Here is a 55278-nt window from a genome sequence, read left to right on the forward strand (position 1 = left end):
ACCGGCAGGTGGCCGAGCACCGGCCCGCGCTGGAGGCCATGGCCGACGACTTCTCCCTGGTGCGGGAACTCACCCACCACGCCCGGCTGTACGGCCTGCCGCGGATGGCGCAGCACGCGCGCGAGTACCTGGAGCCGGAGTCCGTCCGGCCGCTGGCAGAGCTCTACGGGGACTGGCAGCGGCAGCGGCCCGCCACGGGCGATCTCCTGGACGATCTGCTGTTGTGCCGCGACGAGCTGACGGGCGCCGGCTTCGACGTGATCGTCGTCGACCAGACCTCCCCGGAGCAGGAGCGGATGGGGCTGTGCACCGTCTCGACGGTGGTGCCCGGGCTGGTGCCCATCGACTTCGGCTGGGGCCGGCAGCGGGTCCTGGGCATGGACCGGCTGCGGACGGCCTTCCGGCGTGCGGGGTGGCGGTCGACGGACCTGCGGGAGGAGGAGATCAGGCGGGTGCCGCACCCGTTCCCGTGAGCGTCGTCCCTGAAGATGACGCGCCGGAAGCCCTCGGCCGGGGCGGGGACGAGGGCTTCCGGTTCGCCGGACGTACGGACGCCGGGCGGCTGCGCTGCCTGGGATCAGGCGGAGCAGCTGGTGGTGCTGGTGGTGCTGGAGCAGGTGCTCGTGGAGCTGGAGCTGGTGGAACCGGCGAGGACGACCTCGCTCGCGTCCGAGTAGTCCGAGATCTCGAAGGTCTCCGACTCCAGCTCCAGGATCTCCTGGGCGAGCGTGGCGAGTTCGGCCTGCTGAGCCATGGTGCGTCTCCTTGCGTCGTTGCTGCGGCCGGTGCGCACGGCCGGCGATCCGCCGTCCGTACGTCCGTTCTTGCCCCATCAGTCCAGCAGGACCCGCTCACAGATCTCTGTGCATGCCGCTGACACCTGGTGTCAGCGGCATGCACGGCCTGACCAACCGGCCAACCGACCAACTGGCCAACTGGCCAACTGGCCAACCTGCCACCCGATCGGCCCGAAAGGCGCATCAGCCCATGTCCACGCTCCCGCGCGACCTCCTCCAGGCCGTCACCACGCTCTACCTCGACCTGCACGCGCACCCCGAGCTCTCCGGGGAGGAGTCCCGCACGGCGGCCCGCTTCGCGGACTGGCTGACCCGGGCCGGCTACCGGGTGACCACGGGCGTCGGAGGCCATGGTGTCGTCGGCCTGCTGGAGAACGGCAAGGGGCCGCTGGTCATGCTGCGCGCCGAACTCGACGCCCTGCCCGTCCAGGAGCGCACCGGCCTGCCCTACGCGAGCCGCGTGAGTGCCCCGGTGCCGGTGATGCACGCGTGCGGGCACGATCTCCATCTCGCGGCGACCGCGGGCGCGGCGCGCGTGCTCGCCGGGGAGCGGGGGCTGTGGCGGGGCACGGTGATGGTCGTCGGGCAACCCGCGGAGGAGACGCTGAGCGGCGCGCAGGCCATGCTCGACGACGGGCTCCACGACCGGTTCGGCCGGCCCGACGCCGTACTGGCCCAGCACGCCGCGCCCCTGCCGGCGGGCATGGTCGCCCATGGCACGGGCCCCATGACGGCGGGCAGCGTCTCCCTCGACGTCGTCGTCCACGGGCGCGGCGGACACGTCGCGACGCCGCACCTGGCCGTCGATCCGGTGGTGACCGCCGCCGCGGTGGTCCTGCGCCTGCAGACCGTGGTCGCCGCCGAGACGGCACCGGCCGAACAGGTCGTCCTGACCGTCGGCCGCCTGCAGGCGGGCACCCGCGGCAACGTCATCCCGGACCGCGCCGAACTCGGCCTCACCGTCCGCGGCTTCTCCGGCTCCGCGCTGGACCGGGTCGTGACGGCCGTGCACCGGATCGTCCGCGCGGAATGCGACGCCTCGGGCTGCCCGGTGCCGCCGGGGATCTCCGTCACTGCGCGCTCTCCCGTCAACCATCCTGATCCGCGGCTCACGGCGGCCGTCCGGGACGCGCACGCGGCGGCCTTCGGCGAGGCCCGCGTCACCGGCTGGCCGCCGTCCATGGCCACCGAGGACTTCCCGCTCCTCGCGCCGGACGGCGTGCCTACGGTCTACTGGATGCTGGGCACGGCCGGCCCGCGCCAGTGGGCTGCCGCCCCGGGCACCACCGCCGCCGAAAAGCTGGCCGCCCTCCCGCCCAACCACTCCCCCCTCTTCGCCCCGAGCCCGCGTCTCGCCCTGCCGACCGGGATCACGGCCATGGTCACGGCGGCGCGGGCCGCACTGGGCGGGCGCTCGCCGGGCTCCCCCTCGTGATGTGCCTGCGACGGCTCGGCTGCCGGGCCCCTCCGGCCTACTGCTGTTCGTACTCCGGCAGTCTGCGGACTTCCCCCGTGCCCAGCGCGATCACGGCCCGGGGCCGCATGGGCCCGTCGCCGCGCCGGGAGAGCAGGACCACGTCCTCGACCACGGCCGGCTGCGCGCCGAGCCGGGCGGCGCACTCGGCGGCCAGCTGCCGCGGCTCCTGCGTGCGGCCGAGGGACAAGTGCGGGGTGAAGCGGCCGCCGCGCCCGCGGCAGAGCGGGAACCGCGAGCCCAGCGCCTGCTGGAGGCGGGCCCACGGGGCCGGGCCGGCCGCGGCCGGATCGAGCCACACGGTGGCGTAATGCCGGTGGCGGAAGTAGCGGACCCCGGACAGGCGCGCCGTGAACGCCGCGTTCTCCGCCGCCCCGGCGGCCAGCAGCGGCACGGCCCGTGCGAACTCCTCCTCCGGTACGAAGCCGAACAGCAGGTTCACATGCGGCGGCCACCGCCGGACCTGCGGATCGTGCTCCCACCGGATCTCCTGGATCGCCGGCCAGAGCTCCTGCGGCGGCATCCACGCCACCGCCGTCCGAGCCGTCGGCACCACCTCGAGCGCACTCAACGGCTCGGCCCCGCCGAAATCCTGGTTCCCGTCCACACCGCCATGCTCCCGGACAGCGCCCGAACCACACGAGGCGCCCGGCGCCAAGCGGCACCGGCATCAGCCGGGCGGGTGAACGACCCGCCCCGGCGTCGCGGCCGACCGGCCGGAGGCGAGCATCAGGGGTGCCTCAGGGTTGCCTCAGGGCTGCTTCCGGGTTCGTTCAGGGGCGCGGCCGACGGAAGACCGTCAACCTCCCGTAGGGCTCAGAAGTCCTCCTGAGTACCACAGCGCCCAACCGGAGACGGAGAAAGCCCACATGGCCACGAACGCCTTATCTCGCACTCTGGTCACCCTGGCACTGGCCGGAGCGGTCGCCGCAGCCGCGGTCGCTCCGGCCTCCGCTGCACCGCGCTCCACCTCCCGCTCCTCCCCTCACCCTGCTGACGCCGCGCGCTCCGCTCACTCCGCAACGCAGGGCGCTCTCGACGCGATCACGCGCGCGGGAACCCCCGGTGTCCTGGCCCGGGTCGACCGTGCGGGCGAGACCTGGCGCGGCACTTCCGGCGTGGCGGACCTCCGCACCGGCCGCCCGCGTCTTCCGCAGGACCGCTTCCGTATCGGCAGCCTGACCAAGCCCTTCATCGCCACCGTCCTGCTGCAGCTCGCCGCCGAACCCGGGCACGGCCTGTCGACCGACGACACGGTCGACAAGTGGCTGCCCGGCCTGGTGCGCGGCCACGGCAACGACGGCCGCCGGATCACTCTGCGCCAGCTGCTCCAGCACACCAGCGGCCTCTACGACTACATCGACGACGACGGACTCCGCGCCAGGTTCACCGGCAAGGCGTTCCTCGCCCACCGGTACGACAGCGCCACGCCGGAGGAACTGGTACGGATCGGCCTCGCCCACGAGCCGCTCTTCGAGCCCGGCAAGGGCTGGTCCTACTCCAACACCAACTACATCCTGGCCGGCATGGTCATCGAGAAGGCCACGGGCCACAGCTACGCCTCCGAAGTGGAACGGCGCGTCATCAGACCTCTCGGCCTGCACGGGACCACGGTCCCCGGCTCGTCGCCATCGGTGCCCGGCCCGCACGGGCGGCACTATTCCAAGCTCTACGTGGACGACCCTGCCGCACGGAGCTACGACGTCACCGACTTCAACCCCTCGTTCTCCGGCGCCTCCGGCGAGATGATCTCCACCGCCCGCGACCTGAACGTCTTCGTCCGAGCCCTCGTGCGCGGCAAGCTCCTTCCTCCCGCCCAGCAGAAGGAGATGTTCACCGGCCACGATCTGGGCGGCGGCAGGTCCTACGGCCTCGGGATCAGGTCACAGACACTCGCGGCATGCGGTGTGCAGGTCTGGGGGCACAGCAGCGAAATCACCGGCTCACTGACCCGGCCGGCCGCCACCGCCGACGGCGAGCACGTCGTCACCGTCAACCGCAACAGCGACTGGGGCGATCCCGCGCTCGAGCAGGCGGCCCTGGAAGCGGAATTCTGCCGGAGACCTGACCAACGACCCTGGGAGCGACTGACTTCGGGCCGTGCCGGCCCGCCGGCTCGGTGAGAGCGTGCATCTGGAATCCTTCTCCTCATGAGCACACCACCCGACGGATTGCCCATCTACCGAGTCCTCACCGGACCGGACGACGCCTCGTTCTGCCGACGTGTGAGCGAAGCGATCGGCCTTGGCTACGAACTGCACGAAGGCCCCGCCGTCACCTTCAACGGTGAGAGCGTCATCGTCGCCCAGGCGCTGCTCTGGCCGGCCCGGTCGTAGGAACACTGCGACAAGCGGTGATCGCAATCGGCCCGTGAGGGTCAGCGAGTTGCAGCCGTACCGATAGCGTGTGCCGCGTCGTCAACGGGGAGGGAAGCACACGGTGGTTGAGCGGATATGGCTGGACGTCCCGTACGCACAGAAGGACGAGGCGAAGCGGGCGGGGGCCCGCTGGGATCCGGCCGCCAGGCGCTGGTACGCGCCCCGCGCGGGGATGGCTGCCCTCACCCCCTGGGCGGCGGCCGCCGACGTCCCCGATCTGCTGCCCGGTGAGGACCGTACGCTCGGCAGCGGGCTGTTCGTCGACCTGGTGCCCAGCAGCTGCTGGTTCACCAACGTCCGTTCCTGCGTCACCCGGCAGGACTGGGAACGGCTGCGCCGCATGATCACCCGCCGGGCGGGCATGCGCTGCGAGGCCTGCGGAGCAGGTGAGGACCGGCAGGCCAAGAGGTGGTTGGAGGCGCACGAGCGGTGGGTGTACGACGGGGCCCGCCGCGTGCAGACGCTCAAGCGGCTGATCTGCCTGTGCACCGATTGCCACACCGTCACGCACTTCGGCTACGCCCAGGTCCGCGGCCTGGAGGCCCAGGCCTTCGCCCACCTGGTCAAGGTCACCGGGATGGCTCCGGACCAGGCCCGCCGGCACGTCGCCGCGGCCTTCGCGCTGTGGCAGCAACGCTCCGCCACGACCTGGAGCCTGGACCTGAGCATCCTCACCGGGGCCGGTGTCACCGTCACACCGCCGCCGGACGCACGCGACCGCCCCGGCATCGCCGCCACGACCCTGGCCTCCGAAAGCCAGGTGTGACGGCGTATCGCCCTATGCCCGACGCGGCTCGCCGCCCGCGACGTGCGCCAAGGTCTCCGCTGATCGGGACTTGTGATCAGGAATCGGCGATCACCGGTCGCCCTCCAGAGGCCGACCGGTCGCCTTCGCCCAGTCCTGGGCACCGCCGACGAGCACTGCGAGGTCCCGGCTGCCTCGGCGGGCGAGGAGGCTGGCGGCGGTCATCGCCCGTTCGCCGTGCCCGCACATCACCACTGCACCGTCGCGTACCTCGTGGCCGTCGGCAGCCAGGTCACCGAGCTCGGTGTGCGCGGCGCCGGGGAGGTGCCCGGCGGTGAACTCCTCGTCCTGACGTACGTCCAGGACCGGACGGTCTCCGATCCGGTCGGCCGTCACCAGCCCGATGGTCCCGATCGGGCCGCCGTCGGCGCGCCAGGCGTCCATGCCGCCGTCCAGCTGCCCGGCGAGCCGGTCGTAGCCGATCTTCGCTGCCTGACAGGCGAGTTCGGCCGGGTCCTGCCCGGCTTCTAGGACGAAGGCGAGCGGCACGTCCGGGGGCAGCAGCCAGCCGGTCCAGGTCGCGAACGCCGGCCGCAGCGGATTCGAGACGGCACCGGGGATGTGCCCGGCGGCGAACTCGGTGACCGGGCGGGCGTCGACCAGGCACGCGCCGTCAGCGAGCAGAGCCCGGAGCCGGGCCGGGGTGAGCGGCTTCAAGCCGGGGGTGCCGGTCAGGAGGGCGGGGCCGCGGCGGTTGAGTTCGGCGAGGCGGGCGAAGTAGGCGGGGTAGGAACCCAGTGAGCCGAGCAGGCGGGCGACGAACGCGTCCTCGTCCGGCGCGGCCAGGAGGTCGTTCGCCCGCTTCTGGGCGCCGATGGTGGTGGTCCGCTCGATGCCGGACGGGGTGGAGCAGAACGACCCCGCGCCGTGGGTGGGCCACACCTCGGTCGCGTCCGGCAGCTCGGCCAGGCGGCGCAGCGAGCGGTACTGGGCGCGGGCCAGTTCCTCGGCCCGGTCCGAGCCCTGGAGGTCGGTGCGGGCGGCGGAGCCGACGATCAGCGACCCGCCGGTGAACACGCCGAGTTCCCGGGAACCGTCGAGGAGCAGGAAGGACAGGTGCTCGTCCGTGTGGCCGGGTGTGGCGAGCGCCCGCAGGGTCAGCCCTCCCAGGTCCACCTCGTCGCCGTCGCCGAGTGCCGTGTGGGGGAAGGCGCGGTGGCCGGCGGCAGAGGCCAGCACGGTGGCGCCGTCGTCGGCCGCGAGCTGGAGCGCGCCGGTGAGGAAGTCGGCGTGCAGGTGGGTGTCGGCGGCGAACGCCACCGTGAGGCCGCGCCGGCCGGCGGCTTCGCGCAGGGCCCGGAGATCCCGGGTGGCGTCCACGGCCAGGGCGCGGCCGTCACCCAGATCGACCAGGTAGGCGCTGTTGCCCAGCCCGGCGTCGACCAGGGGCGTCAGATGCTCGTCGGCGAAGCCCATGCCCATGGCGTCCTCCAGCATCGTGGCGGTGCGGCGGCATCCCGATCCCGGCTTTTCATACAATATTCCACATTTTTATGGCGGATGCCATGGCAGCCCCCGTCCGCGAGGCCGCCCTGTTCTCGCGGCTCTGCCCGTCGGGACCGGCACGGCATGACCGGGATCCGCGGGCGGGTTCTACACCGCGCCGGGCAGCAGTTCGGGCTCGACGGCCGCTGACGGGTGCAGGCTCATGCGGCAGGGCACCTGCCCGTCCGTCATCAGGACGTCGGGCACCGTGGACTCGTAGAAACGCAGATATCCGATGGGGCCCGGCGTCGACGTCCGCGCGGCCAGCCACACCAGAAGGGCTTCGAGCGCAGGGAACTCGTCGGGGTGCACCTCCTGGCGCGCGGTGAGGGCCCAGCCTCGCGGGCCTCGGCAGAGTTCACCGACCAGAGCGCCGCCGATGCGCCATGCCGGGCCCCGGGAAGCCAGCAGAGGGTACGTCTCGGGGCCGCCTGCCTCCTCATCGGGCTCATCGCGGTCGGCGTCGCCGCCGGCGTAGCCGCCCTCATCGGACAGGTGCCGGCCGAGCACGGCAATGTCTGTCTCCGGCAGGGTATCCGGGAGGTCGAGGGCCAGTTGCAGTTCGTATATGTCGCTCACACCGGAAGAGTACGGCCCGGTACAAGGCGGGCTCCGGGGCGGCTCCGGGGCGGGCGGGGAGCACGGAGGCGCCGGTGGGCGAGCCCGCGCTTCGGAGTGAGGGAACCGGGGCGTGGCCGCGGTGTGTCTGTCCCGGCGTCGATGCCGCCTCACAGGGGGCGGGCAGCCGAAGACGGGGGGATCCGATGCGTACGGCAAAGGGTATTGGGCGTCGCATACTGACGGGGACGGCGGTCATGGTGGCGACTGCCGCCTCAGCAGTGGTGACCGCTCCGGCAGCGGCGGCCGAGGACTTCGGACCCGACACGTGCCTCCAGGGCTTCGTGTGGCGGGAGGCCCGGCCCAGCGACCACGTCTGCGTCACGCCGGAGACGCGGACCCGGGCGCGCCAGGACAACAGCCGGGCGGCCGGGCGGCGCGACCCGGGCCACGGAGGGTACGGGCCGAACGCCTGCCGCGAGGGCTACGTGTGGCGCGAGGCGTACGCGGGCGACGTGGTGTGCGTCGAGCCGGCGACGCGCACGCAGGCCCGGCGGGACAATCAGCTCGCCGACTCCCGCAAGGTGTCCGCACGGCTGTGGAAGACCAGTTGGTCCGCGGACCCGAAGTGTGACGGCGACATCTGCACCGCGCCCATCGGAAACCCGGCCATCAAGATCAATGGCGATCACTACAACCACGGCCAGGTACGGGTGTACGTCCGGCGCACCTCCGACAACCGTCTCCTGTGGTCCGGCACCGTCACGGCCCGGGCCCAGCAGGGCCACGCAGGCGGCTCCTTCGGCCTCCGGACCAGCCTCAACGACTGCACCCGCAGGGGGCAGCAGCCGAACAGCTACGCCCAGGCACTCGACGTCGTCTCGGGCCGCTGGTCTGCGCGTATCCCGGTCACGACCGGCTGCACAGTGCTCTGAACTTCTGGAGGAGGTCGCTCCCCCTGCTCGCTCAGGATCGCACCGGGGACATGCGAAAGGGCGCAGCCCCTTACGGGTGCTGCGCCCTTCATACGTCCCCACGCTGCATGCTGTCCGTGGCCGGATCAGTATGCGGAGTTGACGTTGTCCATGGAGCCGTACTTGTCGGCGGCGTAGTTGCAGGACGCGGTGATGTTGGCGACCGGGTCGTAGATGTCCCAGGACGTGCCCTCGACGTGGTAGGCCTTGAAGGTCGGGTCGATGATCTGCAGCAGGCCCTTGGAGGGGACGCCGTTGACGGCGTTGATGTCCCAGTCGTTGATCGCACGCGGGTTGCCGGTCGACTCGCGCATGATGTTGCGCTTGATGCCCTCGTAGGAGGCCGGGATGCCCTTGGCCTGCAGGACGTCCAGGGACTCCTTGATCCAGCCGTCCAGGTTGTCCGCGTAGGCCTTCTCGGCGGGGGCGGCGGGCTTGGCGGCGGGGGCGGGCTGGAGGGCCTTGCGCTCGGTGGAACGGTTGGCGCGCTCGGCATCGGCCTTCGCCTTGGCGGCGGTCTCGGTGGCGGCCTTGGCGTCGGCGCCGGCCTTGACGGCGGCGGCGTCGGTGGCCTTGGCCAGCTCGACGTCGTGCGTCGCACCGAACTCCTGGGCACTCTGCGCCACGGGCTTCACACCGACGCTGGAGACGGCGTCGGCGGCGGAGGCCTGCGGCACCAGCGCGAACGTCAGAGCGGCGGCACCGGCGACGGTGACGAGACCGGCGGCGGAGAACTTGTGAGCCTTGGGCAGAGCGGTATAGCCGGAGATGGTGGAGCGCATGACTGAGCTGAACCTCTTCCAATCGGGGACGTCGCACCGGCCTCTTCGGCACGGGAAAGGCGCCGCGTCTCGAACGACGGCGCCCAGCGACTCAGCCATTGTTAGCGGCGCGAAACCCGCCTGACAAAGGGTGTGACCTACGACGTAACGGCGCAGGACACACACCCCAAGTGGCCGGAATGCCCGATTTTGCACCCTTGGCGCTACGACCTGGCATCGTATGTGACCGGGCCCACGTGCGTGCCCTCACGCTCCGGACCCCGTTCGCCGACTCACCGCGACCGGCCGATTACACCCGCGGAGGGCGCGGAGGGGCCGCCCCGCGGGCACGGAGGGGCCGCTCCGCGGGCACAAAGGGGCCACTCTGCGCACCGCTCACGCACCGTGCACGAGCGGTGCCACTGCCCCTCTCTCCCCCCGAAATCGGCTGTGCCGCCTCCCGGCCCGCGCCCTACGCACTGCGCGTGGCCCCCATCGCCCTCGCCTGCGTCGCGCTGCCCGTCACCGCCTTCGGCCCCACCGCCGGCCCCGACGCGCGACCTCGGCTGCCTGGGCGCCTCCGGGGTGCTGCTCCTCGTCATGGAGATCTCGTTCACCTGCGCCGCACTGCTCGACAGCGCACCCCGCGGACCGGAGCAGTGGGCAGCCGCCGCTGCCACGGCACTCGCGCTGGTCGCGCAGATCGTCTGGCTCGGCCTCTATGACGGGCAGCGCGACGCGGCCGGCTCGCGCGACCCGCTCGCCGAGCGGCCGGCACGGACGGGCCTGCACCCTGCGCTCGCCGAGCTCGCATCGCAGGATCCGGAGAGCGCCGCCCGGCTGCGGACCAGCCGTATGCGAACCCGCCGCACCCGGAACCGGGGCCGGCCACGCCGCCGCGGTACCGCCACCGGAGCCGAAGTCTGATCCCACCTCCCACCGCGCGGCCATGAGTGGGTCTGACGGCCGAAAAGCGGCTACCGAACCAGTGATTCCTATCGGACGATCAGGCGGTTTCGTCCACCGCATGATCCGAACGCACGGAGGCCCTCATGTCCATCGGCTCACGGTTCCGTCGTGCCGCAACCGCCGGAGCGGGCGCGATGGTTCTCGCATCCGGGCTCGTGGCCGCAACGGCCGGGCAGGCCCAGGCAGCCACCCCGATCTGCACCAAGACCGTGACGAAGTGGTACGAGGACTTCTCGGGGCCCGTGGCCGCGGCGTCCAACGGCTCCCTGAACTGTCAGCTGGGCCCGGGCAACAGCGGCTCTGCGGTCAGGGCGCTCCAGAACTCCCTCAAACGTTGCAGCCCGGCGAACCCCGGCACCGTCGACGGCATCTACGGCTCCGACACCAAGGCGGCTGTCGCCAAGCTGCAGCGGAGCAAGAACGTTTCACCAGCCGACGGTCTCTACGGCCCGAAGACCAGGAGTGTCTTCGAGTGGATCGTGACGGGGCCCAGGGGTGCAGCCTGCGCGATCTTCTGATCGGAACCACCCCGCGAACAGCCGCACGCCGAGACGCCTGGGACCGCGCCGGCCCGGGCCAGCGGCCTACTTGCTGTGCACGATCTGGATCAGATTGCCGCAGGTGTCGTCCAGAACCGCAGTGGTGACCGTGCCCATCTCCAGCGGCTCCTGAGTGAAGCGCACGCCGAGTTTGCGCAGCCGCTCGAACTCCGCTTGTACGTCGTCCACGGCGAAAGAGGTGGCCGGGATGCCGTCCTGGACCAGTGCCGTCTTGTACGGCTGCACCGCGGGATGGCCGGAGGGCTCAAGCAGCAGTTCGGTCCCGTCGGGATCTTCCGGCGAGACCACGGTCAGCCACCGGTCCACGCCCAACGGGATGTCGTGCTTCTTCACGAAGCCCAGCACATCGGTGTAGAAGCGCAGGGCTTTGCCCTGGTCGTCGACGAAAACGCTGGAGAGGTGGATCTTCATGAGGTGCTCTCCGGTGCATCGGGCCTGAGCCATCGGTCGCGATGTGCTCGAGGGGTTCGGTGTTCGGATCGTGGAACTCGTAGCGGCCCTGGCACCACCGCGAGAGAGCCTGAGCAGCGGATTCCGTACCGCCAGGTGGGCCAGGCGGGCCGGCTGATCGCCTGGCGGCGCGACGGCCCCAGGCCGTGCTTCGTCACCAGCCGTGGGCACATGTTAGGAGCTCCTGCACCGCCTGATCGACGAGACGCGCCCTGACGCGTGGCCACGGCCCGGGAGGGGCCCGAACGGCCGAGCCCTTCGCTTCGCCGGGGCGATGCTGCCTCAGCGTCGATCACCGCTGCGGGGCTGCTGACGACCGGTCAGCCGAGGACGAGTGGGAGCTTCGCGGCCAGCTTCCCCAGGCCGGCCTTCTCCTCTTCGGTCGGGGCGCGCCGTCCGGTGCCGATCAGTAGCGCGTCCTTGTCGGAGAGCGACGAGGGGAACGCCGCACCGGCGATCTTCTCCAGCAGCCCGCGTGCTCCCGCGAGACCCTCGGCAGGCGGGTCCGCCGCGTCCGGAAGGTGCGCGATCAGGTCGAGGTGGTGCAGCGTCCATTCCAGGACGTACACGGAAAGGTAGTCGGCCACGGTGAGGACCTCGTCGCGAGTGCCGACCCGGAGGGCGGGATCCGCGAGTCCGGCGGCGCGGCCGGCGGCCGACCCGAGGTCGTCGAGGTGGAACTTCAGCAGCCAAGGCTCTTCGTAGGCGGCGGCCAGACGGACGGTCAGGGCGTCGAGCGGGTCCTCGCCGGTCGGCGGCCGGTCCTCGACGTTCCAGTAGGTCACCGCGTCCCGGGTCGGTTCCCCTTCGGCGGGCGTGACCAGGGTGATCAGGACGTCCTGGGCATCGATGATCAGGTGGCACACCAGGTCCCGCACCAGCCAGCCGGTGCAGCCGGACGGCCGCGCGAAGTCCTCGTCGGGGAGTTCGGCGACCGCTGTGCGCAGTGCCGTCCAAGAGCGTGAGAAGAGATCCACGGCCGCAAGCTAGCAGTGCCCGGTCCCCGTTGCGACCGGTTTTCTCCGCACACAAGTGCGGAACAGAGCCCTCCGGAAAGGCGAGACGAACCCGTTCGGAAATTTTTGTTATCGGGTCCCGGTCGCGCCGTCTCCTGAGTGTTGGACCAGCACTCAGTGACACCGCACCGGAAGTGATCCGCATGAATCGTGATTTCGAGACCCCGATGACCGACCCGGCGTCCGACGGCACCTCGGGCCCGCGTCGGCGCCGGGCCCGAGGCAAGCGCCCCCGGCGGGCGCTGGTCATAGGCGGGACGGTAGGGCTGATAGCCGTCGTGGGCGGCGGGTACGGCGTGGCCCAGTCGCTGTCGGGCGGCGGGGAGACCCGTACGGACGCCGCGGCGCCGTCCGCGTCGGCCACGGACCGGTCCACCGAGCCGTTGAAGGAACACCCCTCCGTGGCGGCGGCCGCTTCGTCTGCTCCCAGTGCGAGCAACAGCGCGTCCCCGAGCGCCGGCGCGAGCGCGTCGGCGGCCGCGGGCAAGGACGGGGACCAGGAGAAGAAGGACCGGGCCGAGGTCAAGACCGAAGCGGGGACGGGGGCCGGGGACAAGCCGGGCACCCGGTCGTCGGCCAAGGACAAGGCCAAGGAGGCCCCCTCGGCCGGCCACGGGAGCGGAAACGGCTCCGGCAGCGCCCGCAAGCCCGCGGCCGGCGGTGGCGGTGGTGGCGGCGCCCAGGCCGGCGGCGCGAACGGCAAGCACGTGCAGCAGGTCGTCGACATGGTCAACGCGGAGCGTGCGAAGGCCGGCTGCTCCCCGCTCACCGTCAACGCGAAGCTGCAGGCGGCGGCCCAGGGCCACTCCGACGACATGGCGGCCCGCGACTACTACGACCACACCAGCCCGGAGGGCAAGAGCCCCGGCGACCGGATGACCGCCGCCGGGTACCGCTGGAGCACGTACGGCGAGAACATCTTCAAGAGCCCCAGGGACGCCCGTACGGCGATGGACGGCTGGATGAAGAGCCCCGGCCACCGCGCCAACATCCTGAACTGCTCCTTCAAGGAGATCGGCGTGGGCATCAACTTCAAGTCGAACGGCCCGTGGTGGACGCAGAACTTCGGCGCGTCCTCCTGACCCGTTCATGACTGCGCAGGCCAGCGGCGAGATGCCGCCGCCGGCCTGCGCGGCGTTCCCCTGCCGTCAGCCCCTCGCCGCACGTCATGCGGCGGGGGGCTTGTGCATGCGCCGCGGCGTTCGGTGTCAGCGGGTGGCGCGCGTGAGCAGCCGGGTCCGCAGTCGCTGCAGTCGCGGCATCAGAACGTACACCACCGTGAGGACGACGCACGCGCTGAGGACGAGGGTCTGCAGGACGAGCGGGAGGCGCTTCAGCCATTCGTGGAACAGCAGCTCCAGCACGGTGAGCGTGGGGAAGACCGACACCCAGATCATCAGGGCCATGTGGTGACGGGGCGGCGGGCCGGCCTGGGGCGTGCCGGCGGGGGTGGGCGGGGCGGGCTCGGACATGGGCGGACTCCTCGGCGATCAAATTCCAACCAACCGTTTGGAGATTAGCTTAACTTTCAAGCACTCTCCAAACGGTTGGTTGGAGTCCCGTATGATCGGTACATGGCCTGGGACACCGCACGCACCCGACAAGCCCTCCTGGACGCGGCCGTCGACGAGTTCGCCGAGCACGGCTTCGACGGCGCCCGCATCGAACGCATCGGCACCCGCGCCGGCGTGAACAAGGAGCGGATCTACCAGTACTTCGGCAACAAGCAGCGGCTCTTCGGCCAGGTGCTGGAGACGGAGCTGGAGCGCATCGCCACGGCCATCCCCCTCACGGCCGAACAGGCCGAGGATCTCGGCCACTACGCCGGTCTGCTCTACGACTACCACCGGGCCCGCCCGCAGTTCATCCGCCTGCTGCACTGGGAGGGCCTCCAGGACCGGGGCGGCCCCGCGCTCCAGGAACCGGAGCGCACCGCCACCTACGGCTCGCGCGTCGCAGCGCTCGCTCGGACCCAACGCGCCGGAGCCCTGGACACCGGCCTGCGGCCCGAGGAACTCTTCTACGCCGTCCTGGCCCTGGCCGCCTGGTGGTTCACCGTCCCCCAGGCCGTCCGCATGATCTTCGGCGGTTCGTCCGACCCGGAAGCCGAGCGTGCCTCCCTGGTACGGCTGGTCCGCAGGCTGGCACGACAGGGCGGGTCGGAATAGAACGGGCCGGGAGCCGCACCCCGCCCCGGAAGGACCGTGGGCCGGGATCGCGCACGCGAACGGGCGACCGGCACGGGCTTGTCGGAGAAAAGGCTTTACGCACGGCCGAGGCAGCCGCTGAATCGAGGAGGACAGGACGGTGCACGTAGTGGGGCGCTCCGCTCCACGCCGGGGCCCGTCCTCATGACCTTCAGGAGGCGACAGCCATGACGGATCTGCACAAGGACCTGCACGAGTGCCTGCACAACGAACCGCACGAAGCCGCACCCCACAAGACTCCGGCCGATCAACCCGCCCGCCCTCTCCGCGCCGCCCGCCGCAGACGTACCCGCGCTCTGCCGACGCTGCTGGCCGTGGCCGCGGCGGCCGCGCTGGTGGGAACCGGCACAGCCGCCCTGCCCGCCTCCGCCGCCTCTCCCGATGCAGCGGCATCGGCCCTGTGCCCGCCGGCGAACCTTTGCCTCTACGTCGGCGGCATCGGCATCCCCGAGCCGCTCCAGGTCCCTCAGTGTCAGAGCCTGGAGTTCGTCCGTCCGTTCCCCGCCAGGAAGGTGGAGAACAACACTCAGCGGATCGCACACCTGTCGACGGTCACGGGCACCGTCCTCCTGAAGCCCGGCCAGACCATGGACTTCCGGCCAGATCTTCGGATCACTTCGGCGCGGACCGCTTGCTGAGGCAAGCAGCAGCGGCCGGTCGGCGGCCCCCGCCGATGCACGGCTTTACGGCTTGCGCCCCATCGCGTGGAGGAGACGGTCCTGCTCGGACGCATCCGATGCGGGCGCCTGCGCCGGTGGCCCGTAGTAGCGGTTGCTGTCCGCGATGGGGCTCTCGCTGACGCCGTGATAGATCCACTCGAAGTTGCCGAGGATCCAGCGCACCGTGCGCGCGTCGAGCCGCTCGTCGCGTCGTATCGCGCGGGCGAGGTCCCACGTGTGCGTGATCGCGTCCACCACGTACAGGCCGAGCAGTTGCCGCCCGGGAACGGGACCGAAGGGGTGGTCGACGATCCGGTCGAGCGCACCGGCGGCACGGAACGCCGCCCGGCACTCGGCCACCGCGTCCCGGTAGGTGGTCACCGGGTCCCCGTCGAGCCCGTCCCGGTGCAGCTCCGCCATGAACTCCGCGCTGCTGCCGCCCCGCAGCAGCGCGGTGTAGATGCGGCTCCCCATGATCATGTGGTTGACCAGCTGACGCACGTTCCATTCAGTGCACGGCGTGGCGTCCTCCCAGCGACCGTCCGGCACCGCCCGTAGCCGGTCGCCGAAACCGTCGGCCGCAGTGTCGAAGTAGCCGAGCAAAGCGTTGTCTGTGTCATGCATGGCGCCAAGTCTGGCCACTCCGTGCTGCTGCTTCCGGCGGGAATCGGACGACGCCTCCTGGCTCGGTTCGCACCGCCGGCTTCCCTTCTCCCGTTTCTCCTTCGCCCGAGGGCGGAGTCGTCCGCGGGAGTGGTCAGGCGCGGGCCGGAATCGCGAACCGTACGCCCGTCAGCCGTTCCGACAGTTCCCACAGGCGCCGGCCCGTCCCGCTGTCGGCGGCAGCGGGGGCCAGCTCCACCTGCGTCGGTCCGCCGCGCAGTTCGGCCATGCCGTCCGGCCCGATGAACTGGCCTCCCTCTGCGTTCGGGTCGGTTGCGGCGTACAGCTGCGGCAGGGCGCCGGAGGCCGGGGGCTGGGCGAGGAGCGGGTTCCCGATGGTGCCGAATACGAGCTTCCACAGGCCGATCGGCGCGCTCGTCTGCAGGTTGGTGGCGGTGTAGCCGGGGTGGGCGAGCAAGCTGCGGACCGGGCTGCCGGCCCGGGTCAGGCGCAGGTGGAGTTCCCGTCCGAAGACGGCGTTGGCGAACTTCGACTGGTTGTAGAAGCCCATGGGCGAGTAGCTGCGCTCGCCGCTGAGGTCATCGAAGCGGAGGTGTGCCTTTCGGTGGTTGACCGAACTCACCGTGACCACGCGGGGGTCGCGCCCGGCGGTCAGCAGGTCCAGCAGCAAGCCGGTCAGCGCGAAGTGGCCGAGGTGGTTGCAGGCGAACTGCAGCTCGTGGCCCTGCGCGCTCAGCGTCCGGGGCGGTGCCATGACGCCGGCGTTGTTGACGAGCACGTCCAGCCGGGCATGGTCGGCGTGCAGCTTCTCGGCGAACGCTCGGACCGAGTCGAGGTCGGCCAGGTCGAGGTGGCGCACTTCAAGGCCGGCACCCGGCTGTTCGGCGGCTATCCCGGCGGCCGCCCGGCGGCCCTTCTCCTCGTCGCGCACCGCGAGGATCACGTGCCCGCCCCGGCGGGCGAGCGCACGGGTGGTCGCCAGGCCGAGGCCGCTGTTGGCGCCGGTGACCACGAAGACTCGTCCGGCCTGGTCCGGGATCTGTTCGGCAGTCCATTGCCGCTGATTCGTCATGCGACACAGATTGCTGCGCATGTCACTTGGTGTCAAGATGTCACTTAGTGACATGCAGGGCATGGCGTTACCATCGTCCGGTGAGTTCCCGCCCCGAAGTGAGCATGGCCGAGCGCAAGCGCCGGCTCGTCTCGAACGAGCTGACCGAAGCAGCGCTGCAACTACTGGCGTCGAAGGGATTCGACGCGGTCACCATCGACGAGATCGCGACGACCGCCGGCGTCTCCAAGCGCACGTTCTTCCGCTACTTCGCGTCCAAGGAGGACGTGGTCGTCCAGTTCCTGGCCGACATGGGCGCCGGCATGCGCGCGGAGCTCGCGGCCCGCTCCGCCGGCGAGCGGCCCTCCGCCGCGCTCCGGCACGCCGTCGCGGCCCCCATCGCCGCCTGCACGGACCATGCCGACCACTCCGACAGGGCCCTGCGCGTGGTTCAGCTGATCCTGCGCACTCCCGCCCTGCACGCACGCTTCCTGGAACGTCAGGCGCAGTGGCGCGACGACCTCGCGGCGGAACTGGCCGACCGCCTGGGGCTCGACCCGGAGACCGGCCTGTACCCGCGGCTGGCCGCCGGAATGGCGCTCAACGCCTTCGACGCCGTGCTGCACCGGTGGAGCGAGAGCGACGGGGGCGAGGACCCCACCGAACTCCTCGACCGCGCCTTCGCCGTCATCACCCCCGCGCTCGACGCCGGCTGACCCACCTGCCGTCTCCCGGCCGGAGCCCCGGCGCTCCCTCAAGAAGCCCGCCCCGTCTTATGATCCCTACGCATTCAGGGGGAGGACGGATTCGGCATGCGGATGCTGGGAGTGGACGGACCGACGCACGTGGGGCCGTTCAGAACGGTCGGGGTGCTCGGGCAGGGCGGCATGGGGCAGGTGCTGCTCGGGGTGGCACCGGACGGGCGGTTCGTGGCCGTCAAACGGGTGCACGCGGATCTGGCGGAGGATCCCGGGTTCCGTTCACGGTTCCGGCGGGAGGTGGACGCGTCGCGACGCGTGTCCGGGGCCTACACCGCGCCGGTCGTCGATGCCGACCCGGACGCGGCCACGCCGTGGCTCGCCTCCCTCTTCCTGCCGGGGCCGTCGCTGAGCGAGGCGCTGGAGGCAGGCGGGGCACTGCCCGAAGAGGCGGTGCGGCTGCTCGCCGCCGGCCTCGCCCAGGCGCTCGCCGACATCCACCGGGCAGAGCTCGTGCACCGGGACCTCAAACCGTCGAACGTGCTCCTGACCGAGGACGGCGTACGCGTCGTCGACTTCGGCATCGCCCGCGCGGCCGACCACCAGACGAAGCTGACCCACACGGGCGCGGTGATCGGCTCGCCCGCGTTCATGTCGCCCGAGCAGGTCCGGGGCGAGCAGCCGGGCCCGGCCGGTGACGTGTTCTCCCTCGGCGTCACGCTGGTCATGGCCGCTACGGGCCGGACTCCGTTCGCCGGCAACTCGCCGCTCGCGCTCATGCACGCCGTCGCCCACGACGTCCCCGACCTGGACTCCGTACCGCCCCGGCTGCGCCTGATCGTCGAGCCGTGCCTGGCCAAGGACCCGGCCGTGCGGCCGAGTCCCGCGCAGCTCCTCGACCTGATCGGCCCGCTCGCCCCCTCCGCGCGCCCCTGGCCGGAGGCGGTGTACCAGCAGGTCGCGGACCGCCGGGCCTCGGCCGCCCGGCTTGCGGCCGCGGCAGGCTCTGGAGTCCCGCCCGCCACTGCCGATTCCATACCCCTGCCCGCACCGCCGCCCATACCCGCGCCCGCGCCCGCGCCCGCCTCATCCGGCTCGATCCCCTCGGCCACCGCGGCGCCGGCAAACAATCCCGCCCCGCGCCGCCGCCCCCGGTGGCTGACCGCCGCGATCGTGGTGGGCGTGACGCTCGTGACGGTGGCGGCCACGGTCCTGGCGGTCGGCCCGGACAACGTGTACTACACCTTCGTTCCCGAGCCCGTTCCGACCCCCGGCTCGACCCCGCTCGCCCAAGTGCCGGACAAGTACACCAGGACGGTCCCCACCTGTGTGCAGGTCCGCAGCAGCATGAAGGCCCCGGACGGTTTCGACGAAGCCACGGGCAACTTCCCCGACAAGGTGTGGCAGCAGTCCGATGCCGACGGACACACGCATCCGTCGACCAGCTGTGTCTGGCACACCCGCTCCGGCGACAAGATCGACATCAACTGGGACCTCTACCGCTCCCGCGCGGGCGGTCCCACCGGCGCCGAGCAGGCGAAGAAGCACTACGAGGGCGTGTACATGCGCTCCAAGACCCCACGCGACTCCGGTCTCGGTTTCGCGGAGGAGGGCATGTGGCTGAGGAACTCCACCGAGAGCAACTGCGTGCTGTACGCCCGGGACGGCAACCTGTCCCTCTTCATCACGGTCAGCGGCGTCCACTACCCGAAGGGCGCGTGCGAGGACCTCACGAAGGACATGGCCCGGCAGGCCGTGGCGGCGGTGAAGGCCCTGTGAGCATCTCCGGAAACGTTTCGCACCCGCTGCCGGAGAAGGCCGGGCCGTACCTCCTCCTCACCGAACTCGGCAGGGGCGGCATGGGCCGCGTCCTTCTCGGCGTCGCGCCGGACGGCCGGACGGCGGCGGTGAAGCTCGTCCACGCGCGGCACGCGGCCGACGACGGCTTCCGCTCCCGTTTCCGGCGGGAGGTGGAGGCCTCACGAAGAGTGTCCGGCGCGTACACGGCGGCCGTCCTCGACGCCGACGCGGACGCCGAGCTGCCCTGGCTCGCCTCGGTGTTCGTGGCCGGCCCCTCCCTGGGAGCGGCCGTGGAACGCGCGGGCGCGCTTCCCGCGGAAGCCCTGCACCGCCTGGCGGTGGGCCTGGCGACGGCCCTGGACGAGATCCACCGTGCCGGTCTCGTCCACCGCGACCTCAAGCCCGAGAACGTCCTGCTGGCCGAGGACGGCGCCCGGGTCATCGACTTCGGCATCGCACGGGCGGCGGAGACAGGGGACGCCACCGAGCTCACCGGTACGGGATCGGTGGTCGGCTCTCCGCCGTTCATGTCCCCCGAACAGGCGGAGGGCCGGGAGCTGACCGGGGCGAGCGACGTATTCTCCTTCGGCTCGGTCCTCGTCCTGGCGGCGACCGGCCGCAGCCCGTTCGCCGGGACCTCCGCCCTCCAGACGCTCTACAACCTCGTCCACACCGAACCCGACCTGAGCGGCATCCCCTGGGCCCTCCACGGGATCGTGGTCCGCTGCCTGGCCAAGAACCCGGCCGACCGGCCCACGCCGGCCGAACTCCTCGGCCTCCTCGGCCCGGTGACCCCGGCGGCCCGGCCGTGGCCGCCCGCCGTGCACCGGATGGTCGACGAGCAGCGGGCCCGGGTCCAGGGACTGCTCGACGGCGACCCCGAGCGCACGGCGCTCCTGTCCCGTACCGACCACTCCCCCGCCGTCCCGCGGACGGTCGTGCTCACCACGTACGGTGTTCCCTCCTCGCCACCCCGCCGGCACCGCACCCGCCGCCCCGTGGCGTGGGCGGCAGCGGGGGCGGTGCTTGCGGCCGGGCTCGGCGTGGGCGCGTACCTGCTCCTGCGCGAGGACGAGGGCGGCGGCCCTCCGGACAAGTACGTGACGATGCCGGTGTGTCCGGAGGCAGTACCCAGACTTCCGCTGCGGGAGGAGCGGAGGAAGGACAAGGACTTGTACAGGGAGCAGACGCCCCAGGCGAACACCCAGTGCTCCTGGTTCGGCAAGGACCAGCCCCAGGCGGACGGCTGGAACTCCTTTCCCAGCGCGGACGTCTCTTGGGAGCTGCGACGCTCGGACCCCGACGAGAACGGCACGGAACGCCAGCGCCGCGAATTCGCCGACAGAGCGAAGGGCGAGCGCCGCGAGACCGGCCTCGGCATCGGCGACGAGGCGTACTGGTCGGCGGCCTCGCCCTACGAGAGCGACCGGAAGCCCTGCCGGCTCAACGTCCGCGACGGCAACCTCGTGATCCGGGTCTACCTGGACGGCACCGCGCACCCGGCCTGCGAGTCGGAGGCCCGGGACATCATCAAGGCTGCGCTGGCGGCCATGCCGCCGCGGGCGGACTGATCAGGAGCAGCAACACCGGGGGCCGGGGAGCAGGCCCCTCAGTCGGCGGCGCCCGACAGGACGAAGCCGCGGTATCCGTCCCGGGCGGCGGCGTCGCACTCCGCCCGGTAGCGGTCCGCGCCGCCCGTGTATGCCAGGAACACCCGGGGCTTGCCCGGCACGTTCGCCCCCGTGTACCAGGAGGCGACGTCCGGGTAGAGGGTGCGGGAGGCGAGGTCGGCGACGTGGGCGCACCATTCCTCCTCCGCGCTCTCGGTGGCGTCGATCTCGGTGATGTCGTTCTTCCGCAGGTGGGCGATGCAGTCGGTGATCCACTCCACGTGCTGTTCGATGGACACCACGGCGTTGCTGAGCACCGAGGGGCTGAGGGGGCCGATGACGGTGAAGAGGTTCGGAAACCCGGCCGAGAGCACGCCCAGGTGGTTGCGGGGGCCGTCGGCCCACTTCTCCCTGAGGGTGGTGCCGCCCTTGCCGACGATGTCCACGGCGACCTGGGATCCGGTCATGGCGTCGAAGCCGGTGGCGAAGACGATGACGTCGACGGCGTGTTCCCGGTCCGAGGTCTTGATGCCCCGCGGTGTGATCTCCACGATCGGCGTCTCGGTGAGGTCCACGACGTTCACGTGCGGTTTGTTGTAGGTGGCGTAGTAGTTGGTGTCCAGGCAGGGACGCTTGGTGCCGAAGGGGAAGGTGCGCGGCGAGAGCGTCTCGGCCGTGGCCGGGTCGGTGACGATCGAGCGGATCTTGGAGCGGACGAACTCGGCGACGGTCTCATTGGCGGCCCGGTCGGCGAGGATGTCGGTGTACGTGCGCAGGAGGCCGCTGAGCAGGCCCGTCTCCCAGCCCTTCTCATAGGTGGCCGTGCGCTCCGCCTCGTCCACCTCCAGGGCCGAGCGGGTCGGCAGCTCGAAGACGGTGCCTCCGCGGGAGCGCCGCTGGGCAGCGCGGAATTCCGGGTAGCGGGCCTTGAATTCGGCGTTCTCCGCCGCGGACAGCGGCCGGTTCAGGGCGGGCAGCGCGTAGACCGGCGTGCGCTGGAAGACCGTGAGTCCGGCGGCCTGTTCGGCGAGGAGCGGGATGGCCTGGACGCCGGAGCAACCGGTACCGATCACGGCGACCCGGCTGCCGGTGAGGTCTACGCCCTCGTGCGGCCAGTCGGCGGTGTGCAGGGATCTGCCCGCGAAGGTGCCGGCTCCGGGTATGTCCGGTTCCTTGACGGCCGACATACAGCCGGTGGCCAGCACGACGAAGCGGGTGGTGACCGTCTCCCCGCCGTCGGTGGTGACCTGCCAGACGTGACCGCTCTCGTCGTACACCGCCCGGGTCACGCGGGTCTGCAGGGTGACATCCTTGCGCAGGTCGAAACGGTCGGCGACGTGATGGAGGTAGCGCAGGAGCTCCGGCTGCGTCGCGTACCGCTCGCTCCACTCCCACTCCTGGTCCAGTTCGGGAGAGAAGGAGTAGGAGTACGACGTGCTCTCGACGTCGCACCGGGCGCCGGGGTACCGGTTCCGGTACCACGTTCCGCCGATGTCCTCGCACGCTTCGAAGACGCGGGTGCGCAGGCCCAGTTCGCGCAGCCGGTACAGCTGGTAGAGGCCGGAGAAGCCGGCCCCGACGACGACGGCGTCCAGTTGCGGGGCGACGGGGGCGGAAGGGGAGGGGGGCCGGGGGGCGGTGTGCATGCCGTTCTCCTGACAGGTCTCTCGTACCGGGGTCGTACGGGCGGACGCGTGCCGGTGCCAAGCGTCGGCATCCGGCGGACGCGGCCGGCGGGTCCCGGCCGGTGAGGCCGCCGGTGCCGGTGACCGGCTCCTTTACGTGCTTCCCGTGGCAGCACATCCTGGTTCACGCACCGGCCTTCCGGGAAGACCCGAGGCCGGGCCGCCGGGCCGGCCATGCCGTTCACCTCGTCACTGCGGCCTTGTGATGGGCCTTCCGCAGCGGCGCAGCGCACGGCCGGCTCGGCGTTTCCGTAATCAGGTCGCCAGACGCGGGGCCGAGCACTACGGTGTGACGGCACAGGAGTCCGAACCCGCAGCATGCCCGCAGCATGATGACCGTCACGGAGTGGCCATGCCCCCGCAGTTGAAGCTCGTGGCGATCACGCTCGACTGTGCGGACCCCGAAGCGCTGGCCGCCTTCTACCAGCAGGCGACCGGGTTTGAGCTCCACCCCGCATCCGGCGGTGACTTCGCCGGACTCATGCGCGGGGACGGGCTCTTCATCGGCTTCCAGCGGGTCGACGACTACCAGGCGCCGCGCTGGCCCGGCCAGACCGTGCCGCAGCAGATCCACCTCGACTTCGAGGTCGATGACCTCGACGAGGCCGAGGCCCTGCTCCTGGAGCTGGGAGCGGGCAAGCCGGAGTACCAGCCGGACAGGGACAGATGGCGCGTCCTGACCGACCCGGCCGGGCACCCGTTCTGCCTGACCAGCGGCTGACGGGTGGGCTGAGGGCCGACAAGGGGATCGTCCGCCTGCAGCGGACGAAAACAGGCAAGGGGAAACACCCGCTCCTTGCCACTCTTAACTTATAGCGCACCAGGGGACTTGCGGCAAGGCCCCGTTCGTACTGCACAATCATCAACCTCGGCCAGAGCCTGCGGAAATAACAGATCCACGACGTACGTGTGCTGTTGTCCACGTACGGGTCACTCGGCGCGCGGCGCCGCAGGGCGATTCACCCGGGCTGCCCGGGCGTCCGGCCGAGATCTGACGTTGCTACCTTTAACTTTGCTTGATGGGGGATTCATGATTGACGTCATCGTGGTCGGCGGCGGCCCGACCGGCTTGATGCTGGCCGGCGAGCTGCGGCTGCACGGTGTGCACGTGGTCGTGCTGGAGAGGCTGGCGGAGCCGACCACGGAGTCCCGCGGGCGCGGTCTGCACGTGCGCAGCGTCGAGGTGATGGACCAGCGCGGCCTGCTGGAGCGGTTCCGCGAGGTCAGCGAGCCGTTCACGGTCGGCGGCCCGTTCGCGGCCTTCCCCACGCCGTGGCCGGACGGGATGGACACCGCGCACCCGTACGGCCTCGCCATGCCGCAGCCGGTCACCGAGCGCGTGCTGGGCGAGCGCGCCGCCGAGCTCGGCACCGAGGTGCGGCGCGGCTGCGAGGTCGTCGGGCTGAGCCAGGACGAGGACGGGGTGACCGTCGAGCTGGCGGACGGTGCGCGGCTGCGCTCGCGCTACGTCGTCGGGTGCGACGGCGGCCGCAGCACGGTGCGCAAGCTGATCGGCGTCGGCTTCCCCGGCGAGCCCCCCACGGTCGAGACGCTGCTGGGCGACATGGAGCTGACCGAGGACCCGGCGACGGTGACCGCCGTGGTGGCCGAGATCAGCAAGACCCACGTACGGTTCGGCGTCGTCCCCAACCCGGACGGCACGACGTACCGCGTCATCGTGCCCGCCGACGGGGTGGCCGAGGACCGTGCCGCGCCGACGCTCGAGGAGTTCAAGCAGCGGCTGCGGGAGGTCGCGGGCACCGACTTCGGCGTGCACTCGCCGCGCTGGCTCTCCCGCTTCGGCGACGCCACCCGCCAGGCCGAGCGCTACCGGGTCGGCCGGGTGCTGCTGGCCGGCGACGCGGCGCACATCCACCCGCCGATCGGCGGGCAGGGGCTCAACCTCGGCGTCCAGGACGCGTTCAACCTCGGCTGGAAACTGGCCGCCGAGGTGCGCGGCTGGGCCCCGGAGGGGCTCCTGGACACCTACCACGCCGAACGGCACCCGGTGGGCGCCCGCGTCGTGCTCAACACCCGCGCGCAGAGCGTCCTGCTGAGGACCGATCCGGCTGCGATGGCGCTGAAGGAGCTGTTCTCGGAGCTGCTGGAATTCGAGGTCGTGAACCGGTACGTGACCGAGATGATCACCGCGGTCGGGGTCCGCTACGACTTCGGCGACGGCCACGAACTGCTCGGCCGGCGCATGCGGGACGTGCAGCTGAAGCAGGGGCGCCTCTACGGGCTGATGCACGGCGGACGCGGTCTGCTGCTCGACCGGACCGGCCGGCTCTCGGTGGAGGGCTGGGCCGACCGGGTCGACCACGTCGTCGACGTCAGCGAGGAACTGGACGTGCCAGCAGTACTGCTGCGTCCGGACGGCCACGTGGCGTGGGCCGGTGAGGACCAGCAGGATCTGCTCGACTGCCTGCCGCGGTGGTTCGGCGCAGCCGCCGGCTGACACGCAGTCACGGGCCCCCGGGGACGGGGCCCACCGGGCTGCCCCCGGTGGACAACCCTCGCGGGCCGGCTGCCTATGCTGCGTCGGTGGCTGAAGTGGACATGAAGAAAGCGCAGGGCGGGACGGTGGACAGGGGCCTGTACCTCCTGTTCACCCTCGTCGTGGTGGGGCTCGGCTGGATCATCGCCGCGGCCAACACCGGAATCGCGTACGTCGCGCTGGGTACCGACCTGATCCCGATCGTCACCGGGCTCATCGGGTGCGGCGTCTTCGCGCTCGTCCTGCGCGTCCTCCACTGCGCCTGGTGGCTCGCCTTCCTCTCCTTCCTGCCGGCGGTGTTCGTGCTCATAGGCTCGGTGCAGTACGCGCCCGAGTCCACGCTCGACGAGCGGGGCGTCCGCGAGACCGTCCGCATCTCAGCCGACAGCGGATCGAACCGCCGCTTCACTCTCACCGGCCGGTCGGGCGAGCTCAAGCAGACCCTGAACCACGACGGGGACCACCCGCAGTGGAAGGTGGGCGACCGGGTCGAGGTCATCAGCGACCCGAAGGGCGTCGTTCCGCTGGAAGCGGCCTCCGACGTCGACCCGGACGGGCAGTTCGCCGCTCTCGTCACGGGCGTGGCCGGGTGGACGGGCATCGCCCTGCTCGCCGGCCGGCGCGGATTCGTACGGCGTCGCGCGGGCCAGCGCCCCGCGTTCGAGGACTTCGACTGAGCCGGGCCCGGTGCCCGGCTCACAGGTTTGAGGCCCCGCGCGGACGCCGGCCGCAGCGGGGCCCCGAAAAGGTCAGCCCTTTGGACCCTTTCAGCCCTTCGATCGCTCCGCCGCGCTGCGTTCGACGCAGAACTCGTTGCCCTCGGGGTCGTGGAGCGTCACCCAGCCCGAGCCGTCGGCCCTGCGGTGGTCGCCCTGGATCACAGCGCCGAGGGACAGCAGGCGCTCGACCTCTTCGTCCCGGGTGCGGTCCTGGGGCTGAAGGTCCAGGTGCACACGGTTCTTCACCGTCTTGGGGTCATCGACCCTCACGAAGAGCAACGAAGCCGCCGCGCTCGTGACGGCGGCCTCCGGGTCGCCGGGGTGGTCGTCGTCACCGAGCGAACCGTCCAGGGCGTCGGCCCAGAACGTCGCCAGAGCATAGGGATCGGCGGAGTCGATGGTGACATGACGTATCAGTGAGCTCATGTCCGCAACCTGATCACGAATCCCCCTTGCCGTCCAGCCCGCCCGCGGCCTCCTCGCACCGGGCAACGGGCGGCTGCCGGCGGCCGTTTCACCAGCGCAGGGCGGCGAAGTCGATGGGGCGGGGGCGGAGCTCACCGACGCGGGCGGTCAGGTCCCGAAGCCGCCGGGCCATGGCATCGGCCGGGAGGTGCCGGCGGTCTCCGTGCCCCGGCAGGACCCATTCGAAGCGCAGCCGGCCGGCCGTGCGGGCCAGGGACGCGGCCAGTTCCTCGATCGAGTACCAGGTGACGCTGTGGGCCACTTCCAGGTCCGCCGTGGTGCGCGACCAGTAGAAGCTGTCGCCGCTGAAGCAGTACCGGTCGTCGGCGAGGTACAGCACGCTGCCGCGCGTGTGCCCGGGCAGCGGGTGCGCGGTCACTCCTTCGGCGATGTCGACGGGCTCGGTGCCGCGCAGGATCCGGTCGGCGTCCGGGGCGGCTTCCAGGTCGCCCTCGTGGATCCACAGCCGGGCGCCGAAGTGGTCGGCGTAGCGGCGGCCGTGCGCGGCGTGGTCCCGGTGGGTGAGGAGCACGTCGGTGACGGGACCGAGTTGCGCGTAACGTGCGGCGAGCGCGGGGCCCCAGCGCGGGGTGTCCACCATCATCAGGGTGCCGCCGGGCCGCCGCAGGAGATAGGCGTTGGCCCCCGCGGTGTGCGGGGAGTTGTGGCCGCAGAGGTACACGGTGCCGCCGGTGCCGGTGCCCCCGGTGCTGGTCCCGGTGTCGGTGTCGTCCAAGGCCATCGGGAAAGGGTCCGATGACGCGTCGAGGCGGCGGGTCGACGGGCGGATGGACCGGGTGGGGCAGGCGTGTGCCGCGGCGTCGAGCTGCGCCTGCTCCGACGGGTTCCGTGGCTGGCGGAGGAGGACCGACCGGCCGTCGGCCTCGCCGATCAGGTCCGGAGCGAGTTGCCGTGCGACGTCGCAGTTCGTACAGCGCTCGTCGATGTACCAGTCGCTTTCCAAGGACTTCTCGTGCACCGGATGCCTCCCCGTTTTCCCCGTGCGACCGGTCCGGCGGTCGCCCTTCTTCATGGGTACTCCAGGCGCCACCGGAAGGGGAAGACGGGCCGGATCTTGTTCTTGTGGAGCACCTCTGATCTGGAGAGCCCGGTTAGCGGCTTTTCCTAGGTATTGCCCGGCACCCGGGCAACGGTGCACCCTGAGGGCCTATGAAGACAGGCATGATGACCGCGCCCGGGGCCGAGATCTACTACGAAGTACGCGGATCGGGCCCACCCCTCCTCCTCGTCAACGGCGGTGACGGTGACGCGGCCATGTTCGGCCCGCTGGCCGACACGCTGGCGACGGACCACACCGTCATCACCTACGATCCCCGCGGCAACTCCCGTAGCCACTTCACCGTCTCCCCCGCCCCGCAGCGGATCGAGGAGCACGCCCGCGACGCCCGCTTGCTGCTGGAAACGGTGGCCGCCGGTGAACCGGCGTACGTCTTCGGCACCAGCTACGGCGGCATGGTCGGCATGGACCTCCTGGTCCGGCACCCCGGCCGGGTACGGGCGCTGGTCGCGCACGAGCCGTTCGTGATCGACCTGCTCCCCGACGCGGACGAGTGGCACGCGCTCTGCCAGGAGGTGTACGAGCTCTACGAACAGGCCGGCGCCGACGTCGCGATGCAGAGGTTCAGTGCGGCGATCGGCGTGGAGGGGCCGCCGCCGGCATCGACCTCGGGCCTTCCGGCCCCGGTCCGGGAGATGCTGGCGCGCGTCCACGCCAACATGGAGACGTGCCTGGCGTACGAACTGCGCTCGTTCACCCGCTTCCGGCCCGACGTCGACGCGCTGCGCACGGCACCGTTCGCGTTGGTGATCGGCGGCGAAGGGCCCGAGACGCTCATGCACCGCGTCACACGGACTCTGGCGGAGCACACCGGCAGCGACGTCGCCGGCTTCCCGGGCGGCCACGTGGGCTACCTGACGCACCCGGCCGACTTCGCCGCGGCCCTGCGCACGGCGCTGGGCGCGGCAGGGGGCACGGCGGTACCAGGCCACTGAACCGCGCGGCGGGGCGGCGGCACACCTCGCCGTCCCGTTCCGGGACCGCCGGACCGCCGGACCGCCGGATCCCGTACAGACTGATGCAAGAAATTTGCTTTAAGCTGGACGCATGAGTCGCAAGCCGATGGTTCGCCCAGGAGGCCGCAGCGCACGGGTCCAGCAGGCGGTCCACACCGCCGTTCGCGAACTCCAGGCCGAGGTGGGACGCGCAGAACTGACCATTCCGCTGCTCGCAGCCCGCGCCGGAGTCACCCCCTCGACGATCTACCGCCGCTGGGGGGACCTGCAGGAACTGCTCTCGGACGTCGCCGTCGAGCACCTGCGTCCGGACACTCCCCCGGAGGACCACGGCCGCCTGCTGGACGACCTGCAGAGCTGGGCCGAGCAGTTCCTCGAGGAGATGGCGTCCCCGGCAGGACGGGCCTACATCCGCGACGCTCTGCTGGGGGACCCCGACGGTGACAACGCGGGGCACTGCTCGGCCTACGCGGCGGAGCAGATCGGCACCATGCTCGCCCGCGCCGCGGAGCGCGGCGAGGACGCGCCCGACGCCGAGACCGTGATGGACCGGGTCGTGGCACCGGTGATGTACCGCATCCTGTTCCGCCCCGACGGCCTCACCGCCGCGTACGCGCGCCGCCTCGCGCAGGAAGCCGTGGAAGGCTTCGGCGCCGCCCGCTGACCTGCTGACCCTGCCAACGTGCTGACCTGTTGACCTGTTGACCTGCTGCGAACGCGGCTCGCACGTGGGGCGGGAGCGCCTCAGACCGCGCCGGGCCCGGCGTGGCCGGTCACGGCTTCGAGCCGGTAGGCGTCGCCGTCGCCGACCACGCGCCCGGCGGTCGGCGAGGGGAAGTGCGTGCCGAGGACGAGGGCACCGGTGCCGGCGAGCCGGGCGAGGAGCCTGCGGCGGGTCGCCTCGGCCTGCACGGGGTCGATGTCGACGCAGCTGCCGATCTCCGGGTGTGCCAGCTGGACGGGGTGGTGGATGCAGTCGCCGGTGACGAGGGCCGTCGCGCCTGCGCTGCGCACCTCCACGGCGACGTGCCCGGGGGTGTGCCCCGGGGCGGGTATCAGGCGCAGGCCGCCGGCCACGTCGATACCCTCGTCCGGCACGTCGATCAGGTCGAGCAGCCCGGCTTCCGCGACCGGGAGGACGGAGTCGCGGAACATGCCGCGCCGCGCCTCGTCCATGTCGTACGCCGCCCAGAAGTCGTATTCCGTCCTCGCCGTGAGGTAGCGGGCGTTGGGGAATGTCGGCACCCACGCGCCGCCGGCCTGCCGGGTGTTCCATCCGACGTGGTCGGTGTGCAGGTGGGTGAGCACGACCAGGTCGACGTTCTCGGGGGTGAATCCGGCGGCTGCGAGGCGTGCGAGGTAGTCGGTGCGGAGGTTGTGCCACGCCGGGTTCTCCCGCGTCTTGCCGTTGCCGATCCCGGTGTCGACGAGGACGCGCAGCCCGTCCACGACCAGCGCGAAGCTGTGGCTGTCGAGGCGCAGGACGCCGTCCGTGCCGGCGAAGTCGGGCTGCAGCCAGTCGTGTCCGGCGACCACGTCCGCCGTGGCGGCCGGCAGCAGCCACGGTCCGGTCGGGGGTGGAAGCGGGATCTCGTCGATGCGGTGCACCGTGATCTCCCCGACGGTCCAGTGGGCTGCGGCTGCGGCGGCCCCGGAGGCTCCGGAGGACGGGGCCGGCCGGGTGAGCTGTGCGGTGCGCATGCGTGTGCTTCCTTTCCAGCGGCCCAAAGAGGGCCGGGATGACGGACCTTCACAACAAAAGCCATTGGTTTGCTTTAAGCGACCGTAGGCCCTACCGTCCACTAACGCAAGCTGTTAGCTTTAGCGCTCAGGAAGGCACCGCATGTCCTTCACCGACCTCACTCCCCCCGAAGCCGCCCGCTGGGCCGCACGATCCGGGCTTCCGCTGGTCCGGGACCGCCACGCGGGAGTGGCCGCCACCGCCGACCACATCCATTCCGTCGTCTCCGTCCTGCGCGAGCTGGACTTCGGCGACACACCGCCGTCCGCCGCGTACCACGCGGGATGGGAGCAGCACGATGCAGCCGCATGAGCAGCACAAGCCGTACGAGCCGAACGAGCCCTACGAACTGACCGTGGCCGGCGCGGCCGAGGCCGTACGCACCCGGCGGATCTCGCCCGTCGAGCTGGTGGACTCGGTGCTGGAGCGCATCGAGCGGGTCGAGCCGCGCCTGAGGGCCTTCACCACGGTGACGGCGGACCACGCACGGGAGGCGGCGCGAAAGGCGGAGGCCGAGATCGCCGGTGGCGCGCCCAGAGGCCCGCTGCACGGCATACCCGCCGGCTTGAAGGACCTCATCGACGTGGCCGGGATGGCCACCACGGCGAGCTCCCGGGTGCGGGCGCGCCACCGGGCGGAGACCGACAGCACGGTCGCCGCACGCCTCGCCTCGGCCGGCGTGGCGTTCGTGGGCAAGACCCACACCCACGAATTCGCCTACGGCCTGACCACCCCTCAGACCGCCAACGCCTGGGACCCGAAGCGGGTGGCCGGCGGCTCCAGCGGCGGTTCGGCCGTCGCCGTGGCCGCGGGGGCCGCCACCTTCGCCCTGGGCACCGACACCGGGGGGTCGATCCGGGTCCCCGCCGCGTTGAACGGAGTCGTCGGCCTGAAGCCGACGTACGGGCTGGTGCCCCGGTACGGCGTGACCTCGCTGGCCTGGTCGCTCGACCACGTCGGTCCCCTCACGCGCACGGTGGAGGACGCGGCCCTGGTCCTGGCCGCCCTGGCCGGGCACGACCCGCGCGACCCCGCGTCCGTCGCGGCTCCGCCCGTGGACTACCGGCCGGGCGCCGAAGCGGATCTGACGGGGCTTCGGGTCGGTGTGCCGGGCAACTACTACTTCGAGCGGGTGGACCCTCAGGTCGAAGCCGCCGTACGCCGGGCGATCGGCCGGCTGGAGGACCTCGGCGCCCGGCTCGTCGAGGTCGAGATCCCGATGACGCGCTACATCCAGCCGACCCAGTGGGGCCTGATGGTGCCCGAGGCCTCCGCCTATCACGAGCGGACCCTGCGGGCGGTCCCCGACCTGTACGCGGCCGACGTCCGCGTGCTCCTGGAGGCGGGCGAGCTCATGTCCGCCGGGGACTACCTCCGGGCCCAGCGCGCCCGCACCCTCATGCGGCAGGCGTGGAGGGAGATGCTGGAGACGGTCGACGTCGTCGCCGCTCCGACCGTGCCGCTCACCGCCGTAGAGGCCGGCCGGTCGACCGTGACCTGGGGCGACGGGAGCGTGGAGAGCGTCTCCGACGCCTACGTGCGGCTGTCGGCCCCCGCCAACATCACCGGCATCCCCTCGCTGACCGTGCCGGTCGGCCGGGACGCGGCGGGCATGCCGATCGGCATGCAGCTGATGGGACGGCCCTTCGGCGAAGCCACGGTGCTGCGTGCGGGGCACGCCTACGAACTGACCGGCAGCGCCCTCGGCCTGGCCCCGGCCGCGTAGTGCACGCCCCGGCCCCCCGCTGCAGGACGCCGCGGGGCGCCTCACCGCTCGGGAGCGGGCGCCGTCTCGCGTGCGCCATCGCGTGAGCGGCACCGCCCGGGCCGCACGTCCCTCCAGGCGTCACCTGGAGGGCACGGCGCCGTACCGGCCGTTCCGCTCTGCTAAGCGCGGTAGTACAGATGCCACTGGTGGTCGTACTGGCCCGGGTGCTTTTCCTCGCGCTTGCAGCGGTACTCACGCCACTTGTTGTCCTTCTTGCCCTGCTCGCCGGCCTTCTTGCAGGCCGCCTCGTCGTCGTACCAGGCGCCCGGCTTCCAGTCGGTCTGCGCCTCCTCGCTCGGGGCGCTGCTCGCCGGGGGCGGGGATTCGTCCGACGGAGCCGCGACGGCCGTCCCCGCCGCGCCGGCGAACAGCAGTCCCGCGGTGGCCACCGCCACCGCCGGGGCGAGGCGGAAGTTCCTCGATTTCACGGGTTTCCCTCTCTCGTTTTCAGCCTTCGCCCTGATAGTGGGCTCGGAACCGCGCCCTCGGAAGCCGGTGGCCCGGGCGTGCGGAGGTGGGGTTCCCCGCACGCCCTGCGCGGGCGGGTTCGAACCTCACGCGGCGTGGGGAGGCGGGGGTCGCCGGGCGGCCTGTGACGCAATCACCGGTAAAGCAGGATCATGGAAGGGAAGGAACGGAACCCTTTCGGCGCGAGGCGGTGGAAGTGATGGAGTTTCCTCTGGTCGTCGGTGTCGACGGCTCCGACGGCAGCCTCGTGGCACTCGCCTGGGCGGTGGAGGAAGCCGCTCGCTTCGGGCTTTCCTTGCGCGTCGTCCACGCCTCGCTGTGGGAGCGCTACGAAGGACCCGTGCCGTCGTTCAATGATGAACGGCCCGCGGACGAGCTCATGACGGAGCGCGTCATCGCCGTCGCCCGGCAGCGCGCCGGACAGCTGCACCCGGACGTGCAGGTGGATGCGGTGACGGTACCGCGCGACGCTGCGGATGCGCTCGTGGACGAGTCACGGAAGGCAGCCGCGCTGGTCACCGGTTCCTCGGGGCGGGGAGTGCTCAGAGGAATGCTGCTGGGATCGGTGAGTCTCGCCGTGGCGGGCCGCGCGCACTGCCCGGTCACGGTCGTCCGCGGAGAGGAGCGCAACATACGCGGCACGGCCCACAAGGTCGTCGTCGGGGTCGAGGAAGGGGAGGAGGCGGCCACCGCCGTGCGCTTCGCCCTGCGCGAGGCCGAAGGGCGCGGATGCGAGGTCGAGGCCGTACGGGCCTGGCGCGCGCCGCAACAGCCCACGGACCCGCTCACGGTCCTGGACGAGAGCGCACGCGTCTACGCGGAGCAGGCCACCGACGTCCTGGAGGAGGTGCTCGACGCGGCACAGAGCGAGTATCCCCAGGTCACGATCCGGCGCACGGTCGTCGAAGGACCCGCCCACAAGGCGCTGCTCCAGCCGTCGGCCGACGCCGACCTGCTGGTGCTGGGCGCCTCCCGGCGGCATGACCACCGGGGACTGCACCTCGGCCGCGTCAGCCACACGGCGCTGCACCACGCGGCCTGCCCCGTCGCCGTCGTCCCGCACGGGTGAGATGCGGGTGCCTGCCGGCCTGCCGGACCACGTCCCGGCCGCGTGATCCGTGGCGCATGAGATTGCGGGGGCGCCCCGACGCGTACGGCCGCGCCGGAGTGTGACCGGGGCATGAAGAGCGAAGAGATCAACCCTTCGCGCCGCACACTCATGAGCGAATCTTCATGCTTTGTTGTGAATGGATGACGTCCGAGGCTTGCATCGGCCGATCCGGGCAGGTGTGCAGTACACACGCCTGGCGCGTGGCACCACCTACCGCGGAGGGAAAGGGACCATGGCAACCGATCCCGCTACCGGACTCCAAGGAATCGACCCCGGTGTCTGGGACCAATTGGCCCGGGCCATCAACGAACGGAAGAAGGACGACGAGCCCGCCACCACCGCCGAGGAGGTGAAACAGCACTTCATCTCGGAGGCCCAGCGCTTCGAGGCCGAGGGCGTCGAGCCACCCACGATCATCAAGTCGGTGTCCGGCGAGACCGACAGGTGGGAGCCCTGGGAGTTCCAGGTCATCGGCCCCATCAGTGTCTACGGCGGCCTCGAGTTCAGCGGCGGCAGCGAGTGGACCGCCCGCGCCGAAGTGGGAATCAAGCTCTCCGGCAAGGTGATCTGGTCGGAAGGCTTCCACCTCACCTCCAAGATGAACAGCGTCAGCTGGGAGAAGCGCCTGGGAGTCGTCTGGGGCAAGCTCACCGTGGGCATCTTCGGCGACAACAAGTGCCTGAAGGTGACGGGCGAGGGCTGCTACTGGTGGGGCAAGTGGCACTGCGCGGGCTTCGACGAGACGCTCGGGTGTTTCGGCTGACGGACGTCGTCACCCCCTGAAGAGCACTGGGTGGAGGGGTTCTCCCGCTCCGGCGGGAGAACCCCTCCACCTGTCTGTGCAGGCGTGGTGACCACCACCATTCGCCCCACCGGAAGGGCAGGCCTTCCGTGGGGGCGCGGGGCGTGATGATGCGCGGGCAGCACCCATGTACGGGTGACGCGGATGGCGTTGAGTGAGGCGTGCCGATCGGCCGGTGCACCACCGACTTCAGCCGCGCGTCCCGCGCACTCGACCCTCCGAGGAGGTGATCCGGATGAGCGTCCTCAAGCTGCAGAACATGGAGGCCCGCACCACGCAGAGCGCCGCTGCCACCGTCAGCCTGACGAGCAGCGGCAGCAACTGCTGCAGGTCCATGGAAGACCCGGGTACCCCGGAGTGACCTGACGGATCCGTGCGGGGGTGTGCCGAGCCTCCGCACGGACTCCGCCGTTCCCACCGGCCGCTGCGCCCGCGGCCCTCGCAGGATCACAGAGGCTGACATGCGCAACGAACGATGGGTCTACCGCTTCCTCTTCGCGTGGAACGACACGCTGTTCTTCGACCCGCTCGACGTCTTCTACGAGCCGAGCGCGGACCACTTCCTCTCCGGGCTCGACGAGAAGGTACGGGCCCGGTTCGTCCGCAGCGGCATCTGGTGGAGTCACCGGCACGCCCCGGACCTGCCGGCGCAAGGCTGGAAGATCCACGTGTCGTCGGGCCACCGCCATGTGCGCGAGGTCGCCGCCTCGGTGATCGGGTACCTGACGGAGCACGCGGTCGACTTCAAGATCGCTCTCGACCTCAACGTGTTCGAGATGCTCAACTCCAAGGCCATGTCCCGGGGCAGCGGCGGCAAGCTCGTCACCGTCTACCCGCACGATGACGACGAGTTCAGGGCGTGCCTGGCCGGCCTGGCCCGCCTCCTGGAGGGCATGGAGGGGGCCTACGTCCTGTCGGACCTGCGCTACCGGGACAGCAAGGCGCTCTACTTCCGCTACGGCCAGTTCCTCGACACCCACACCGTCGACGTCCTCGGGCGGCGCCTGCCACGGATCCTCGGACCGGACGGCCCCGTCCCGGACGACCGGCGCCCGGGGTACGCCCACCCGGACTGGGCGCCCTGGCCGTTCGGCGACTGGAAGCCCGCCGGCGAGGACGAGGCGGATGACGGGGACGGCCTGCTCGGCGGCCGCTTCCGGGTGACCGGAGCGCTCCAGTTCTCCAACAGCGGCGGCGTGTACACCGCCGAGGACACGGCGAACGACGACCGGCCGGTGGTGCTCAAGGAAGCCCGCCCGTACACCAACCTCAACCCCCGCCAGGACCACGACGCGGTGGACATCCTCGACCGCGAGTGGATGTTCCTGAACCGGCTGGCCGACGTCGGTGCGTTCCCCGCTCCGGTCGCGAGGTTCCGCCACTGGGAGCACCACTACATCGCCGAGGAGTTCATCGACCGCACCGACATGCGCTCGGTGCTGCTCGAACACAACCCTCTCGCGCGACCGGGGTTCGACGTCGAGCGGTCGCGCGCGTACCTGCGGCTCTTCCTCGCCGTCTTCCGCGGGCTGGCGCGCGCGATCCGGGCCGCGCACGACCGCGGTGTGATCCTCGCCGACTTCACCGCCGCGAACCTGCTCATCGACCCGGACACCCACGAGGTGACCATCGTCGACCTGGAGGCCTGCCGGCTGGCCGGCACCGGTGCCGGCACAGCAGACCTGAACAAGCCCGTCGAGCTGTACACGCCGGGGTTCAGCCTCTCCCGCAACCGCTTCAAGGCGTACGGGCCGGAAGGCGACCGGTACGCCCTCGCGTCCACCATGGCGTACTTCGTCTTCCCGATCGCGGCGATGTCGTACCTGCGCGAGGACGTCCTCGACCTGTACCGGATCTTCATCACCGAGGGCCTGGGCTGGCCGGAGCGGGTTCACCGGCTGATCACCGACCTCGCCCGCAACCGCATCGGCCTCACCGGCGTGCTGGAGGCCCTGGAGGACGAGGCGGACCTGCTCCGCCGGGTCGAGGCCGCACCGCCGCGCCCGGTCGTCGAGGAGCGGCTGGGGCTGGTGGACGCGGAGGCGGGGGTGGCCGCGTTCGTCGAGGCCGTCGCGGACCCCGGCCGGAACACCCTCTTCCCCGTGGACCCCTTCGCCCACGTCACCAACCCGCTGAGCCTCGGCTTCGGGGCGAGCGGCGTCCTGTGGGCGCTGAACGCCTCCGGCATCGCGATCCGGCCCGAATGGCACGACTGGCTGAGCGAGAAGCTGGCGGGCATCGACGTGGCGCAGTACCCGGACGGCCTCATGAACGGCCTGTCCGGCATCGCCTGGGCCGCCGGTTCGCTCGGACTCGGGACACAGGCCAGGGAGCTGCTGGCCCAGGCCAACCGGCGCGCGGTGGAGAAGGGCGACCACACCTTCTACTACGGCCTCGCCGGCGTGGGGATGACGAACCTCCGCTTCTTCCTTCACGGCCAGGACCCGCGCGATCTGGCCGCGGCCCAGGAGTGCGCGCGCGTGCTCTGCGACACGGCGCGGCGAGACGGCGGGCGCGCCCACTGGCTGAACGAATTCTCCGCCAAGGGGCCGCTGACCGGCCTGGGCTTCGGGCAGGCCGGTGTCGCGATGTTCCTGCTGCGCATACACCAGGTCACGGGAGAGGAGCACTATCTGCGGCTCGGGCGGGAGGCGCTCGCCTGGGAGATGGCCCACGCCAAGCCCATCGACGGCGACGGCGACGGCGACGGCGACGGCGACGGCGACGGCCCGATCATGTTCGAGCACGAAGGGACCATGGAGCCGTACGTCGAGGTGGGATCCGCGGGCGTGGCGCAGGTGCTGCTGCGCTACGGGGACCACGACGCGGCACGCGCGGTCCTGCGCGGCCTGGACGTCAGGTACGCGGTGCTGCCGGGGTACGGCTTCGGCATGAGCGGGGTCGCGGACGCCCTGCTGGACGCGGCGGAGTTCACCGGCGACCGCTCGTACCGCGATACGGCACTGCGGCAGCTCAACTTCGTCCGGAGGGTCTTCCTGTTCGAGCCCGCCGAACGCTTCGCGCTGCCGCGCGAGGACGGCCGGACCCTTCTGGGCCTTCCCGGCGAGGGGCTGCTGCGCTGCTCCACCGACTACCTGACCGGCTCGGCGGGCGTGCTGCGGGTGCTCCACCGCGTGAACACCGGAGGCCCGGCCGACTTCCTGCTGGACGAGGCCGGGCGGTGAAGCAGCTCTGGCGCACCCTGCGGGGCCACCGGGCTCCGTACGTGGTGATCCTCGTCGCCGAGGCCGGCACGAGCGGACTGGAGGCCCTGCTGCATCCACTGCTGCTGAAGGCCCTGTTCGACCAGGCGATCCTGACCGCCGACTTCGGGCGGTTCCTCGTCCTCGGCCTCGGCTACCTCCTGCTGGGGCTGACCCTCAACGGCACCGGGTACTGGATCGCCTGCCGCCGCAAGCGGTTCGAGAACGCGTTCACGCTGGTGCTGGAGTCGGAGCTGCTGGGCCGCACGCTCGGCCTGGACGGCCGCAAGGTGTCGGAGGCGGGGAATGCCTCGTACGTCAGCCGCATCCACAACGACGTCTCCCAGGGCGTCCTGCCGGCCGTCGACGTCTCCCTCCGCATCGCGCGCCAAGCGGTCACGTCGGGCGTCTTCCTGGGGGTGCTGGTGTACCTGTCCTGGCAGGCGAGCCTCATCCTGCTGGTGATCGTGCCGCCGCTGGTGCTCGTGAGCAACCGGCTGGGCAAGCGGATCGAGAAGAACACCGGGCCCGAACGCGAGGCGGAGGCGCGGTACGTCAACGTGCTGACCCGGACGCTGGAGGCCTTCCCCGCGCTGCGCGGTCTGCCGTCGCTGCTGCCGGGCACCCGCGCGGCGAACCAGGAGGCGTTGCGCGGATTCCTCGGCATCACCTTCGTCAACTTCCGCCTGTCCCAGAGGCAGCGCACCCTCAGCGACCTGGTCATGAACCTGTCGGACACCGCGTCGATGGTCGTCGGGGCCTTCTTCGTCTTCTCCGGGCGGATGTCGTTCGGCAGCTTCCTCGCCTTCGTGAACTCGCTGTGGCGGGCGGTGACCGGGATGTTCGACCTCGTCAACATGATCCCGCAGGCCCGCCGGAGCACCGCCGTCCTCAGGCGGATCGAGTCGCTGCGGGACTCCCGGGAGCGTCCGTACCACGACGAAGGAGCCCTGGTGCGGGTCCACGGGGCCCGGGTCGGGTACGGCGTCGAGGCCGAGGTGTCGATCGACGGCTTCGAGCTGCGCGCCGGCGAGCACGTGCTGCTCCGCGGCCCCAACGGCTGCGGAAAGACCACGCTCCTGCGCATCATCTCCGGAACGCTCGCCCCCGATGCCGGGTCGGTCACCCTGCCGCCCAGGGTGGCGAGCCTGACCGCACCGGTGAACCTGCCCCCGCTGCCCGTGCGCGACCTGGTCCCCGACGAGCGGCTCCGCGCCGCGATGGACCTGGACGGGCCGGCCGACCAGCTGCCCTCGGAGCTGTCCTCCGGCCAGCGCCAGCGGGCCGGAGTCGCCGCGCTCCTGTGCGAGGACGCGGACGCGTACCTCGCCGACGAGCCGTTCGCGAACCTCGACGAGCACGGCAAGGCGCTGGTGCTCCGGATGCTGCGCGAGCGGACCGAGGGGCGCGCCCTGCTCGTCGTGCACCACGGGGACGAGGAGCTCGACGGCCGCTTCGACCGGGTGGTGACCCTGGCCGGGGCCGCCGCGCTCCCCTAGGCCTCCCCGGGCCAGGCCCCCGGGGAGGTGGCACGGAAACGGGGCCTTCGGGCGGCGAGCCTTACGGAACCAGGTCGCGGGTGGCGGTGGCGAACGCTCTACGGTTCGGGTGGCCGGTCTTCTGGAGGAGGCTCGACACGTGCTTCTCGACGGTGCGCGGCGAGATGTGCAGACGTCCGGCGATGTCCTTGTTGGCGATCCGCTCGGCGACCAGCCGGGCCACCTCGAACTCGCGGACGGTGATGCCGCAGCGGCGCAGTTCCGGCGGCACCTGCTCCGTGCCCGTACGCCGCTGCCGGACCGAAGCGCCCATTCCGCGCAGCAGGGCCCGGCTCGCACCGGCGACCGCCCGGAGGCCGGCACCGTGGAAGTACTCCTCCGCCTCGCGCAACCACTCGACCGGCGCGCCCCAGCCGTCCTCGTACGCCGCCTGCGCGACCAGGCGCAGACACAGGCGGCGCGCCGTCGGGTAGGGTGCGGCCGCCTCCAGGGCCCTGCCCGCGGCGGCCGTCGCCTCGTCGCAGCGGCCTTCCCGGCCGAGCAGCACGGCGTGGGCCAGGCCGGTGAACTGGTGGTTCCAGCGGGTGCCGCCGGCGCTCGTCTCCATGACGCCGGCGTAGTGCCTCCGGCCCATGCGTCCGGCCAGGACGCCGAGCAGCAGAATGATGCCGTGTTTGCCGAAGTCGCCGGTGGCGGGGTTCTCGGCGTCGTAGGCGAGAGCCTGCGCGAACTCCTGCCCGGCTGCGTCGTGCCGCTCTTCCAGCAGCGAGCAGAACGCCCGCGCCGGCCCGTACGACATGGCTCTTACGCCGGGTGCGGCGTCGACGAGCGGAGCCAGTCGCTCCAGCGCCTCCTCCATTTCGGTCCGCCTGCCCTGGTGGGCGCACCGTACGGCCTCGGCGAGCCGCAGCATGGCCAGGGAGCGGACCAGTCCCCGGCGTTCCGCATCGGCGGCCCCCTCGCGGATCCGGTCCCGGGCCGCCGTGAACTCGCAGCGCCGGATCCGCTCCAGCTCGAGGACGAAGCCGGCTTCGTGCGCCAGCGGTCGCAGGCCCATCCGCAGGGCCTCCTGCCGGGTCTGCTCGACTCGCTCCGGCCGGCCGTCGAGACTCGCCGCGGCAGCGGCCAGGTGCACCTCGGCGGACATGCGGTGCACGGGGAGCCGGTGAGCGAGGGCGATCGCACGAGCCTGTCCGAAGTGGGTTGTCGCCAGCAGTTCGTCCCGTTCCCGGGCCAGCTGGCCGAGCAGCAGCAGCGCCGTGCACGCCCGGTCCGGCAGTCCGGCGCGCTGGGCGGTGTCCAGGGCCCGGTGGGTCAACCGGGCGGCGGTGCGGAGCCGGTCGGGGGCCGGCCGGCTCAGCTCCACGCGGGCCCCGGCGATGTCCACCAGGGTGGCGTGGTCATCGGTCGGGTGGCTCCCGAGCAGCCTCCGGGCGGTTTCCAGGTGCCGCAGGGCTTCCGCGGGACGGCCCCTCAGGGCGGCGATGTCGCTCAGGCGGGCGTGGAGCGCGGCGCGGCGCCGGGCGGGTACGGCGTGCTCGTCGCCGGTGGCGCCGTCGCTGCCTTGGTCGCCGTCACCGTCCAGGGCATCCAAGGTGTCCAAGGTGTCCAGGCTCTCCATAACGGAGGCCGGCGCAGGCAGCAGGTCGAATCGCCCCGAGCACACGACGGCGTCCAGCAACTCCTCCAGCGTCGTGGCACGTACTTCGGGTGCGGTGCCGGGCCCGAGATGGCGGTGGGCCCGGGCCAGCAGCACCGCCGCCCGTTCCACCGTTCCCTCGCGCATCGCCCGCCCGGCCGCCTCGCAGTACAGGCGGACGGCCTCCCGGGTGTCGCCGGCGTGCTCGTGCAGCCGGGCGGCATGTGCGCACCAGGATCCGGGGAGCCCGGGGTGGAGAGCGGTCAGGGCGTGCACCGCCCGCCGCGCGTACCCGGCACGCTCGCCCGGCCCGAGACCGTCCAGCACGGCCTCGGCCGCCGCCCGGTAGCGGAAGGTGTACCACTGCGTGCCCGGGCCGTCCGGCGTGATCAGGCACGACGCGACCGCGGCGCGCAGGATCGCGGACGACTCCCCGTGGTCACGGCCGATCGCGTGCTCCAGCACCGGCAGCGGGAAGCGCTGACCGAACAGGGCCGCCATGCCGAGGAACTCCGCGCCGAGCGGGCCGAGCTTCCCGGCCCGGCGTCTGACGTCGTCCGCGACGGTGGAGGGGACGGGCGGCGTACGGGCGGCGTGGAGGGATGGGCCGCCGGCGAGGTCGTGGACGAGCTCCTTGACCACGAACGGGATCCCGGCGCTGCCGGCCACGACGCGCTCGACGAGTTCGGGGCAGACGTCCGCCGGGGCGATGCCCAGCTCGGTCGCGACGAGCAGGCGCACGTCGGGGCGGCTGAGGGGACGCAGGCCGAGAACCTCCGCGGCCCCGCGCTGACGCGCCCGCGCGGCCAGGTCGGCCGCCTCACAGGGTCCGTGCCCCGCGATGAGCAGGAGCACGGCCGGCTGGTGGCCGATGTGGTCCAGGAGGTACTCGACGACCGCCAGCGTCCCGGCGTCGGCGTCGTGCAGGTCGTCGAGGACGAGCAGGCAGCCCCGTTGCCCTCCGACGACGGCGAGCAGGCGCAGCGTCGTTTCGGCGACCACGATGGGCGACGCCGTGCCAGGGCCGCCCGTGCCGGGGCCCGCGCCGTCCTGGGTGTCGCCCAGCAACCGGGCCAGGACCGGCCCGTAGCCGCCCAGCTCGTCCGGGTCCGGGAGCAGGCCGGCGCGGGCCAGCAGGAGCAGCGCTTCGACCAGGGGCCGGTACGGGACGGGCGAGCCCACCGTGGCGGCCCGTCCCCCTACCGCGACCATGTCCGCCTCGGCCGCCACGGCGAGGGCCTCGGCAGCGAGCCGGGTCTTGCCGACGCCGGGCTCGCCGGTGACGACGAGCGCGCCGCCCCGCCCGGACCGGGCGGCGGCCAGCAGGGCCACGACCCTTCCCATCTCGGTTTCGCGGCCGATGAGTTCCCCTAGCCCCGTGTCCGGGCCGCCTCCCGGTTCCGCGGCGGTACAGGCAGTGCGGGCAGTACAGGCCGTACAAGCGTCGTCCGGCAACGTCGGCCAGCATTCGGACACCGGCTCGTCCCCCTCCCGGCGGGCCGTCCGAGGCGCCGCCCGGGGATGACGTTATGAAGGGCGCGAGCGCCTCTGAAGCCGTCTGTTTGGGGGGCTTGCGCCGGGTGGTCAGCTCCCTTCGAGGCTGTCCTCCCGCACTCGCCGGGCCAGGTCGAGCTTGGTGTACGTGGGGCGGCCCGCCTGCTGGTACTTGGCCTTGACCCGGTCCAGGTAGTCCTTGGCGGTGTGGATCGTGATGCCCGCGCGCCGGGCTGCGGACTTGAGGGTCATTCCGGAGGCGTAGTCGAGCAGGATCTGCCGCTCCCGGGGCGAGAGCCTGGGGCGGGCGGGGCTGTTGTCGTAGGCGCAGGCGAAGGCGAGTTCCGCGGAGTGGGCGCTGCGGCCCTCCGCGAGGTCCTTGACGGCGGCGACGAGCGTCGGCAGATCGTGGTCCTTGGTCAGGTAGCCGTCGGCGCCTGCCCGGATCGACTCGATGATCGCGGAGCGGTCCGGCACCGTGCTGATCATCAGAACGCGGCTGCCGGTGCGCAGCAGCCGCCGGATGTTGTCGGTGGGGACGGAACCGTCCCGCAGGAGGAGGTCGAGGAGGACGACGTCGGCCGGGGTGTACCCGGACCCGCCGGAACCGTACGGAAGGCGCGTGTCGCAGGGGAAGTGAGGGGCGTGCGGAAGGTCCGGGTCGTGCGGGAGGTGAGGGTCGTGCGGGAGGTGAGGGTCGTGCGGAACGTGCGGGTCGTGGGGAGGGTGCGCGCCGTGCGGCCGGTGACCGTCGCATGGAAGGTGCGCGTCCGGTGCGCCGAGGAGCTCCCCGACGGTGGCGGCGGTCGCCACGAGCCGCAGCTCCGGTACCCTGCCCAGCCAGGCCCGCAGGCCGTCCAGGAGCATCCGGTCGTCGTCGACCACCGCGACAGTGATCACCCGGGCCATCTCAGCTCCACGCGCACGCCCTCGCCGGGGGCGGTGTCCACGACGGCGCGGCCCCCCACCTCCGCCATCCGGCCGTGGACCGAACCGCTCAGCCCGAGGCCGGGCTCGTACCGCTCGGGGTCGAATCCCGGCCCCCGGTCGACGACGGTGACGACGGCACCCCCTCCCCCGTCCGGGTCCCCGGTCGCGGTGAGGTACGCGTGTCCGGTGCCCGCGTGCCGCCGTACGTTGTTGAGCGCCTCCCGCACGGCGTCGCCGAGAGCCGCGGCGACCTCGGGCGGCACCTGCGGCAGGTCGTGGTACTGGGCGGTGACACGGAGCTGAAGGCTCTCGACGGAGCCGACCGCCTCCTCCAGGGCCGTGCCGATCTCCCGGTGGTGGACCTCGTCGGCGGTCTGCTGGATCAGCCGGCGCAGGTACGCGGCCTCGCGGGCGCAACGTTCCCTCACCTCGGGGGCGTTGGCGTCGATCCCACCGGACGCCAGGGTGGTGAGCGTGGCGAGGACGGTGTCGTGCAGCGCCCGGTGGTGTTCCAGCCGCTCGGCGTAGCGGGCCTTGTGCGCCTCGGCTGCCAGCGCTCGGGCGTTGGCCTGGTCGAGGAGGCGTCCTTGGCGGAGCAGGTACCACCTGAAGGCCCAGGTCAATATCGCCGACGACACCAGCGAGTTGAGATGGCCGACGATCACGGCGGGGCTCGCGTCCACCGCCTGGTAGCCGATGAGGTGGGTCACCACGAGGAGCGCGACCACGGCGAGGGCCTGGAGCCGTTCGAGGGCGATGGCCGCGACGGCGCTCGCCGACCCGCCGAGCAGCATCGCCCAGCCGATCGTGGCGGGCTCGCGCACCCCGCCCCAGGCGCACAGGGCCAGGGGCAGCACGCACCCGGTCACGAGGACGTCCGCCCAGATGTGCCGCCGGTCGAACCAGCCGCGCCGCAGAGCCGTGCCGTAGACGAGCACGCTGACGCCAAGGGCCACGGCGAATCCCACGTACTGCAGGGGAAGGTGCGACCGGCGATGGACGACGGCGAGGACGCCCACGGTCAGATGGCTCGCCCGGTAGAGCAAAGTGGCCACGATCATGAAGGATTGGGCCCGCTGCAGGCCCGATCCCACCTCGGTCGTCCCCTGCCGCCGCAGTACTCGCATGCGCCGTATCGGTAAGGACAGCACTGCCAAGACCACACCCCCGTAGCGGTGGCACCGCGGGACCCCGGAGCCGTTCCGCGCGGAACGAGGTGGGGCCACACAGCCCGCAATTGCCAGTGACATCGCGCATTTTGCCGCAGCGGGTGCACGCCAAGAAGGCGCCGGTATGACTGCTCACGGGCTTGGCCGAGTCATTACCTCTGCTGGCCGGAAAGCGCTCTGTACCGGGGTGGCACTCCATCGGCACGGCACGGGTGCGTTCCCCCGATTACCCCCGATCGGCGGCGGCTTCGTACGGCCGGCCCCGATCGGAGGCCGGTCGCCCGTCGATTCCCGCAGCCGCGCCCAAAGCGCGCAGGCGCACCGATCACCGCTGACTTCCGGGATAGTACAGTCGGAGGAAAGCAGGCGAAGAAGGCCATCAACCGGCCCGGACAAGCAATCCGCCGAAATGGCGGTCAAGGAGATGACGTTGCACCCTCCGCACATCTCGATAGGCACGTGGTGGATCATCGCCTCTATCGTGACAGTGCTGCTCCTGGCCGTCTGCGTGCCTATCGCGCCCACGCGGGATTCCAAAGTCAAAGTGGCCTGCATCCCTCTCCTCGGAGTGGTTTTCCTGGGGGCGGCCGCCAAACTGAGGGGGCATGACCTCGGAACAGCGCTGTCCATGTATTCCACGGCAACGCTCGCGTTTCCTCTCGGCCTCGTCGGACGCGGTAAGGAAGTGCGGAAGGCGTTCGAGGACGAGAAGTTGTTCGGAAAGCAGAGCCCGCAGCCCAGGCTGACCAACCAGCTCCTCGTCGCGGTCTGCGGGATGCTGCTGCTCTGGACGTGGCTGCGCTGGGGCTGACGCGCGAGCGCAACGACCTCGACCCGCCGGACGCCTCAACCGGCCAGAAGCCCGGCCCTGTTACGAGCATTACAGTTCTTTGACTTCTTTTTGACCATCGGCTGCCGGTAGCGTCCAGTCCTGGTCGGTGATGCCGATCAAGGCCGACCCGCGGCCGGAGGTCCCGCGCCGGAGACGTATCCGTGCCCAGGTCACTCAGGCGGCCGCGGGCGGCTCAGCACGCGATCTGATCGTCCTAATCGTCGGCTCCCAGGAGCCGTTGGATGCCACCGGAGGATGCCATGCCTTCTCGTATCGCCACAGCCGTCGCCACGTGCGCGCTGAGCCTCGGGGCCCTCGCCTCGGGTGCAAGCGTCGCAACGGCGGCTTCGTCGGCCCCCGCCGCCGGATCCGCCGCCAAGACGCCCTCGCTCCAGGCGGCGATCACCGCGCGCGCCGCGGCCGTGGACCGGTGCAGCTACCAGGTGGTCCGCGACGACGACTCCCGCTACGTCTACTCCGTGAGCGCGGTCATAGGCGGCACCGTCCGCGAGATGCCGCTCCAGAAGGAGGACTTCGTGAGGTTCTCCGGCCAGTGGCGCGCGGTCGTCCAGGTCGACGCGTGCGCGGGCGGACAGAGCCAGGCTCCCACCGCGCTCCGCGTCACGGGGAAGCTGGACAACCCGGACGGTTACGACCCGTCCGTGCCGCGGACGATCCGCAGCAACGACATCAAGCCCGCCGCCTCCTCGGTGATCCCGAAGGCGCCGGCGGTGACGTCGATCGACCGCCTCGACGCCGCCACCGTCCGCGTCAACTGGACCCCGGCGCAGGGCAGCCCCGACCAGGTCATGCTGATGGAGCGCAAGCCCTTCTACAGCAGCGAGATCGGCATCTGGCACCCCTACACCTTCCAGCGGGACGCCCAGAGCGGCACCACCTCGATGGACCGCAAGCTGGAGCGCAGCTCCGGCATCCCCGCCGACGTCCGGGCGCACGGCTACTGGATGCGCGTGGCCAAGGACGGCTTCGTCAGCGACCTGCGCGCCGAAAAGCCGACCGAGGTCCAGCCGTAACCACCTGCTGACGCGGGGGCGCCCGTGCAGTCCGCGACCTGCGATCGCCCCTCCCCCACCCGGCTCGGCGCCCACGGCACCCTCAACGCGCCGAGCCGGGTGGGTCACGGCACCGGGTCAGACCGGCTTCTTGAGGAGTTCGGCGGCGAGGAGGGCGGAAGAACGCCGGGTTCTGGCCGGTGACCAGGTTGCGGTCGACCACGACGTTCGGCGCCCACGGCTCGCCCTCCTGGACCCGTACGCCGGCAGCAGTGAGGCGATCCTGCAGCACCCACTCGGCCCTCTCGGCGAAGCCGGCCTGGGCCTCCTCGGCGCGCCTCCAGGGCCAGGGTGAGCAGCCTGCACGTCCTCCAGCCGCACCGGCTCCCGCAGCTCGCTCATCGCGGCGAGCTTGCCGGCGATCTGAAGCCGCGCGCAACTGGTAGCGGAACCCGGACCGCGACCCATGCGCATAGCCATGCATAGGACTAGTCATTCTCATGACTACGATGGGCAGAATCCGGCGGCGAACGGCAGGCGAACGGCAGAAGCGCATGGAGGAGGTCACTCGATGGCACTACGGCACGCCGTGCTGGCGGCCCTGCTTGAGGGAGAGCTCAGCGGCTACCAGCTGGCCAAGTCCTTCGACCTCGGCGTGGCGAACTTCTGGCACGCCCAGCCGCAGCAGCTCTACGCCGAGCTGAGCCGTCTGGAGAAGGACGGACTCATCACCGGCAGGGAAGTGGTCCAGGAGAACCGCCCCAACAAGCGCCTGTTCCACGTCACCGAAGGCGGCCGGGCGGAACTGGCCCGGTTCGCCGCCACCAGCGCCAAGCCCTCCCTCATCCGCGACGACCTGCTGGTCAAGGTCCAGGCCGCCGACCACGTCGACGCCGAGCCCGTGATCGCACAGCTCACCGAACGCGCCGCCTTCGCCCGGGCCAAGGCCGACCTGTTCACGAAACTGCTGCGCGACATGCGCGGCGACCGGACGGAGGAGGACTTCCTGCGTCACGGTGACCGCATCGGCCCCTATCTGACCTGCCGGCGCGGCCTGGCCTTCGAAGAAGGCAACCGCGACTGGTGTCTGCACACGATCGCCGTCCTCCGGGAACGACAGCGGGCCTAGAGCCGTCGCATCGTCCGCGAGTTGCACGCCGCCGGCGAAGCCTTCCCCGGCCTCCCCGGCGCGCCGATGGCACAGCGCGACCCGGAGGGAGCCCTGGCGGTCCCATGCCGGGCGCCCGGCGCGGGCCGCCGCCCGGCACGCGGCCTACGATGACCCCGTGATCCATTCTTCGCCGACCGCTCCCTTCGGCCGCTTCGACGAGTGCTGGCCGGCCGTCAGCCGACCCGACCTGCTCGCGAAGTCCGTGGCCATGGCGCTCGAGAAGTGCGGCGACGCCGGGCTCGTGGAGTCCGTGCTGGTCGTCGACACCGACCCGGAGGTGGCCGATACGGCGGCCTTCAGCGAGGCGTACGACGTCCCGCTGGAGCTCTCGGCGAACTGTGTCGTCGTCGCCGCCAAACGCGGCCAGGCGGTGACCCACGCGGCGTGCGTCGCCCTCGCGAACACCCGCGTCGACGTCAACTCGGCGGTGCGCAAGCGTCTCGGCGCCCGCAAGGCGTCCTTCGCGCCGATGGACACGGCCGTGGCGGAGACCGGCATGGAGTACGGCGGGATCACCCCCGTCGGGCTGCCGGAGGACTGGCCCCTGCTCGTCGACGAGGCCGTCGCCGCCGCTCCGTACGTCCTCGTCGGCAGCGGCGTGCGCCGGAGCAAGCTGATCCTCCCCGGTGCGCTCCTGGCCCGGCTCCCGAACGCCGAGGTCGCCGCCGGGCTGGCCCGCTGAAGCACGGCCGGCCGGTTCGGGAGAACCCCGAGCCCTCGGCCCGCGCCCGCGCCCGGCTCACCGGGGCTTCGAGGCCCGGCAGTGGCAGGAGGGGACGCCGTACGCCTGCGGCCGGGCCGCCGTCTCCCCGCGTTGTCGCCGTCGGGCACGTGTGCGAACCTGGACGGAGGAAGATCAAGAGGGATGCGATGCCATGACTTCCTCATACCGTGAATTCCACGAGCTCCACGAACCCCATGGCCTCCCCGGGGGCCTCGGCCTCTTGGCGTACGCCGGCTGGCAGGCGCTGCTGGGCGCGGGCATCGCCGCGATGGCCCTGGGAGCCATCGTGCTCGCATGGCCCGAAGCCTCGCTCATGGTCGTCGGCGTCCTCTTCGGCCTGTATCTGCTGGCGATCGGCGTCCTGCAGCTCGTCGGGGCCTTCGCCGCCCACATTCCCGGCACCCTGCGCGCCCTGGGCTTCGTCAGCGGCGGCCTGTGCGTACTGCTCGGGCTGGTGTCCTTCCGGGGCCCCGCGCAGTCGGTCCTGCTGCTCGCCCTGTGGATCGGCTTCGGCTGGCTGCTGCGCGGGGTGGTGCTGACGGGGGTGGCACTCTCGGCGAGGGATCTGCCGGCACGGGGCTGGCAGGTGTTCGTCGGCCTCCTCAACGTCGTCGCCGGCATCCTGATGATCGACCTGCCCTTCGGGTCGATCGCCGCGCTGACCGTCGTGACGGGAATCTTCCTCCTGGTCATGGGCGTGTTCGAGGTGTTCCACGCCGTCCAGCTGCGCGGCCATCTGAAGAAGACACTGCGCTGAAGGCCCTACGCGGCGAGCGGCCTGCCTCTCACCTGCACGACCCGGTCCGGTTCACCCAAACCGGCCCCGTTGATCCGTCCCCTCCCCCGGACGACGCCCTCGGCAACCAGGCGTTCCCGTAGAGCGGGAGGTGCGAGTGCGTCCTCGAAGCCCTCGCTCAGGCCCCGGCCCGTGTCGGCGTACTCGTAGCGGACGGCGTACGTCCGCCCCGCGTGCAGCCATTCGCAACGGACCAGAGGGCGCGCGAGGACCGCCTCGAACCAGTCGGCCGTACGGTTCGCCGCCTCCGTCGGGCCGCCGGTGGCTGCGAAGGTGAACCCGGTCGCGGCCTCGGGGAGCGTGAAGTTCTGGTTGTGGAGCTTGTCCGCGCGGACGGTGGCGCCGTCGAAGTGCGCGCCGACGGTCAGAACGCCCTGGTTGCGTTCGGGATCGTCGATGTCCACATAGACCAGGAGCTGACGGTACGGGGTGTGGGGAGGAGGCAGCAGGACGGTGCTGAGCGGGTCCACGGGCCAGGAGTTCGCGCGGGCGGCGAGAACGTCGGCGAACTCGCGCTGCACGGCGCTCAGGCCTTCGTCGTACTCGAACGGGGGGATCTCTTCCACGGCCGCACTCTACGGACCCGGCCCCCGAATCCCGGCTTCCGGATCCCCCGCCTCCGCATGGGCGGCCCCCGGCCCCGGCGACGTGCTCTTCCCCCGCCCTTCCCCTCGTGTTCCGATGGATTTATGACTCACACAGTGCGCGAGGGATACACGGGGAGCGGCCCGGGGGCCATCACCCCGGACGGGTGCCCGGTCGAGCTGTACCTGCGGCTTCCGGTGGGCGACGAGCCCGACATCGTCGAACGTGCCGCCCCGGCCGGGGCCGGCGTCCTGGAGCTGGGCTGTGGGCCGGGCCGCATCACGCGGCCTCTGCTCCGCAGAGGTTTCACGGTGACGGCTGTGGACGAATCGCCCGAGATGCTTGAGCACATCCACGGTGCGCGTACCGTCTGCAGCCCGATCGAGACCCTGGAGCTCGACGAACGCTTCGACGTCGTGCTGCTGGCCTCGTTCCTGGTCCATGCGGCCGGCCCCGGGGTACGCGACGGGCTGCTGCGGGCGTGCCGGCGGCATGTCGCGGACGACGGCTGCGTGCTGATCCAGCGGGAGGCCGCGGACCGGCACGAGGACCTGCCGAAGGAGCGGGAGATCGAAGGCGGGCTGATCCGCGTGGTGTCCTCCGATCCGGTGCGTCCCGGCGTACGGTCCGTCCACGTCGAGTGCGTCTTCCCGGACGCGCGGTGGACCCAGACGTTCCTGTCCTGTCCCTTGACGGACGAGGAGTTCGAGCGCGCCTTGGCGCAGGCGGGGCTCGTGGTCGACGGCTACCTCACCGAGGACCGCACCTGGGCCCGGGCCCGCCCGGTCTAGTCGGGCGCCCTGCGTTCTTCCGGAAAGCAGGCGCCGGGGAACCCTTTTCGGGCTCCCCGGCGCCGTTCCGCTGGTGGTGGCGTACGTGTCCTACGTGCCCTGGCGGCGGCCTCGCATCAGCAGGTGGAGGAAGTACGGCGTGCCGATCACCGCGGTCATCAGGCCGGCGCCCAGCTGGGCCGGTGCGATGACGGTACGGCCCAGCAGGTCCGCGACGCAGACGAGCAGGGCGCCCAGGAGCACGGCGACCGGAACGACCCTCGCGTGCTGACGGCCCACCAGGGCCCGGGCCGCGTGCGGTGCCACGAGGCCGACGAAGCCGATCGTGCCCGCGGCGGCCACGGCGGTGGCGCTGAGCAGGACGCTCAGCGCGAGGAAGCCCAGGCGGCCCCGCGCCAGATCGAGCCCCAGGAGCCTGGGGGTGTCCTCGTCGAGCGATACGAGGTCGAGCTCGGTGCGGCGCAGCACCGCGACGAACAGCCCCACGGTGAGCACGGCGGCGAGCGGTACGACGTCCGGGAGCGTTCGCCCGTAGGTGGAGCCCGACAGCCAGGTGAGGGCCTTCGTCGCGTTGAACGGGTCGGTGAGGACGATGAGCATGCTGATCAGTGCGGAGGTCCCGGTGGCCATGCCGAAGCCGACGAGGACGAGCCGGTTCTGCCGGAACCCGCCTCGCGCGGCGAGTCCGAAGACGACGACGGCACCGATCGCGGAGCCCGCGAAGGCGGCGCCGGCGAGGCTCCACGAGCCGACCGACGGCACCGTCGTCACGAGGATGACGGCGCCGAGCGCGGCCGCGTTGGAGACGCCCAGGGTGCCGGGCTCCGCGAGCGGGTTGCGGGTGACGGCCTGGACGAGCGTCCCGGACAGGGCGAGGGCCGCGCCGGCGAGGAGCGCCGCGAGGACCCGGGGCACGCGGGTGTCGAGGATGAAGCCGACGGTGCGGCCCGCCCTGCCCTGGGCCCAGTTCACCACGTCACCGAGCAGCAGCTTGCTGTCGCCCAGCAGCACGGCGGCGACGGTGACGCCGACGAGTACGACCACCAGGGCGGCCGTGGTGGTGAGGAAGACGGCCCTGCTCCTGAGGCGCAGCCGTTCGGAGGCGGTGGCTCCCGCGGTGTCCCGGACCCGGGTGGCCATCACGATGAGGAACACGGCGCCGACGAGGTTGGTGGCGACGCCCGTCGGTACGGCGACCGCGACGTCCGCCGGCACGACGGTGCGCAGGAGCACGTCCGAGCCGAGGACGAGCACGGCACCGGCCAGGCCGGTGACCGGAAGGCTCGCGCGCGCCCGGGTGAACGCGCGGACCCTGCGGGCGAGGGGGCGGATGAGGGCGGGGGCGCACAGGCCGACGAAGCCGATGGGCCCGGCGAGCGTGACGGCCGCCGTGGAGAGCAGCGCCGCGAGCACGACCACGGTGATCCGGGTGGCGCGGACGGGGACGCCGACGCCGCGGGCGGCGTCGTCACCGAGGGCCAGGGCGTCGACCCGGCGGGCGACGAGGAGCAGCCCGATGAGGCCGGCGAGGGCGACCGGCGCCATCTGCAGGACGCCGTCGAACCCGTTCTGGGAGATGCTGCCCTGGTTCCACTGGAAGAGGCCCTCCGTCTGCCGGGGGAACAGCAGGAGCAGTCCCTCGGTGACGGCGGTGAGCCCCAGGGTGAGGGAGCTGCCCGCGAGGACGAGCCGGACGCTGCCCGCGCCCAGGCCGGACAGGCTGAGCACGATGGCCGCCGCGACGAGGCCGCCGGCGAACGCGACGGCGGACGAGGCGAACAGCGGGAGCGAGACGCCGGTGGCCGCGGCCAGGCCGAGGGCAAGGTAGGAGCCGGCGTTGACGGCGAGGGTGTCGGGCGAGGCGAGGACGTTGCGGCTGACCGCCTGCAGGGCGGCGCCCGCCATGCCGAGCACGGCCCCGACGAGCAGTCCGGCGGTCATTCTGGGCAGCCGGGAGGAGACGACGACGGAGGCGTCGGCGGGGTCGGCCCGGCCGGTGAGCGCCTTCCAGACTTCGGGCGCGCCGACGGAGGCGGTGCCTTGGGTGATGTCGACGAGCGCGAGGCCCGCGACGAGGAGGACCAGAGCGGCCGTCACCGCGGCCGCGCCCGTCCGGGAGGCGGCCGCCGACGGACGGGTGGCGGGAGGGGATGCGGTGACGGCCATGGCGCTACTTCTTCTTCAGGGCCTCGACGACGGCGTCGACGTACTTGTTCATCGACTCGGGGCCGCCGAACATCCAGATGCCGTCGGGCAGCCGGTGGACGTTGCCCTTCTCCACGAACGGCAGGGACGTCCAGGCGGAGTCCTTGGCCAGGGCGCCGGTGAACGGCGTGCTGTTCTTGTCGCCGTCGCTGCCGATGTAGGCGAACTGCACGTCCTCGCCGAGCTTGGTGAGGCCCTCGACGTCGGTGGAGCCGAGGCCGTAGCTCTCGTCGCCCTTGACCGACCAGGCGTTCTTCAGGCCGAGCTTCTCGTTGACGGCGCCGATGAGGGAGCCGCTGGTGTACGGCCGGATCGTGACCTGGTTGGAGACGACGTAGCCGTCGGCGAAGGCGTACTCCGCCCCGGCGCGACCGGCGTCGGCGAGGGCCTTCTTCCCCTCGTCGAGCTTCGCCTGGAACTGCTTCTTGAGCTCGTCGGCCTTCTTGGTGGTGCCGGTGGCCCGGGCGATGAGGTCCAGGTTCTTGGTCATCTGCCCGATCGGGTCGGACGCGGCGGCGGCGCGCAGCTCCAGGACCGGGGCGACCTTGCGCAGCTGCTTCAGGGCGGCGGCCGGCAGGTCGTTGGTGGCGACGATGAGGTCCGGCTTCAGCGCGGCGATGGTGTCCGTGCTGGGCTCGCCGCGCGTGCCGATGTCCTTGGGGTCGTTCTTGAGCGGGACGGCGGTGTTCCAGGTCTTGTAACCCTTGACGTCGGCGATGCCGGCGGGGTCGACGCCCAGCGAGACGAGGCTCTCGACGACGTTCCACTCGGTTCCGACGACCTTCTTGGCCGGGCCCTCGAGCTCCACCTTCGCGCCGGTGGCGTCGGTGAGGGTGATGCGCTCGGCGGTGTTCTTCCTCTCGTCGTCGGCGGCGGGCTCGGTCGTTCCGCAGGCGGTCAGGGTGAGGGCTGCGACGGTGGCGGCCGCTGCGGTGATGAGGAGGCGTCTCATGAGGTGGTGGTGAGCCTTTCGCTTCTGGTGTGGTGCCGGCCGATCGCGCGGGTGCGCAGCCGGCCCGTGAGGGGGTCGGTGCCGACCTCGATGCGGATGCCGTAGGTGTCGGTCAGGCGCTCGGGGGTCAGGACGTCTTCGGGGTCGCCGTCGGCGATGACGCGTCCTGCGCGGAGCAGCACGATCCGGTCGGCGACGGCCGCCGCCTGGTCGAGGTCGTGCAGGACGGCGCCGACGGCTATCCCGTGGTCGTCGGCCAGGTCGCGCATGAGGTCGAGGAGCTCGATCTGGTAGCGCAGGTCGAGGTAGGTGGTCGGTTCGTCGAGGAGCAGCACGCCGGTCTCCTGGGCGAGGCAGCCTGCCAGCCAGACGCGCTGGAGCTGTCCTCCGGAGAGGTGTTCGGCGCCGCGCTCGGCGAGTTCCGCGACGCCCGTCATGGCGAGCGCGCGGTCCACGGCGTCCCGGCCGTCCGGGTCCGTTCTGCCCCAGCGGCCCCGGTACGGGTAGCGGCCGAATTCGACGACGTCGCGTACGGTCAGCCCGCTGGGAGCGGGGCGCCCCTGGGTCAGCAGGGCCACGCGGCGCGAGAATTCGCGCGGGGACAGCGCGAGGCCGTCGGTGTCGGCGTCGATGACGAGCGTGGCGGTCCGGGGTCGCTGCAGCCGCGCGATGGTGCGCAGCAGCGTCGACTTCCCGCTGCCGTTCGGGCCCACCAGGACGGTCACCTCGCCGGGACGCAGCGTCAAGGACGCGTCGTGCACGACGTCGGCGCCCTCGTAGGCCACAGTGACACCCGTGGCCGACAGTTCATGACCGCGGGGGCGTCCGGCCGCGGAGGTCTCTTTACCGACATTCACGCCGCGAAGGTTAGCCTAACCTTAGGGCGCGCTGATAGGGGCCCCAGCGGTTGGACACAAGGAGAAAATTCGCCATATTCGGGAAGGCCGTGGCCATGCTGTGTCAGACCCTCCATCCGAAGAAGGCCGGCCGCCACCCCGCATGAGGCGGCGGCCGGTCGGCTTCCGGAGACTCGGGCACGATTCGGGCACGGTCCGGGCGGGCTCGATCAAGCCACCCGATCCATCCGGAATCTTTCACCTGGTCACGATCTGCCCGATTTCACGGCACCCGCGGTCCGGACGGCCGGAGCCTCCTGACCGGCCCGCGGCCGGCTCCGCAGGGCGAACACGCAGAGCAGGAACAACGCCAGGGCCGGCAGGGCGATCGCCAGAGCGAGCATCGGGGCGTCGGGAGATCCCGGGATGCCCGTCAGGGCGGTGTAGCAGGCCCCCGACGCCATCTGCAGGAAGAAGAACAGCCCCGAAGCGGCACCCGCGTACTCGCCCTCGTACCGCATCATCCCGGCCTGGCAGGTCGGGAACAGCGCGCCCACGCCGAGCATGCACACGGCCATCGGCAGGACGATGCTGAGCGTGCTGTCCGGCCACAGGTGCACCGTGACCGGCATCAGCAGGGCGGTGCCCGCCGCCACCGCGGCGGCGGTACGCGCGATGAACTCCAGCGAGCGCGTCCTGCCCAGCCGCTTCGCCGTGGTGCTGCCGGCCACGTACCCCGTGATCACCAGCGTGTACAGCGCTCCGTAGAGGGTGGGCGAGGCACCCAGCTGCAACTGGAGGAGATCGCTGGAGTAGGTGGTGAAGGTGAAGTAGGTGCACCAGGCGAGGCTGATGGCTCCGGCGAACACCGTGAAGTCACGGTTGGCGAGGACCGTGCGGTATGCCCGGCCGAGCCCGGCGAGGCCTCCCGGCGGCCGTACGGAACCGGCCGGGGTGCCCGCGGCCTCGGCCGCGGCGCCGCCGTCCGCCGGCAGGAGCTTGGCGACCGCGCCGACGGTGACCGCGCCGAGCACGGCCATGAAGGCGAACAGCGCACGCCAGGAGGTGTGTTCCACGACCAGGCCCGCCAGCGGCGGCGACGCGGCCGGGGTCACCGCGATCACGGTGGACAGCGCCGTCAGCATGGGCAGCCGCTGCTCCTTGGGCAGCGCCCGCTGCACCCACAGGCGGGAGATCACCGTGCCCGTACCGGCGCCGAGCGCCTGCAGCACCCGGCCCGCCACGAAGACCCCGTACCCGGGTGCCAGCAGGC

55 protein-coding genes and 1 pseudogene (2 of these 56 running past the window's edge) are annotated in these 55278 nt (G+C 71.8%); 32 read left to right on the plus strand and 24 right to left on the minus strand.

Features of this window, described 5'->3' with window-relative positions; all coding sequences use genetic code 11:
• Positions 1–473, plus strand: the 3' portion of a protein-coding gene (locus tag ACFPP6_RS09335) for a TOMM precursor leader peptide-binding protein (RefSeq protein WP_382038995.1). The gene continues 1549 nt to the left of window position 1, outside the view; 473 of the gene's 2022 nt are visible here — the last part of the coding sequence; the start codon falls outside the window, past its left edge; it ends in the stop codon at positions 471–473.
• Positions 474–577: 104 nt separating this feature from the next.
• On the opposite strand, the gene ACFPP6_RS09340 is transcribed toward ACFPP6_RS09335, so the two are convergent.
• The gene (locus ACFPP6_RS09340; protein ID WP_058043691.1) at positions 578–754 is read right to left on the minus strand and encodes a thiazolylpeptide-type bacteriocin; all 177 of its coding nucleotides are present in this window, start codon (positions 752–754) and stop codon (positions 578–580) included.
• A 233-nt stretch (positions 755–987) separates the two neighbouring features.
• On the opposite strand from ACFPP6_RS09340, the gene ACFPP6_RS09345 reads away from it, so the two are divergent.
• Entirely contained in the window at positions 988–2232 is a 1245-nt protein-coding gene (locus ACFPP6_RS09345) for an amidohydrolase (RefSeq protein WP_382038998.1), read from the plus strand.
• Between the two features lie 37 nt (positions 2233–2269).
• Here ACFPP6_RS09345 and ACFPP6_RS09350 read toward each other — a convergent pair whose 3' ends face one another.
• On the minus strand, positions 2270–2878 hold the full coding sequence (locus tag ACFPP6_RS09350; RefSeq protein WP_382039000.1) for a 2'-5' RNA ligase family protein: 609 nt from the start codon (positions 2876–2878) through the stop codon (positions 2270–2272).
• Between the two features lie 262 nt (positions 2879–3140).
• Between ACFPP6_RS09350 and ACFPP6_RS09355 the strand changes: the two genes are divergently transcribed.
• The 3 genes from ACFPP6_RS09355 to ACFPP6_RS09365 all read left to right on the plus strand — a co-directional run bounded on the left by ACFPP6_RS09355 (position 3141) and on the right by ACFPP6_RS09365 (position 5415).
• Positions 3141–4394, plus strand: coding sequence for a serine hydrolase domain-containing protein (locus ACFPP6_RS09355; RefSeq protein ID WP_382039002.1), 1254 nt, complete (start codon positions 3141–3143; stop codon positions 4392–4394).
• A 27-nt stretch (positions 4395–4421) separates the two neighbouring features.
• Entirely contained in the window at positions 4422–4607 is a 186-nt protein-coding gene (locus tag ACFPP6_RS09360) for a DUF1737 domain-containing protein (protein WP_382039004.1), read from the plus strand.
• A gap of 103 nt (positions 4608–4710) precedes the next feature.
• Positions 4711–5415, plus strand: coding sequence for a DUF5710 domain-containing protein (locus ACFPP6_RS09365; protein WP_382039006.1), 705 nt, complete (start codon positions 4711–4713; stop codon positions 5413–5415).
• Positions 5416–5505: 90 nt separating this feature from the next.
• Here the strand turns inward: ACFPP6_RS09365 and ACFPP6_RS09370 are convergent, their stop codons facing one another.
• Together ACFPP6_RS09370 and ACFPP6_RS09375 are read right to left on the minus strand one after the other, a co-directional pair.
• Positions 5506–6933, minus strand: a complete 1428-nt coding sequence (locus ACFPP6_RS09370) for an MBL fold metallo-hydrolase (RefSeq protein ID WP_382039008.1) — start codon at positions 6931–6933, stop codon at positions 5506–5508.
• A gap of 114 nt (positions 6934–7047) precedes the next feature.
• The gene (locus ACFPP6_RS09375; protein ID WP_382039010.1) at positions 7048–7518 is read right to left on the minus strand and encodes a hypothetical protein; all 471 of its coding nucleotides are present in this window, start codon (positions 7516–7518) and stop codon (positions 7048–7050) included.
• A gap of 236 nt (positions 7519–7754) precedes the next feature.
• On the opposite strand from ACFPP6_RS09375, the gene ACFPP6_RS09380 reads away from it, so the two are divergent.
• On the plus strand, positions 7755–8432 hold the full coding sequence (locus ACFPP6_RS09380; RefSeq protein WP_382039012.1) for a hypothetical protein: 678 nt from the start codon (positions 7755–7757) through the stop codon (positions 8430–8432).
• Between the two features lie 125 nt (positions 8433–8557).
• On the opposite strand, the gene ACFPP6_RS09385 is transcribed toward ACFPP6_RS09380, so the two are convergent.
• On the minus strand, positions 8558–9253 hold the full coding sequence (locus tag ACFPP6_RS09385; protein ID WP_382039014.1) for a transglycosylase SLT domain-containing protein: 696 nt from the start codon (positions 9251–9253) through the stop codon (positions 8558–8560).
• Positions 9254–9832: 579 nt separating this feature from the next.
• On the opposite strand from ACFPP6_RS09385, the gene ACFPP6_RS09390 reads away from it, so the two are divergent.
• Together ACFPP6_RS09390 and ACFPP6_RS09395 are read left to right on the plus strand one after the other, a co-directional pair.
• On the plus strand, positions 9833–10159 hold the full coding sequence (locus ACFPP6_RS09390) for a hypothetical protein (protein ID WP_382039016.1): 327 nt from the start codon (positions 9833–9835) through the stop codon (positions 10157–10159).
• Positions 10160–10335: 176 nt separating this feature from the next.
• On the plus strand, positions 10336–10719 hold the full coding sequence (locus ACFPP6_RS09395) for a peptidoglycan-binding domain-containing protein (RefSeq protein ID WP_382039018.1): 384 nt from the start codon (positions 10336–10338) through the stop codon (positions 10717–10719).
• 66 nt (positions 10720–10785) lie between these two features.
• On the opposite strand, the gene ACFPP6_RS09400 is transcribed toward ACFPP6_RS09395, so the two are convergent.
• On the minus strand, positions 10786–11172 hold the full coding sequence (locus ACFPP6_RS09400; RefSeq protein ID WP_382039020.1) for a VOC family protein: 387 nt from the start codon (positions 11170–11172) through the stop codon (positions 10786–10788).
• Between the two features lie 359 nt (positions 11173–11531).
• Complete coding sequence (locus tag ACFPP6_RS09405; RefSeq protein WP_382039022.1) at positions 11532–12188, minus strand: maleylpyruvate isomerase N-terminal domain-containing protein; 657 nt, start codon at positions 12186–12188, stop codon at positions 11532–11534.
• Positions 12189–12370: 182 nt separating this feature from the next.
• Between ACFPP6_RS09405 and ACFPP6_RS09410 the strand changes: the two genes are divergently transcribed.
• A complete protein-coding gene (locus ACFPP6_RS09410) occupies positions 12371–13309 on the plus strand; it encodes a CAP domain-containing protein (RefSeq protein WP_382039024.1) in 939 nt (312 codons plus the stop codon).
• Between the two features lie 126 nt (positions 13310–13435).
• On the opposite strand, the gene ACFPP6_RS09415 is transcribed toward ACFPP6_RS09410, so the two are convergent.
• Positions 13436–13699 (minus strand): putative antibiotic biosynthesis monooxygenase, encoded by a 264-nt coding sequence (locus ACFPP6_RS09415; RefSeq protein ID WP_382039025.1) that lies wholly within the window; start codon positions 13697–13699, stop codon positions 13436–13438.
• A gap of 102 nt (positions 13700–13801) precedes the next feature.
• On the opposite strand from ACFPP6_RS09415, the gene ACFPP6_RS09420 reads away from it, so the two are divergent.
• Complete coding sequence (locus ACFPP6_RS09420) at positions 13802–14395, plus strand: TetR family transcriptional regulator (RefSeq protein WP_382039027.1); 594 nt, start codon at positions 13802–13804, stop codon at positions 14393–14395.
• Positions 14396–14601: 206 nt separating this feature from the next.
• Positions 14602–15072, plus strand: coding sequence for a hypothetical protein (locus ACFPP6_RS09425; protein ID WP_382039029.1), 471 nt, complete (start codon positions 14602–14604; stop codon positions 15070–15072).
• Between the two features lie 45 nt (positions 15073–15117).
• Here the strand turns inward: ACFPP6_RS09425 and ACFPP6_RS09430 are convergent, their stop codons facing one another.
• Entirely contained in the window at positions 15118–15717 is a 600-nt protein-coding gene (locus tag ACFPP6_RS09430; RefSeq protein WP_382039030.1) for a TIGR03086 family metal-binding protein, read from the minus strand.
• A 133-nt stretch (positions 15718–15850) separates the two neighbouring features.
• A complete protein-coding gene (locus ACFPP6_RS09435; RefSeq protein WP_382039032.1) occupies positions 15851–16789 on the minus strand; it encodes an oxidoreductase in 939 nt (312 codons plus the stop codon).
• Positions 16790–16893: 104 nt separating this feature from the next.
• On the opposite strand from ACFPP6_RS09435, the gene ACFPP6_RS09440 reads away from it, so the two are divergent.
• From ACFPP6_RS09440 to ACFPP6_RS09450, 3 genes are all read left to right on the plus strand, one after another.
• Positions 16894–17484, plus strand: coding sequence for an acyl-CoA-like ligand-binding transcription factor (locus ACFPP6_RS09440; RefSeq protein ID WP_382039244.1), 591 nt, complete (start codon positions 16894–16896; stop codon positions 17482–17484).
• Between the two features lie 96 nt (positions 17485–17580).
• The gene (locus ACFPP6_RS09445) at positions 17581–19245 is read left to right on the plus strand and encodes a serine/threonine-protein kinase (RefSeq protein ID WP_382039034.1); all 1665 of its coding nucleotides are present in this window, start codon (positions 17581–17583) and stop codon (positions 19243–19245) included.
• The gene (locus tag ACFPP6_RS09450; RefSeq protein ID WP_382039036.1) at positions 19242–20837 is read left to right on the plus strand and encodes a serine/threonine-protein kinase; all 1596 of its coding nucleotides are present in this window, start codon (positions 19242–19244) and stop codon (positions 20835–20837) included. Before ACFPP6_RS09445 ends, ACFPP6_RS09450 begins: the two co-directional genes overlap by 4 nt.
• A gap of 38 nt (positions 20838–20875) precedes the next feature.
• Here the strand turns inward: ACFPP6_RS09450 and ACFPP6_RS09455 are convergent, their stop codons facing one another.
• Positions 20876–22522 (minus strand): flavin-containing monooxygenase, encoded by a 1647-nt coding sequence (locus tag ACFPP6_RS09455; protein ID WP_382039038.1) that lies wholly within the window; start codon positions 22520–22522, stop codon positions 20876–20878.
• 391 nt (positions 22523–22913) lie between these two features.
• Between ACFPP6_RS09455 and ACFPP6_RS09460 the strand changes: the two genes are divergently transcribed.
• The 3 genes from ACFPP6_RS09460 (at position 22914) to ACFPP6_RS09470 (ending at position 25735) form a co-directional block, all read left to right on the plus strand.
• The gene (locus tag ACFPP6_RS09460; protein WP_382039040.1) at positions 22914–23282 is read left to right on the plus strand and encodes a VOC family protein; all 369 of its coding nucleotides are present in this window, start codon (positions 22914–22916) and stop codon (positions 23280–23282) included.
• A 309-nt stretch (positions 23283–23591) separates the two neighbouring features.
• The gene (rox, locus tag ACFPP6_RS09465) at positions 23592–25019 is read left to right on the plus strand and encodes a rifampin monooxygenase (RefSeq protein WP_382039042.1); all 1428 of its coding nucleotides are present in this window, start codon (positions 23592–23594) and stop codon (positions 25017–25019) included.
• Between the two features lie 86 nt (positions 25020–25105).
• Positions 25106–25735 carry a hypothetical protein gene (locus ACFPP6_RS09470; protein WP_382039044.1) on the plus strand — a complete coding sequence of 210 codons (630 nt, stop codon included), beginning with the start codon at positions 25106–25108 and terminating at the stop codon, positions 25733–25735.
• 90 nt (positions 25736–25825) lie between these two features.
• On the opposite strand, the gene ACFPP6_RS09475 is transcribed toward ACFPP6_RS09470, so the two are convergent.
• Positions 25826–26203, minus strand: coding sequence for a VOC family protein (locus ACFPP6_RS09475; RefSeq protein WP_382039045.1), 378 nt, complete (start codon positions 26201–26203; stop codon positions 25826–25828).
• A gap of 88 nt (positions 26204–26291) precedes the next feature.
• Entirely contained in the window at positions 26292–27221 is a 930-nt protein-coding gene (locus tag ACFPP6_RS09480; protein WP_382039047.1) for an MBL fold metallo-hydrolase, read from the minus strand.
• Positions 27222–27424: 203 nt separating this feature from the next.
• On the opposite strand from ACFPP6_RS09480, the gene ACFPP6_RS09485 reads away from it, so the two are divergent.
• Positions 27425–28255, plus strand: coding sequence for an alpha/beta fold hydrolase (locus ACFPP6_RS09485; protein ID WP_382039049.1), 831 nt, complete (start codon positions 27425–27427; stop codon positions 28253–28255).
• Positions 28256–28367: 112 nt separating this feature from the next.
• Positions 28368–28940, plus strand: coding sequence for a TetR/AcrR family transcriptional regulator (locus ACFPP6_RS09490; RefSeq protein ID WP_382039051.1), 573 nt, complete (start codon positions 28368–28370; stop codon positions 28938–28940).
• Positions 28941–29020: 80 nt separating this feature from the next.
• Here ACFPP6_RS09490 and ACFPP6_RS09495 read toward each other — a convergent pair whose 3' ends face one another.
• Positions 29021–29977, minus strand: a complete 957-nt coding sequence (locus tag ACFPP6_RS09495; RefSeq protein ID WP_382039052.1) for an MBL fold metallo-hydrolase — start codon at positions 29975–29977, stop codon at positions 29021–29023.
• Between the two features lie 142 nt (positions 29978–30119).
• Between ACFPP6_RS09495 and ACFPP6_RS09500 the strand changes: the two genes are divergently transcribed.
• Both ACFPP6_RS09500 and ACFPP6_RS09505 read left to right on the plus strand, forming a co-directional pair.
• Entirely contained in the window at positions 30120–30329 is a 210-nt protein-coding gene (locus ACFPP6_RS09500; protein WP_382039054.1) for a hypothetical protein, read from the plus strand.
• Positions 30316–31743, plus strand: coding sequence for an amidase (locus ACFPP6_RS09505; RefSeq protein ID WP_382039056.1), 1428 nt, complete (start codon positions 30316–30318; stop codon positions 31741–31743). Before ACFPP6_RS09500 ends, ACFPP6_RS09505 begins: the two co-directional genes overlap by 14 nt.
• Before the next feature lie 161 nt (positions 31744–31904).
• On the opposite strand, the gene ACFPP6_RS09510 is transcribed toward ACFPP6_RS09505, so the two are convergent.
• On the minus strand, positions 31905–32213 hold the full coding sequence (locus ACFPP6_RS09510; protein WP_382039058.1) for a hypothetical protein: 309 nt from the start codon (positions 32211–32213) through the stop codon (positions 31905–31907).
• 239 nt (positions 32214–32452) lie between these two features.
• Between ACFPP6_RS09510 and ACFPP6_RS09515 the strand changes: the two genes are divergently transcribed.
• From ACFPP6_RS09515 to ACFPP6_RS09535, 5 genes are all read left to right on the plus strand, one after another.
• On the plus strand, positions 32453–33322 hold the full coding sequence (locus tag ACFPP6_RS09515; protein WP_382039060.1) for a universal stress protein: 870 nt from the start codon (positions 32453–32455) through the stop codon (positions 33320–33322).
• Between the two features lie 274 nt (positions 33323–33596).
• Positions 33597–34127 carry a hypothetical protein gene (locus tag ACFPP6_RS09520; protein ID WP_382039062.1) on the plus strand — a complete coding sequence of 177 codons (531 nt, stop codon included), beginning with the start codon at positions 33597–33599 and terminating at the stop codon, positions 34125–34127.
• A gap of 274 nt (positions 34128–34401) precedes the next feature.
• Entirely contained in the window at positions 34402–34527 is a 126-nt protein-coding gene (locus tag ACFPP6_RS09525; protein ID WP_206329663.1) for a class III lanthipeptide, read from the plus strand.
• Positions 34528–34627: 100 nt separating this feature from the next.
• A complete protein-coding gene (lanKC, locus tag ACFPP6_RS09530; protein ID WP_382039064.1) occupies positions 34628–37351 on the plus strand; it encodes a class III lanthionine synthetase LanKC in 2724 nt (907 codons plus the stop codon).
• Entirely contained in the window at positions 37348–38868 is a 1521-nt protein-coding gene (locus ACFPP6_RS09535) for an ATP-binding cassette domain-containing protein (RefSeq protein ID WP_382039066.1), read from the plus strand. The genes lanKC and ACFPP6_RS09535 overlap by 4 nt, the downstream gene beginning before the upstream one ends.
• A 61-nt stretch (positions 38869–38929) precedes the next feature.
• Here ACFPP6_RS09535 and ACFPP6_RS09540 read toward each other — a convergent pair whose 3' ends face one another.
• The 3 genes from ACFPP6_RS09540 to ACFPP6_RS09550 form a co-directional block, all read right to left on the minus strand.
• On the minus strand, positions 38930–41983 hold the full coding sequence (locus tag ACFPP6_RS09540; protein WP_382039068.1) for an AAA family ATPase: 3054 nt from the start codon (positions 41981–41983) through the stop codon (positions 38930–38932).
• Positions 41984–42091: 108 nt separating this feature from the next.
• Positions 42092–42901: a transcriptional regulator gene (locus tag ACFPP6_RS09545; RefSeq protein WP_382039070.1), complete on the minus strand. Its 810-nt coding sequence runs from the start codon at positions 42899–42901 to the stop codon at positions 42092–42094.
• Positions 42898–44058, minus strand: coding sequence for a sensor histidine kinase (locus ACFPP6_RS09550; protein WP_382039072.1), 1161 nt, complete (start codon positions 44056–44058; stop codon positions 42898–42900). Before ACFPP6_RS09550 ends, ACFPP6_RS09545 begins: the two co-directional genes overlap by 4 nt.
• 451 nt (positions 44059–44509) lie before the next feature.
• On the opposite strand from ACFPP6_RS09550, the gene ACFPP6_RS09555 reads away from it, so the two are divergent.
• Positions 44510–44911, plus strand: a complete 402-nt coding sequence (locus ACFPP6_RS09555; RefSeq protein WP_382039074.1) for a hypothetical protein — start codon at positions 44510–44512, stop codon at positions 44909–44911.
• A 281-nt stretch (positions 44912–45192) separates the two neighbouring features.
• Positions 45193–45966: a hypothetical protein gene (locus tag ACFPP6_RS09560; RefSeq protein WP_382039076.1), complete on the plus strand. Its 774-nt coding sequence runs from the start codon at positions 45193–45195 to the stop codon at positions 45964–45966.
• Positions 45967–46083: 117 nt separating this feature from the next.
• Here ACFPP6_RS09560 and ACFPP6_RS09565 read toward each other — a convergent pair.
• Positions 46084–46339, minus strand: a pseudogene (locus ACFPP6_RS09565) (type 1 glutamine amidotransferase domain-containing protein); the annotation flags it as partial.
• Between the two features lie 177 nt (positions 46340–46516).
• On the opposite strand from ACFPP6_RS09565, the gene ACFPP6_RS09570 reads away from it, so the two are divergent.
• The 3 genes from ACFPP6_RS09570 to ACFPP6_RS09580 all read left to right on the plus strand — a co-directional run bounded on the left by ACFPP6_RS09570 (position 46517) and on the right by ACFPP6_RS09580 (position 48597).
• Positions 46517–47074, plus strand: coding sequence for a PadR family transcriptional regulator (locus ACFPP6_RS09570; protein ID WP_382039078.1), 558 nt, complete (start codon positions 46517–46519; stop codon positions 47072–47074).
• A 160-nt stretch (positions 47075–47234) separates the two neighbouring features.
• Complete coding sequence (locus tag ACFPP6_RS09575) at positions 47235–47798, plus strand: YbaK/EbsC family protein (RefSeq protein ID WP_382039246.1); 564 nt, start codon at positions 47235–47237, stop codon at positions 47796–47798.
• Between the two features lie 193 nt (positions 47799–47991).
• Positions 47992–48597, plus strand: coding sequence for an HdeD family acid-resistance protein (locus ACFPP6_RS09580; protein ID WP_382039080.1), 606 nt, complete (start codon positions 47992–47994; stop codon positions 48595–48597).
• Positions 48598–48602: 5 nt separating this feature from the next.
• Here ACFPP6_RS09580 and ACFPP6_RS09585 read toward each other — a convergent pair whose 3' ends face one another.
• A complete protein-coding gene (locus ACFPP6_RS09585; RefSeq protein WP_382039081.1) occupies positions 48603–49202 on the minus strand; it encodes a hypothetical protein in 600 nt (199 codons plus the stop codon).
• 123 nt (positions 49203–49325) lie between these two features.
• On the opposite strand from ACFPP6_RS09585, the gene ACFPP6_RS09590 reads away from it, so the two are divergent.
• Positions 49326–50012 carry a class I SAM-dependent methyltransferase gene (locus ACFPP6_RS09590; protein WP_382039083.1) on the plus strand — a complete coding sequence of 229 codons (687 nt, stop codon included), beginning with the start codon at positions 49326–49328 and terminating at the stop codon, positions 50010–50012.
• Between the two features lie 90 nt (positions 50013–50102).
• On the opposite strand, the gene ACFPP6_RS09595 is transcribed toward ACFPP6_RS09590, so the two are convergent.
• The 4 genes from ACFPP6_RS09595 to ACFPP6_RS09610 form a co-directional block, all read right to left on the minus strand.
• The gene (locus ACFPP6_RS09595) at positions 50103–52178 is read right to left on the minus strand and encodes an iron ABC transporter permease (protein WP_382039085.1); all 2076 of its coding nucleotides are present in this window, start codon (positions 52176–52178) and stop codon (positions 50103–50105) included.
• 4 nt (positions 52179–52182) lie between these two features.
• Positions 52183–53169 carry an ABC transporter substrate-binding protein gene (locus tag ACFPP6_RS09600; protein ID WP_382039087.1) on the minus strand — a complete coding sequence of 329 codons (987 nt, stop codon included), beginning with the start codon at positions 53167–53169 and terminating at the stop codon, positions 52183–52185.
• Positions 53166–54026: an ABC transporter ATP-binding protein gene (locus ACFPP6_RS09605; RefSeq protein ID WP_382039089.1), complete on the minus strand. Its 861-nt coding sequence runs from the start codon at positions 54024–54026 to the stop codon at positions 53166–53168. Before ACFPP6_RS09605 ends, ACFPP6_RS09600 begins: the two co-directional genes overlap by 4 nt.
• A gap of 245 nt (positions 54027–54271) precedes the next feature.
• On the minus strand, positions 54272–55278 hold the 3' portion of the coding sequence (locus tag ACFPP6_RS09610) for an MFS transporter (RefSeq protein WP_382039091.1). The gene runs 220 nt beyond the window's last position; only the last 1007 of its 1227 coding nucleotides appear in the window; its start codon lies beyond the right edge, outside the window; it ends in the stop codon at positions 54272–54274.

Source organism: Streptomyces aureoversilis (assembly GCF_042657885.1).
Classification (GTDB): Bacteria; Actinomycetota; Actinomycetes; order Streptomycetales; family Streptomycetaceae; genus Streptomyces; species Streptomyces aureoversilis.

Bases quoted from the DNA above. Each gene is read 5' to 3' on its own strand.
- ACFPP6_RS09495 (WP_382039052.1), bottom strand. From the start codon at position 29,977: ATGCGCACCGCACAGCTCACCCGGCCGGCCCCGTCCTCCGGAGCCTCC.
- ACFPP6_RS09460 (WP_382039040.1), top strand. From the start codon at position 22,914: ATGCCCCCGCAGTTGAAGCTCGTGGCGATCACGCTCGACTGTGCGGAC.
- ACFPP6_RS09520 (WP_382039062.1), top strand. From the start codon at position 33,597: ATGGCAACCGATCCCGCTACCGGACTCCAAGGAATCGACCCCGGTGTC.
- ACFPP6_RS09555 (WP_382039074.1), top strand. From the start codon at position 44,510: ATGGCGGTCAAGGAGATGACGTTGCACCCTCCGCACATCTCGATAGGC.
- ACFPP6_RS09355 (WP_382039002.1), top strand. From the start codon at position 3,141: ATGGCCACGAACGCCTTATCTCGCACTCTGGTCACCCTGGCACTGGCC.
- ACFPP6_RS09420 (WP_382039027.1), top strand. From the start codon at position 13,802: ATGGCCTGGGACACCGCACGCACCCGACAAGCCCTCCTGGACGCGGCC.
- ACFPP6_RS09390 (WP_382039016.1), top strand. From the start codon at position 9,833: ATGGAGATCTCGTTCACCTGCGCCGCACTGCTCGACAGCGCACCCCGC.
- ACFPP6_RS09515 (WP_382039060.1), top strand. From the start codon at position 32,453: ATGGAGTTTCCTCTGGTCGTCGGTGTCGACGGCTCCGACGGCAGCCTC.
- ACFPP6_RS09345 (WP_382038998.1), top strand. From the start codon at position 988: ATGTCCACGCTCCCGCGCGACCTCCTCCAGGCCGTCACCACGCTCTAC.
- ACFPP6_RS09595 (WP_382039085.1), bottom strand. From the start codon at position 52,178: ATGGCCGTCACCGCATCCCCTCCCGCCACCCGTCCGTCGGCGGCCGCC.
- ACFPP6_RS09505 (WP_382039056.1), top strand. From the start codon at position 30,316: ATGCAGCCGCATGAGCAGCACAAGCCGTACGAGCCGAACGAGCCCTAC.
- ACFPP6_RS09395 (WP_382039018.1), top strand. From the start codon at position 10,336: ATGGTTCTCGCATCCGGGCTCGTGGCCGCAACGGCCGGGCAGGCCCAG.
- ACFPP6_RS09570 (WP_382039078.1), top strand. From the start codon at position 46,517: ATGGCACTACGGCACGCCGTGCTGGCGGCCCTGCTTGAGGGAGAGCTC.
- ACFPP6_RS09435 (WP_382039032.1), bottom strand. From the start codon at position 16,789: ATGACGAATCAGCGGCAATGGACTGCCGAACAGATCCCGGACCAGGCC.
- ACFPP6_RS09525 (WP_206329663.1), top strand. From the start codon at position 34,402: ATGAGCGTCCTCAAGCTGCAGAACATGGAGGCCCGCACCACGCAGAGC.
- ACFPP6_RS09440 (WP_382039244.1), top strand. From the start codon at position 16,894: ATGGCCGAGCGCAAGCGCCGGCTCGTCTCGAACGAGCTGACCGAAGCA.
- ACFPP6_RS09415 (WP_382039025.1), bottom strand. From the start codon at position 13,699: ATGTCCGAGCCCGCCCCGCCCACCCCCGCCGGCACGCCCCAGGCCGGC.
- ACFPP6_RS09445 (WP_382039034.1), top strand. From the start codon at position 17,581: ATGCGGATGCTGGGAGTGGACGGACCGACGCACGTGGGGCCGTTCAGA.
- lanKC (WP_382039064.1), top strand. From the start codon at position 34,628: ATGCGCAACGAACGATGGGTCTACCGCTTCCTCTTCGCGTGGAACGAC.
- ACFPP6_RS09455 (WP_382039038.1), bottom strand. From the start codon at position 22,522: ATGCACACCGCCCCCCGGCCCCCCTCCCCTTCCGCCCCCGTCGCCCCG.
- ACFPP6_RS09485 (WP_382039049.1), top strand. From the start codon at position 27,425: ATGATGACCGCGCCCGGGGCCGAGATCTACTACGAAGTACGCGGATCG.
- ACFPP6_RS09360 (WP_382039004.1), top strand. From the start codon at position 4,422: ATGAGCACACCACCCGACGGATTGCCCATCTACCGAGTCCTCACCGGA.
- ACFPP6_RS09590 (WP_382039083.1), top strand. From the start codon at position 49,326: ATGACTCACACAGTGCGCGAGGGATACACGGGGAGCGGCCCGGGGGCC.
- ACFPP6_RS09385 (WP_382039014.1), bottom strand. From the start codon at position 9,253: ATGCGCTCCACCATCTCCGGCTATACCGCTCTGCCCAAGGCTCACAAG.
- ACFPP6_RS09410 (WP_382039024.1), top strand. From the start codon at position 12,371: ATGAATCGTGATTTCGAGACCCCGATGACCGACCCGGCGTCCGACGGC.
- ACFPP6_RS09400 (WP_382039020.1), bottom strand. From the start codon at position 11,172: ATGAAGATCCACCTCTCCAGCGTTTTCGTCGACGACCAGGGCAAAGCC.
- ACFPP6_RS09340 (WP_058043691.1), bottom strand. From the start codon at position 754: ATGGCTCAGCAGGCCGAACTCGCCACGCTCGCCCAGGAGATCCTGGAG.
- ACFPP6_RS09560 (WP_382039076.1), top strand. From the start codon at position 45,193: ATGCCTTCTCGTATCGCCACAGCCGTCGCCACGTGCGCGCTGAGCCTC.
- ACFPP6_RS09500 (WP_382039054.1), top strand. From the start codon at position 30,120: ATGTCCTTCACCGACCTCACTCCCCCCGAAGCCGCCCGCTGGGCCGCA.
- ACFPP6_RS09380 (WP_382039012.1), top strand. From the start codon at position 7,755: ATGGTGGCGACTGCCGCCTCAGCAGTGGTGACCGCTCCGGCAGCGGCG.
- ACFPP6_RS09580 (WP_382039080.1), top strand. From the start codon at position 47,992: ATGACTTCCTCATACCGTGAATTCCACGAGCTCCACGAACCCCATGGC.
- rox (WP_382039042.1), top strand. From the start codon at position 23,592: ATGATTGACGTCATCGTGGTCGGCGGCGGCCCGACCGGCTTGATGCTG.
- ACFPP6_RS09550 (WP_382039072.1), bottom strand. From the start codon at position 44,058: ATGCGAGTACTGCGGCGGCAGGGGACGACCGAGGTGGGATCGGGCCTG.
- ACFPP6_RS09475 (WP_382039045.1), bottom strand. From the start codon at position 26,203: ATGAGCTCACTGATACGTCATGTCACCATCGACTCCGCCGATCCCTAT.
- ACFPP6_RS09425 (WP_382039029.1), top strand. From the start codon at position 14,602: ATGACGGATCTGCACAAGGACCTGCACGAGTGCCTGCACAACGAACCG.
- ACFPP6_RS09490 (WP_382039051.1), top strand. From the start codon at position 28,368: ATGAGTCGCAAGCCGATGGTTCGCCCAGGAGGCCGCAGCGCACGGGTC.
- ACFPP6_RS09430 (WP_382039030.1), bottom strand. From the start codon at position 15,717: ATGCATGACACAGACAACGCTTTGCTCGGCTACTTCGACACTGCGGCC.
- ACFPP6_RS09600 (WP_382039087.1), bottom strand. From the start codon at position 53,169: ATGAGACGCCTCCTCATCACCGCAGCGGCCGCCACCGTCGCAGCCCTC.